We start from the raw sequence: 55,318 nt of genomic DNA on the forward strand, positions 1-55,318 counted from the left end.
CCTATCGTCCCAGGTCAGAAGGGCATTCGCGTCTCACGACCCGCCCATGACCGCGACCTCATCAGCGGATCCGGGCTCAGCGAGATTGGCAACGTGATCACTGGCAACACACCACCGACACGCCTCGGCGACGCCTTCGATGGCGACCTGCCGTTCATCACCCCAGGCGACGTGCATCACGGCACGCAGATCCGAGATTGGCAGCGCACCCTTAGCGGTGTTGGCCAAAAGTCCGCCCGAGTGCTTCCCTCCGGAGCTGTCCTGACGGTGTGCATCGGGGCGAGCATCGGCAAGACCGGTTGGATTGACCGCCCGTCCGCAACGAACCAGCAGATCAACGCTGTTGTTGCCAACTCGACGAGCGCGAGGCCCGACTATCTCGCCGCCCTGTTTGCATCACCGGCGTTCCAGCGACAGATCACGGAGAACGCGTCGAGCACAACTCTGCCGATACTCAACAAATCGAAGTTCGAACGACTCGCGGTTCCGGTCGCCCCGCGCTGGACGCAGGACGGGCTAATGTCGCGCCTCGACACGATCCGCAACATGAGTGCCGACCTCGGTGACGCTTCGTCGGCCGCCGAGCGCCGCTCGTCTTCCCTTCGCCACGCGCTGCTGGCTGCTGCGTTCTCAGGCCGGTTGACCGGCCGTTCTTCCGACCTCGACATTGCAGAGGAGTTGATGCCCGCATGACCGCCATGTGGGGAATCCACAACGACACCCTCACGACGCAACTCGTCAACGAGGGCTTTGTCAGCATCGGGTGGGACGAACTCGGCGACCTCAGGCAGCTGCCGAGGACCTGGGAAGCGTTCAAGTCCACGTTGGCGAAGGTCTACCCGGACAGGAAGCCCCAGGCCATCGCCGGCTGGGCGGGCGTCCTCACGCGGTTCCGCGACGAGATGCAGGTCGGCGACGTCGTCATCGCACCCTACAAACCGGATAGCACCGTCAATATCGGGCTCGTCGCCAGCGAGTACTACTACGACGCTGACGCGACGATCCACCGTCACCGGCGGCGGATCGAGTGGAAGCGGGTCGGCATTCCCCGAAACACCTTCTCGCAGGCGGCGCGCTACGAGATCGGTGCGTTCCTCACGGTGTTCGCCGTGCGTCAGCACGGGGATGAGTTCCTTGCGGCCCTTCAAGCCGAGCCGTACGCGACGACGGAGCAGGTCACGCGGGCGGTCGAGGCCGTCGTCGAGACCAAGGTCGACGACTCGCCGGACGAACCGCGTGCCAGCCGCATCGCGCAGCACACGCGCGACTTTGTCCTCGATTCGCTGCTCGGCGGCATGTCGCATCGTGATTTCGAGATCTTCACGGCGGACTTGCTGCGCGCCCTCGGCTACCAGGCGCGTGTGACCGCGTACTCGCAGGACGGCGGGGTCGACGTCATCGCTCACCACGATCCGCTTGGACTCGAACCGCCACTCATCAAGGTCCAGTGCAAGCACCAGATGGGCACCGTCGGAGCGCCGGCGGTGCAGCAACTCGTGGGGACGCAGGGCGTCGGCGAGCTGTCGCTCTTCGTGACGCTCGGCTCCTACAGCCCCGACGCCCGGGCCATCGAGCGCCAGCGCAGCGGGTTGCGGCTGCTCGGCGGCGAGGACGTCGTGGACCTGGTCCTGAGTCACTACTCGGCCCTGCCCGAGTGGGTTCGCGCGGTGATTCCCCTGACGTCCGTGCTCGTCGTCGACGACACCGCAGACGCGTGAGGGTGATCGCGACATCGCCCACTCCATGTCGGGCGAGTGCGGCACAATCGCCGAGGTGCTAGGCGTTACTCAGTGCGGAGAGGGGGTGGGCGTCATGAGCGGACAGTTTGAGTTGCGGCTTCGTGGCATGGACGTGCCGCCCGGCGAGATCGGCCTTCGCGACCTCGCCAACATCAGCACCCAGCTGCAGGATCTGGCGACGCGTCTCGGGCGCTGGGTCGCCGGGATCGAACGTGTCGGTCGCAGCACGGGCGACGTCGAAGATGCGGTTGCCCTCCGGCTGACGACGATCCGCGCGGGTAGCACCGGCCTCGTCATCGAACGCGGGCGGGCATCCCAGCCGCTGTTCGACGTCCCGCTTGAGGAGGAGTTCGACGCTCTCCTGTGGGAGACGTGGGAGGCAATCGCGGCCGACGCCCCCCGCCAAGACACGCCACCGCTGGTGCGCCAGAGTGCCGTCGGGCTACTCGAAGCCCTCGGCCATGCGGCGCCTGAGGCCGAGCTGAGACGTACCGCGGATGGCGCGCGCATCTCCTTTCGCCCCGGCGAGCGCGACAAGCGGGTCTGGATCGCCCCCGACACGACCGTCGACGAGAGCGACCTCACCCTCAGCGGCGTCGTGAAGATGGTTGACCTGGATTCTCACAAGTTCCGACTCGTCGATGACGTTGGAAACCGAATCCCGCTCGAGGGCGTAGACAACTCAGATGTCGCGCGGGAGCTGCTGGACCGCCGGGCCGATGCCGTCGGTCAGCCACGTCGAGATTCGCGTGGCCGCATTTCGGCACTCGTTGTCTCGTCCATCAGTCCGGCGGACGTCCCAGTGCCGTGGACGCAACACGTACGAGACGACTCCTGGCGTGAGGCGCCGATCAGCGGTCCTGACCCTGACGGCGGCGTCGAGTTCACGGACGACGAATGGGCCGCCTTCATTTCCGCAATGAACGGCGCGTAGCGCATGGCGGCTGGAAGCTGGGTGATTCTCGACACGGACGTCTGGAGTGCACTCTACGCACACAAGCGTCCGGATCCTCGCGCGATCGAATGGCGTGACTTGCTGAGGGGCCGGCCAGTCGTGATCGCCACACAGAGCCGTGCCGAGGTGTTGTCAGGGCTGCGACAAACCCAATTGGGCCCGGAGAGGGAGACGTCAATCCGCGGACAACTCGATCGGACGCCCACTGTGCCAGTCGACGAGGCGGTCGTCGTCGCATACGCCGCTCTCACGGCGGACTGCAGAGCCGCAGGCCACGCACTGTGGGGCAAGGTCCACACCGGGGACCGCTGGATCGCGGCAACTGCCATCGCCATCGGTGCCCCGCTGCTCGCCGGGGACGCCATCTACGACGGCGCGCCCAAGCTCCGGCTCGTCAATTGAGGTTGCGCGCCTCGAATGACGTTGAGAGTTTCACGACAACGCAAGACCCGAGCGCCACGACCATTCCGGACGGGTCTCGGGTCCACTTCCCGAAGCTCAGCGCAACGGGCACACCCATCGTAGAGACGCACGCCTTGCGTACGCCAGAGTTTCGCAAGCCTCACCCGGGACTGTGCGCCGTCGGCTCGGTCGAGGTTGCGGGAGGATGGCGCGGTGGTCCGGGACGTCGGGAGGAACGCAACGTGGCTGACGCTCGTCGCCTGGTGGACAAGCTGTGGTCGTACTGCAACGTGCTGCGCGACGACGGGGTCGGGACGCTGGAGTACACCGAGCAGCTGACCTACCTGCTGTTTCTTAAGATGGCCGACGAGCGGGCTCGTCGGCAGCTCAAGCCCGAGAAGATCGTCCCGGACGACCTGTCCTGGCAGCGGCTGCTCGACGCCGACGGCACCCAGCTCGAGGTCGAGTACACGAAGATCCTCGTCGGCCTGGCCAACCAGCCCGGCACGCTGGGGACGATCTTCCGCAAGGCGCAGAACCGCATCCAGGACCCGGCCAAGCTCAAGCGGCTCATCCACGACCTCATCGACGCCGAGCAGTGGTCGGCCGCCGACGTCGACATCAAGGGCGACGCCTACGAGTCGCTGCTGTCCAAGGGCGCGGAGGACGTGAAGTCCGGGGCCGGTCAGTACTTCACGCCGCGGCCGCTGATCCGGGCGATGGTCGACTGCGTGCGCCCCACGGTCGCCGACACGGTCACCGACCCGGCCGCCGGCACCGGCGGGTTCCTGCTGGCGGCGCACGAGTACGCCTCGTCGGACGCCGAGCACCTGGACCCCACCCAGCGCGCGCACCTGCGCGACGGGTTCGTGCACGGCGTCGAGCTGGTGGACGGCACCGCGCGCCTGGCCGCGATGAACCTGCTGCTGCACGGCATCGGGCAGGCCAACGGACCGTCGCTGATCGAGGTCAAGGACTCCCTCATCGCCGACCCGGGCCGGCGCTGGTCGGTGGTGCTGTCCAACCCGCCGTTCGGGCGCAAGTCGTCCCTGACGATGGTCGGCGCCGACGGGCGTGAGGCGCGCGAGGACCTGGAGATCGAGCGGCAGGACTTCGTCGTCACCACCAGCAACAAGCAGCTGAACTTCCTGCAGCACATCATGACGATCCTCGACATCAACGGCCGCGCCGCCGTGGTGCTGCCCGACAACGTGCTGTTCGAGGGCGGCGCCGGCGAGACCTTGCGCCGCCGCCTGCTGCGCGACTTCGACCTGCACACCATGCTGCGGCTGCCGACCGGCATCTTCTACGCCCAGGGCGTCAAGGCGAATGTGCTGTTCTTCGACAAGAAGCCCGCCGCCGAGCACCCCTGGACCTCGCGGCTGTGGGTGTACGACCTGCGGACCAACCAGCACTTCACGCTCAAGCAGAACCCGTTGACCAGGGCGGCGCTGGACGACTTCGTCGCCTGCTCCGCACCCGGACGCCCGCGCTCCGAGCGGGCGGAGACCGAACGGTTCCACGCCTTCACGTACGACGAGCTCGTCGCCCGCGACAAGGCGAACCTCGACATCACCTGGCTGCGCGACGAGTCCCTGGAGGACCTCGACAACCTGCCGGCGCCTGAGGTCATCGCCCGCGAGATCGTCGAGGACCTCTCCGCCGCCCTCGCCGAGTTCGAGGCCGTCGCCGCCGCCCTCGAGGGCACTCGCGGCGACGACTGAGATGGGACCAGGCGATCAAGACGAAGCGGTGCACTGCCGATCGTCCGACCAAACCCACAGCCACAGGGGGCACGCATGACCGACGCCGAAGTCGTCACGCTGGAAGCGGAACTCTCCGACGGTGACGCCGCGCGCGACATTGCGAAGGCGGTCAGCGCTCGCCACTCGATCGCACGCAAGTACGTCATGAGGCTCCGGCGTCGGCACCCGGACGCGACACCGGCCGAGGTGATCCAGATGCTAGAGAGGCACTACGCAACCTCGATCACCACCGCAGGGGCGGTCATCACGGCCGGCGCGATCGCAGCGGACATCGGCATCGCCATGATCCCTGGCGTCGGGGCAGCGGCCGCAGGCGCCAAGAGTGCGGGTCAGCAGGCTGCCAAGAAGGCCGGGAAGCAGGCGGCGAAGGTCGCGGTCAAGAAGGCCGCCAAGGAGGCCGCCAAGGGAGCGGCGCTGGGCGCCGCAAGGACGGGCGCCACAAGAGTCGCAGCGCTCTTGCCGGCCGGTGACGAGCAGCTGCAGTTCGAGATCACTGCGGTCTTCGCCCTGGCGATCGCCGATATCCACGGGATGGAACTCGATCGAGACCAGGCTCAGGCACTGGTGTACGGCCTGTCGAACGAACGAGTCAGCCAGCAGCAGATCACGGCGATGGCCGCAGACTTGGCCAGCTCCTCGCCCGACGGGGTCGTCGATGTCGGCCACAGGATCGCCGCCGGCCGCACCGACTGGTCCCACTGGGCCAACACCCTCGCAGACGCGCTCCCCGCCAGCGGCGCGCAACAACTGGTCCGGGGCATCCAGACCGGTCAGCTCGACACGGTGCGCACGGCCCTGAGCGGAAAGCAGCAGGCTGCGATCGAGTACGGGGTCGGGGCGGTAGCAGGTGGCGTTGCGCGGTTCGTCTTCGGTCGCGAGGTCGTCGACGCGGCCAGGATCGCGTTCGGTGACGCACCCGACGCGTTCCCCGCACACCTGGCCCTGCAAGCCAACGGCGTGACTGAGGTCGATGAACACGCAGGCGCCGAACCGAATCGAGCTCTCGCCGTCCTCGAGCACGCCGCTGAGGCAACTGAGCATTGGGTCGGCGACGCGGCCAGCACGGTTGCGGCCGGGTTCAACAGCAGTGCCGACGCGATGACGCGTCCCTTCAGGAGCGTGGATATCGACGGGGATGGGATTCCCGACGAGCCGAGGGCGCTGACCGCGGTCAAGGAATTCGGTGGTGCGGTCGCGGGAGCCGCCGACGCGGTGGGCGGGAGCCTCTCAGGGATGCTCAAGCGATTGAAGCCGCACCAAGATGATCGTGAGCCTGGGGTTCAGCCCTAGTCGTCTCGCTGGGGCGCAGACTCCCAGGTGTTGGCAATCCCACTGGTTGCGCGCGCCTCCTTCGGTCACGAGGCTCCCAGCGGGGCGACCTACCATCCCCGCATGGTTCGGCGGGTGAGGCGATCGCGGGTCGTCATCGCCATCTCTGCGGCCGGTCTCGCGCTGGCCGGCTGCGCGCCCAGCTTCGCGTCCGACGCCGCGGGAACGTCGATCGCCACGTCGGGCACCACCGCGAGCGCGAGCGCGGCTCCCACCAGCAGCGTGATCCCGAGCCCGACACCCACGGCGTCACCGAGCGCCGCCCACACCGGCCCGTGGTCGGTCGTGGCCCTCGGCGACTCCGTCCCGGCGGGCGCCGCCTGCGGGTGCACACCGTTCCCGCAGCTCAGCGCCGCGCTGCTCGCCGCCCCCGGGAGCGGCGAGGTGCCGACGGCCGACGACGCGGTCAACGGCGCGACGAGCGCCGACGTCCTCGACTCCGCCACCACGGACCGCGAGGTCCAGGCGGACGTGGCTGCCGCCGACATCGTCGAGATCGAGATCGGCGCCAACGACGTCGCCTACAGCGCGGCGTGCGGGACGACGGTCAGCTGCTACGAGCCGACCGTGCCGATCGTGGAGCAAAACGTGCGGGCCATCGTGGCCGAGGTCCGCACGCTCACCGCGGCCCGAGGCGCGCTCGTCGTGCTGCTCGACTACTGGAGCGTGTGGCTGGGCGGGACGTACGCCGCGGCGCAGGGGCAGGCGTACGTGGATGCCGCCGCGGCCGTGACCGGCCAGGTGAACGCGGCGATCCGCCAGGTCGCCGCCGACACGGGCGCGATCTACATCGACGTCCGGGCCGCCTTCAAGGGTCCCGGCTACACGAACGACGAGACCCGCTTCCTGGCGCCCGACGGCGACCACCCAAACGCCCGCGGTCACGCGACGATCGCGCAGGCGGTCGTCTCCGCCGTCCGCGCCACGCTGCAGGGTCGCTGACCCCGGCGGGAACGCCCGGGCCGGCGCTCAGAGCCGGAGGCCCGCCTCCAGCTGACCCATCGCCTCGTCGAGGAGCGCGACCAGGTCCGCGGTCGGGTCGTCGAAGAGCACGAGCTCGACGGCCACCGCCACCCCCACCACGGCTCCCACCAGGGTGCGCACGGCCGGATCGTTCGGCGGGCGTCCGGTCCGCTGCGCGACTGCCTCGCCGAGGACCTGCATCGTCGAGGAGAGCTGGTCCAGCATCGCGGCCCGCAGCTCGGGCACGGTCACGACGAGCTCGTTGCGTTCCTTCATCGCGGCGGTCTCGTCGTCCGAGAGAGCGCCGAACGTGTCGCGGAAGCTCGCGCGCAGCGCCTGGATCGCGGTGAGCCCGGGGGGCTGTGCGAGGAACGAGCTGACGAGGATGGGGTCGAAGTCGTCGACGAGGACGACCTCCGCCTTGGTGGGGAAGTACCGGAAGAAGGTGCTCTCGGAGACCTCGGCGGCATCGATGATCTGCTGCACCGTGGTGGCCTCGTAGCCCTGCTCCCGGAAGAGGCGCAGGCCGTGCTCCTGGATCAGCTGCCGCGTGCGCGCCTTCTTGCGCTCGCGCAGCCCGGTGGTCTGCGGATCACTCGCTTCTGACAACGTCGCCTTCCTCGTCGCGCACGGCGGCAACCGGCGCCGCGGCACCCGTGCGCGGCAGGAACACCAGGGTAAGGACCATACCCGCGACGGCGATCGCCGCCGAGACCACGAGCGCCGCGTCCATGCCGTGCACGAAGGCCGCGCGGACGGACGCGAGGAGCGCGCGGGAGCCGGTCTGCTGCGCGACGGCGACGCCGCCGAAGACGCTCCGGCGGACCGCGGCCGCGGCCGGTGCCGGCAGCGCCCCCAGGTGCAGGCGGCCGAGGTAGCCGGCGGTCAGGACGCTGCCGAGGATCGCGGTGCCGAACGGTCCCCCGACCTTGTTGACCGCCTGCACCACCGCCGAGCCGACCCCGCTGCGCTCCTCGGACAGCTCGACGAGGGCCGCCGAGGACGCGGTGGCCATGGCCAGGCCCATGCCGGCGCCGACCACCGCCATCCAGACGGCCACCTCCAGGTTCGTGGCGCCGACCGTCGTCCGGGACCCCAGGGCCAGCCCGATCGCCAGCACGGCGAACCCCGCCGCCGCGGCGAGCTTCGCCCCGACCCGCCGTGCCAGCCGATCGGCCGGCAGGGCGCCGAGCATCAGGCCGGCGATGAGCGGCAGCAGCCGCAGGCCGGAGCCCATGGCGTCCGTGCCGTGCACCGCCTGGAAGTACTGCGGCATGGTGAACAGGACGCCGATCATCGCGAGGACCGCCACCGCGGCGAGGATCGCGCCCCAGGTGAACGAGGCCGACCGGAACAGCGTCAGGTCGAGCACCGGCTGCCCGCCCGGGCGCAGCGTCAGCCGCCGCTCCCAGGCGAGGAACAGGGCCAGCACCGCGACGCCGACCACGATCCACCCGAGGGCCGCGAGCGAGCCCCACCCGTCCTGACCGGCCCTGATCAGGCCGTACGTGACGGCCACCAGCCCGGCGGCCGAGGTGAGCACGCCGACCGGGTCGACGTCGGGACGTGTGGCGGCGCGGGACTCGGGCACCAGCAGCGCGGTCGCGACGAGCCCGACCACGACCACCGGCACGTTCATGAGGAACACCGCGCCCCACCAGTACCGGGTCAGCATCCAGCCGCCCAGGATCGGCCCCAGCGGCATGGAGACGAAGTTGGCCGCGGCCCAGATGCCCACCGCCCGCGGCCGCTCCTCGGCGCTGAACAGGACGGTCAGCGAGGAGATCGCCATGACGACGATCCCCGCCCCGCCCAGGCCGAGCAGCACGCGGGCGGCCATGAACTCGGCGGGCGACGTCGAGTAGGCGGAGACGGCCGATCCGATCCCGAACAGGACGAGCCCCATCTGCAGCACCTTCTTGCGCCCGTACCGGTCACCGAGCAGCCCCGCGGGCAGCATCGCCGCGGCGAGCACCAGGAAGTAGCCCGAGGAGAACCACTGCAGGTCCTGCTCCGAGGCCCGCAGCGCCGCGGCCAGCGTCGGCAACGCCACGTTGAGCACCGTGCTGTCCAGCCCGACGGCCACCACGGCGAGGCTCACCCCGACCAGCGCCCACCACTTGCGCACCCCGTTCATGACGGTCTCCTTCGTTCGGTGGTTACCTTCATCTGAAGGTAACCACCATTTCGCCGAGACGCAACGGGGACGCGCGTGGGGCTCGGGCTCGAGCGATCGCGAGGCACGGTCGCGGCGGGTCGCCCGCCGCAGTTGCGGGCAGCCCGTATGGCGAGTCCAATCGAAGGACACCGAGGGTTCCGGGCACGACCGATGACAGGGAGGCGCTCCGTGAGCACCAACGACGAGCCGATGACCCCGCAGGACGAGGAGCTACGGCGTCGCACCGCCGCCGAGCAGGCTGCCGAGCAGCGTCAGGACTGGTCCGGCTCGGTGCCGGAGGACAGCCCCGGCCCGTACTCGGGCACGGGGCCGCTGGGCACGCCGGACGAGGAGCTGCTGGAGGAGGTGCCCTTCGACAGCCCCGGGCCCGAGTCGGGCACCCTCGGCGGCGTCCCCCTCCCGGAGGACCGCGGCGTCCCGATGGACAGCCCGGGGCCCCACTCCGGGACCGACGCCGAGGGCAACCCGCTCCCGGAGAGCCGGGAGGTCCCGGAGGACAGCCCGGGCAGGGACTCCGGACGCTGAGCCTCGGCCCACCGCCACCGGTCAGCTCGTCGCTGCCGAGCCGCTGACCGGTGGGACGGACCGCCGACCGGACGCGACGGGCACGATCCGGTCGGCCAGGGCCCGTGCGTCCGCGGGGTCGTGGGTGACCAGCACCACCGGCCGGCGGGTTCGCGCCACATGGTCACGCAGCAGGGCGTGAACGAGGGGCTTCGTGTCCTCGTCGAGCGCGGCGAACGGCTCGTCGAGCAGCAGCACGTCCGGCTCCACGGCGAGCGTGCGGGCCAGAGCGACCCGCTGGGCCTGGCCGCCGGACAGCTTGGCCGCCGGGTGGTCGGCGTGCGCGGCCACGCCGAAGCGCGCCAGCCACTCCAGCGACACCCGCCGGGCCTCGTCGTGCGCCACCCGTCGGGCGCGCAGCCCGAAGGCGACGTTCTCGGCCGCCGAGAGGTGCGGGAACAGCAGGTGCTGCTGGAAGACGAGCCCGCACCGCCGCTCCTCGGCGGGGACGTGCACGCCGGCGGCCACGTCGTCCAAGGTCCTCCCCCCGAGCGTCACGTGACCGTCGTCGAGGTCGACGAGCCCGGCGACGGCGTGCAGGAACGTCGTCTTGCCCGCGCCGTTGGGGCCGACGAGCGCGACCACCTCCCCCGGCTCGACGGCCAGCGGCAGGTCGAGCGTGAAGGCCGGGCGGCGCACGACGACGTGCGCGTCGAGCCTCATTCGCCCGCCCCGACCAGGGCGGACAGCCAGCGGGAGCGCAGCCCGACGAGCACCGCGAGCGCCACCGCCATGAGCACCAGCGACAGGGCGAGCGCGACGTCCGGGTCGCGCTCCATCGCCAGGTAGATCGCCAGCGGCATGGTCTGCGTGGTGCCCGGGAAGTTGCCGGCGAACGTGATGGTCGCGCCGAACTCCCCCAGGGCGCGGGCGAAGCACAGCACCGCCCCGGCGGCCACCGAGGGCCCGACGAGCGGCAGCGTCACCCGCCGGAACGTGTACCAACCCGAGGCGCCGAGCACCGCGGCCGCCTGCTCGTAGCGCTGGTCGGCGCCGCGCAGCGAGCCGTCGACCGAGAGCACGACGAACGGCAGGGCGACGAACGCCTCGGCGATGACGACGGCACCCGTGGTGAACGGGATCGTCAGGCCGAACCACGCGTCGAGGTGCGCGCCGAGCAGGCCGCGCCGGCCGAGCAGGCTCAGCAGCGCGACGCCGCCGACGACCGGCGGCATGACCAGGGGCATGGTGATGACGGCGCGAACGAGCCCCTGCCCCCGGAAGGTCGTGCGGGCCAGCAGCCACGCCAGCGGTACGCCGAGCAGCAGGCAGACGACCGTCGCCGCAGTGGCGGTGCGCAGGGACAACCACAGCGCCTGGCGGACGGTCGGCGAGGTGACGAGCGCGCCGAGGCTGCCCCACGGCGCCCGGACCAGGAGCGCGACGAACGGCGCGACGAGGAACGCCAGACCCAGCAGGGCGGGGACCAGCAGGACGAGCGGTGCGCCGCCACGCCGACGAGCACCGCCGCGCCGCCGGGTCGAGCCGCCCGTGCCGGCGCGGCGGCCGAGGGCGCCTCGCCGATCGGGCCGTTCGACTCCGTCGTGACCTGCCGGCACGGTTCCGGAGGCGACGCGCTCCCCAGCGCCCTGAGCGTGCTCGTCCGTCGCGCGTGCGCCGAGGCCGGGCCGGGTCATCGCACCTCCGCGGCTCAGCCTGCCGGATCGAACCCGGCGGCGGCCAGCACGTGCCGGCCGGCGGGCGAGAGCACCTCGTCGACGAACGCCTGGGCGGCGGCCGGGTTCGTCGTGCCCTTGACCAGGGCGATCGGGTAGTCGTTGACGACGGCGTCCGCCTGCGGGACGGCAATCGCCTGCACCGCGGGGCCCGCGGCGATCGCGTCGGTCTTGTAGACCAGCGCCGCGTCGACCTCGCCCGCGGTGACCAGCGCCAGCGTGGCCTTGACGTCCTGGCCCAGCGTGTCCAGGGCCGGCGTGATGCCTGCCTTCGCAAACACCTGCTTCGCGGCCGCGCCGCACGGTGCCGACGGGTCGCACAGCGCGATCTTCAGCGCGGGCCTGGCGAAGTCGGCCAGGCCCGTCACGCCCGCCGGGTTGCCCTTCGGCACGACGATGACCAGCGAGTTGTGCGTGAACACCGTCGGGGTGCCGACGACGGAGGCGGCGTCGGCCATGGTCGTGGTGCTCGCGGAGGCGTAGACGTCCGCGGGGGCGCCGGCCAGCAGCTGCTGGGTGAGCGTGCCCGACGAGCCGAAGCTGAACGTCACCGTCAGGCCCGGGTGCGCCGCCATCATCTGGTCGCCGAGCTGCGTGAACGTCCCCTGCAGCGACGCCGCGGCGAACACCGTCAGCCTGCCGGTCAGCGCGGGGGTGGTGGTCACGGGATCGAGCGTGCCCGACGAGGCCGTGGGCCGCGCGGCGGGGGTCGACGCGCACGCGGCCAGGGCCAGCACGACCGCGACGGCGACCGCGGCGGAGCGGAGCACCCCGGCCATCGGGTCGCGCGGGCGGCCGGCGTCGGCGCGGGTGCGCCGGAGCTCCTCTCGCGCGAACGCCCGCCGCGCAGTGCGAGCCCCGCGGCGGGCACCCGACGGTTCGTCGTGCGTCACCGCCGCCGGACCGGGAAGCCGGCGACCAGCGGGGTGTCGACGCCGATGGCACCGAGCTTGTGCGCGCCGCCGGGCGAGCCGAGCGGCTCGTCACGGCCGGGCAGCGGTTCGGTGAAGAAGCGCGTGTTGTCCTCCTGGTAGACCTTGAAGTCCTCCGGTAGGTCGTCCTCGTAGTAGATGGCGAGCACCGGGCAGACCGCCTCGCAGGCCCCGCAGTCGACGCACTCGTACGGGTGGATGTACAACGATCGCCCACCCTCGTAGATGCAGTCCACCGGACACTCGTCGACGCACGCGCGATCCATGACGTCGATGCACGGCTCCGCGATCACGTACACAACCGGCCTCCTCACGCCCCACGGCCACGTGATTTTCACGGTTCAGGCCGTAGTAATTCGCGCTCGCAGCGTACAGCGCGGCGGCCGCCCCGCGGCACACCGGGCGCGCCCCGGGGGCGACGGCCGCGCCGATGGGACACCATGTGCGCCGTGAGCCCCCGGCGCCGAGCCTCCGCGATGTCCCCCGCCGCAGTGCGCGACAGGGTGCGCACGCTCTACCCGGGCTATTTCGCCCTGGTCATGGCCACCGGGATCGTGTCGATCGCGCTCGCCGGGTTCGCCGCGCCCGTGCTGTCGACCGTCCTGCTGTGGATCGCCGCCGGCGCGTACGCGATCCTGCTCGCCCTGCTCGTCTGGCGCGCGATCGCCTACCGCCCCGACCTCGCGCGGGACCTGCGGCACCCGGGCCGGGGCTTCGGGATGTTCACCCTCGTCGCCGCGACCAACGTGCTGGGCACGCGCCTGGCGATGGACGGGCACGTGCGGACCGCGACGGTGCTGCTGGCCGCGGGTGCCCTGCTGTGGCTCGTGCTGGGCTACGCCATCCCATGGGCCGTGCTCGCCTCGGTGCACCGGCCCGTGGTGGCGGCCGCCGAGGGCACGTGGTTCATCTGGGTCGTCGCCACCCAGTCGGTCGCCGTCCTGGCAGCGTCGCTCGAGCCCGACCTGCTCGGCGGGCGGCGCGAGCTCGCGCTGCTCGCAGTCAGCTGCTGGGCCATCGGGACGTTCCTGTACGTCGTCGTCGGCGGCCTGGTCACGGCGCGGCTGGTGCTCTACGACGTCGCGGCGGAGCACCTGACGCCGCCCTACTGGGTGTCGATGGGTGCCGCCGCCATCACGGTCGTCTCCGGCGTCCGCATCACCCGGATGGCCGCCGCGCCGGCGTTGCTCCCGACCGGCGGGCTCATCGCCGGCATCTCCGTGCTGTTCTGGGCCTTCGCGAGCTGGCTGATCCCCGTGCTGCTCGGCATCGGCTGGCGCCGGCACGTGACACACCGCATCCCGCTGCGGTACGAGCCCGCACTGTGGAGCGTCGTCTTCCCGCTCGGGATGTACGCGGTCGCCTCGCGCACGCTGGGCTCGACGCTCCACCTGCCGATCGTGTCCACCGTCGGTAGCGTCGAGGTCTGGGTGGCGGCGGCAGCGTGGGCTGCGGTGGCCGTGGCGGGCCTGGCGCGCTTGGCGCGCCGACCGCAAGATGGCGCATTTTCACGGCCTGATCCGTAGTAAATTGCGGACGCTGCGTACGCCGTCAAGGAGGATCACGTGTCCCAGCTCGCTACCACCGGCCGGGTGCTCACCGACTGGAATCCGGAGGACCCGGAGCGGTGGGACAAGCGGCTCGCCTGGCGTACGCTGGCGGTCAGCACCTTCTCGATGATCATCGCGTTCTGCGTCTGGTACCTGGTCAGCGCGGTGGCCCCGAAGCTCGACCAGGTCGGGTTCACCCTCACCAAGGACCAGCTGTACTGGCTCGTCGCCGTGCCCGGCGTCTCCGGCGGCCTCATCCGGCTCGGCTACATGTTCCTGCCGCCGGTCGTCGGCACCCGCAGGCTCGTCGGCATCACGTCGCTGCTGTTCGCGCTGCCTATGCTCGGCTGGTTCGCGGCGGTGCGGAACCCGGCCACCCCCTACTGGTGGCTCATGGTGCTCGCGGCCCTCACCGGCATCGGCGGCGGCTGCTTCTCCGGCTACATGCCGTCCACGGGCTACTTCTTCCCCAAACGCCTCGCAGGCACCGCGCTCGGCCTGCAGGCGGGCATCGGGAACTTCGGCGTCTCGCTCATCCAGTTCCTCGGACCATGGGTGATGGGCTTCGGCCTGCTCGGGCTGGGTGCCGTGGCAGCGCAGACGACGAGCAGCGGCCACGTCATCTACGTCTACAACGCGGCGATCGTGCTGGTCCCGTGGACCATCGCCGCCGCGATCCTCGCGTTCTGGCTGCTCAAGGACGTGCCGATCAAGGCGAACTTCCGCCAGCAGATCGACATCTTCTCCAACCGCAACACGTGGATCCTCACGCTCGTCTACATCATGACGTTCGGCGCCTTCTCCGGGTTCGCCGCCCAGCTCGCGCTCATCGTCAACAACACGTTCGGCAAGGACTCGGTCTTCGCGACCTCCGGGGCGTACAAGGTCTCCGACCTGCCGCTCGGGGCCGCGTACGCGTTCCTCGCACCGCTCATCGGCTCGCTGGTCCGGGCGCTGGCCGGACCGCTGTGCGACCGGTTCGGCGGGGCCGTCTTCACGTTCATCGGCGGGGTCGGCATGGTCGCCTCCGCCGCGGTGGCGTCGGCGTTCCTCACGCCCTCGTCGCCGCGCGCGTTCTGGCCGTTCCTCACCGCGATGCTCGTGCTGTTCTTCTTCTCGGGCCTGGGCAACGCGGGGACGTTCAAGCAGATGCCGATGATCCTGCCGCCACGCCAGGCCGGCGGCGTCATCGGCTGGACCGCCGGCATCGCGGCCTTCGGGCCGTTCTTCGTGGGCGCCGCGCTCACCGCGGTGTCCGCGCACGCGTTCTTCATCGGCGCCACCGTCTACTTCGCCTTCTGCACCGTCCTCGTGTGGGTGTTCTACGCCCGCCCGAACGCGCCGCACCGCGGCTGACACCCTCGGAAGGACCGCCATGACCACCGAGCACACGGCCGACCCGGCCGCCCCGATCTTCCGGTTCGGTTCGTTCCTGCGCCGCGGCGAGGCGTCGCCGGACACCCGGCAGATCTTCCTCACCGGCGGCCGCGACGCCGACACCTTCTACCGGGACCGGTGGAGCCACGACAAGATCGTGCGCTCCACCCACGGCGTCAACTGCACCGGCTCCTGCTCGTGGAACGTGTACGTCAAGGACGGCGTCATCACGTGGGAGACCCAGGCGGTGGACTACCCCTCGACGGGGCCGGACATGCCCGAGTACGAGCCGCGCGGCTGCCCCCGCGGCGCGGCGTTCTCCTGGTACACGTACTCCCCCACGCGGATCCGCTACCCCTACGTGCGGGGCGTTCTGCTCGACGCCTACCGGGCGGCCAAGGCCCGGCTGGGTGACCCGGTGCTGGCGTGGCGGGACGTCGTCGAGAACCCCGTCACCTCGAGCGCCTACAAGCGGGCGCGCGGCAAGGGCGGCCTGGTCCGCTCGTCGTGGGCGGAGGCCACCGAGATCGCCGCCGCCGCGCACGTCTACACGATCAAGCGGTACGGGCCGGACCGGCTGGCCGGCCTGTCCGTGATCCCCGCGATGTCGATGATCAGCTACGGCGCGGGCTCGCGGTTCTACGAGCTGCTCGGCGGCACCATGCTGTCGTTCTACGACTGGTACGCCGACCTGCCCGTGGCCTCGCCGCAGGTGTTCGGGGACCAGACCGACGTGCCGGAGTCCGGCGACTGGTTCAACGCGGGCTACCTCATGATGTGGGGCTCCAACATCCCGGTGACCCGCACGCCCGACGCGCACTTCATGACCGAGGCGCGCTACCACGGCCAGAAGGTCGTCGGGATCTCGCCCGACTACGCCGACAGCACCAAGTTCGCCGACGAGTGGCTGCGGATCTCCCCCGGGACCGATGGCGCCCTCGCCATGGCGATGGGGCACGTCATCCTCTCGGAGTTCCACGTCCGAGAGCGCACGCCGTACTTCCTGCAGTACATGACGCGGTTCACCGACAGCCCGTTCCTGATCCGGCTCAAGGCGCGCGACAACGCGTTCGTCCCGGGCAAGTTCCTCGTCGCCGCCGACGTGGCCACCGGCGGCGTCGTCGAGCCCTCGTCGTCCGCGGTGCGCGACGAAACCCTCGCGAGCACCCCGCACGCCGCCTTCCGCCCGCTGGTGTGGGACCGGGTCGGCGGCATCGCCGACCCCGGCGGCACCCTGGCCGACCACTACGGGCCCGAGGGCGAGGGGCGCTGGAACCTCGACCTGTCCGGGGTCGACCCGGTGCTGTCGATATCCGAGCTGCCCGGCGCCGAGCCGGTCGAGCTGCTGCTGCCTCGGTTCGACCTGCCGGGGGCGGCCGGCCAGGGCTCGGTCGGCGCCGGCGTCGTGCGCCGCGGCGTGCCGGCCGTGCGCGTCGGCGACGAGTACCTGACGACCGTCTACGACGTCCTGCTCGCCCAGTACGCCGTCGGGCGCGAGGGGCTGCCGGGCGAGTGGCCGAAGGGGTACGACGACGCGACCGTCCCCGCCACCCCGGCGTGGCAGGAGGAGCTGACCGGCGTGCCGGCCGCCGCGGCCGAGCGCATCGGGCGGGAGTTCGCCCGCAACGCGGAGCAGACCGGCGGGCGGTCGATGATCGTCATGGGCGCCGGGACCAACCACTTCTTCCACTCCGACGAGATCTACCGAACCTTCCTCGCGCTGACGACGATGTGCGGCACGCAGGGCGTCAACGGCGGCGGCTGGGCGCACTACGTCGGCCAGGAGAAGGTGCGGCCGCTCACCGGCTGGGCGCAGCACGCCTTCGCCCTCGACTGGCACCGCCCGCCGCGGCAGATGATCTCGGCCGGCTTCTTCTACCTGCTCACCGACCAGTGGCGGTACGACGGGACGCCGGTGGCGCGGCTCGCCTCGCCGCTGTCCGAGGGCTCGCTCGACGGCCTGACGACCGCGGACACGCTCGTCGAGTCGATGAAGCGCGGCTGGATGCCCTCCTTCCCGACGTTCTCCCGCTCGTCGCTGCTGCTCGGCCAGGAGGCCCGGGAGGCCGGCGTCGACCCCCAGGACTGGGTGGTCTCGCAGCTGAAGTCCGGCGACCTGCGGTTCGCGTGCGAGGACCCCGACGACCCGGAGAACTTCCCGCGCATCCTCACCTCGTGGCGGACCAACCTGCTGGGCTCGCACGCCAAGGGCGCCGAGTTCTTCTACCGGCACGTGCTCGGCACCGACTCCGCCGCACAGGCCGAGGAGGTGCCCGAGGAGCGCCGCCCGAAGCACATGACGTGGCGAGAGACGGCGGCCGCCGGGAAGATCGACCTGCTGCTCACCTTGGACTTCCGCAACACGTCCACCACGCTCTACTCCGACATCGTCCTGCCGGCCGCGACCTGGTACGAGAAGAGCGACCTGTCGTCGACGGACATGCACCCGTTCGTCCACGCCTTCGACGCGGCGATCGACCCGCCGTGGGAGGCGCGCACCGACTTCCAGACGTTCCAGACCCTCGCGGCGCTCGTCTCCCAGCTGGCCGCGCGGCACCTGGGCGTGCAGACCGACGTCGTGGCGGCACCGATCGCCCACGACAGCCCCGACGAGTTCGCCAACCCCGGCGGGGTCGTGCCCGACATCGCCACCGTCGGGCTCGTCCCCGGCGTGACGATGCCGAAGCTCATCGTCACCGAGCGCGACTACACCGCGATCCTCGACAAGTTCAACACCATCGGCCCACTGGCCGACGGCGCCGGGATGATGACCAAGGGCGTGCGTTTCTCCCCGCACCGGGAGATCGCTGCGCTCGGCCGGCTCAACGGCACGGCGGAGGGTGGTCCCGGCGACGGGCGCCCGCTCGTCGACACCGACGCGAAGGCCGCGGACATGGTGCTGGCGCTCTCGGGCACGACGAACGGGCGGCTGGCCGCGGAGGGCTTCGCCGACCTGGCGCGGCGCACCGGCACCGAGCTCGCGTCGCTGGCCGAGGGTTCGGAGGACCGCCGCATCACGTTCGCGGACCTGCAGGCCCACGGCCCGCAGCCTGTCGTCACGTCGCCGGAGTGGTCCGGGTCGGAGCACGGCGGGCGGCGGTACTCCGCGTTCGTCGTCAACATCGAGCACTCGCGGCCGTTCCACACGCTCACCGGGCGCCAGCACTACTACCTCGACCACGACTGGATGCGGGACATGGGCGAGTCGCTGCCGGTGTTCCGCCCGCCGCTGGACCTGCACCACCTGTACGGCGAGGCGGCCGTCGGCTCGACCGGCAGCGCGCCGGGCGGCGAGGCGCAGGTTGCCGTGCGCTACCTCACCCCGCACAACAAGTGGTCGATCCACTCCCAGTACTTCGACAACCTCCACATGCTCACGCTCGGGCGCGGCGGGCAGACGATCTGGATGAGCCCGGCGGACGCCGACAAGGTCGGGGTCCGCGACAACGACTGGATCGAGGCAACCAACCGGAACGGGGTCGTCGTCGCCCGCGCGGTCGTCTCGCACCGGATGCCCGAGGGCACGGTGTTCATGTACCACGCACAGGAACGGACCATGGGCACGCCGCTGTCGGAGACCTCCGGCAAGCGCGGCGGCGTCCACAACTCGCTCACCCGGGTGCTCATCAAGCCGTCGCACCTCATCGGGGGCTACGCCCAGCAGACGTACGCCTTCAACTACATCGGGCCCACGGGCAACCAGCGCGACGAGGTCACCCTCATCCGCCGCCGCTCCCAGGAGGTGCAGTTCTGATGAAGGTCATGGCCCAGATCGCCATGGTGATGAACCTCGACAAGTGCATCGGCTGCCACACCTGCTCGGTGACCTGCAAGCAGGCGTGGACGAACCGGACCGGCGCCGAGTACATGTGGTTCAACAACGTCGAGACCCGGCCTGGCGTGGGCTACCCCCACACGTGGGAGGACCAGGACACCTGGCACGGCGGCTGGGCGCGGACGAAGAAGGGCCGGCTCAAGCCGCGCTCCGGCGGCCGGCTCGCGCGGCTCGCGAAGATCTTCGCCAACCCGGACCTGCCGGAGCTCGTCGACTACTACGAGCCGTGGAGCTACGAGTACGACAAGCTGCTGTCGGCGCCCAAGGACTCGGCAGCCTTCCCCGTCGCGCGGCCCGTCAGCCAAATCACCGGCAAGCCGATGGACAAGATCACGTGGGGCCCGAACTGGGACGACGACCTGGGCGGCTCGACGGAGACCATGAGCCAGGACCCGGTGCTGGCGCAGATGAACCTCGACGTCCGCACCGAGATCGAGCAGACGTTCATGTTCTACCTGCCGCGCATCTGCGAGCACTGCCTCAACCCGACCTGCGTCGCCGCCTGCCCGTCCGGCGCGATGTACAAGCGGGCGGAGGACGGCATCGTCCTCGTCGACCAGGACCGGTGCCGTGGCTGGCGCATGTGCGTCTCGTCGTGCCCCTACAAGAAGGTGTACTTCAACCACACCACGGGCAAGGCCGAGAAGTGCACGCTGTGCTACCCGCGCCTGGAGGCCGGGCAGCCGACGATCTGCTCGGAGACCTGCGTAGGCCGGCTGCGCTACCTCGGCGTGCTGCTCTACGACGCCGACCGCGTCGGCGAGGCCGCGGCCGTCGAGGACCCGCAGGACCTCTATCCCGCCCAGCGCTCGGTGCTGCTCGACCCGTACGACCCGCAGGTCGTCGCCGCCGCCCGCCGCGACGGCGTACCGGAGTCCTGGATCCAGGCCGCCCAGGACTCGCCGATCTGGGCCCTCATCGACACCTACGAGGTGGCCCTCCCCCTGCACCCGGAGTACCGGACGCTGCCGATGGTCTGGTACATCCCGCCGCTGTCGCCGGTGGTCGACCAGGTGACGGCCTCGGGCAACGACGGCGAGGACCACAAGATCCTGCTCACGGCCCTGTCGACGATGCGCATCCCGCTGGAGTACCTCGCCGGGCTGTTCACCGCCGGCGACACCCGCCCGGTGGAGAGGTCGCTGCGGCGGCTGGCCGCGATGCGCTCCTACATGCGCGACGTCAACCTCGGCGGCGCCGGCGACGAGGACATCGCCGGGGCGGTCGGGATGTCCGGCGCGCAGGTCGAGGACATGTACCGGCTGCTGGCGATCGCGAAGTACGACGACCGCTACGTCATCCCCACCACGCACCCGGAGACCCCGCGCGGCATCGCCGCGCTCGGCCAGGACGTGTCCGATCTCATCGGCGCGGGCGACGGGTCCCCGGAGGCGTGCTCGGTCTCGACGTTCCACGGCCAGAGCACGCTGCGGATGACGTCGCGGGGGCGGGCCGCTGCCGCCGCGTCGGCCGCGTCGCAGCCGTCGACGCCGGGGCGCGTGAACCTGCTCGACTGGGGTGGCGACGAGCACGCCTCCGGGCTGTTCCCACCCGCACCGTCCGAGGGCAGCGACCGATGACCGCCCGGATGGTCGACTCACCCCGGCTGCCGCGCCTCGAGCGCACCGCCTGCACGCCGGACCAGCTGCGCACCGCGCACATGATCGTGTCGGTGCTGCTGGACTACCCCGGCGAGGCGTACGACGAGGCCCTGGCGGCCGCGTCGGAGTCGGCCGCTGGACTGCCGGCCGCGGTGCGCGACGACGTGCAGGAGTTCGTCGCCTGGGCCCGGTCCACCGGGGCACGGGCCGTCGCCGAGCACTACGTCGACACGTTCGACCAGCGGCGCCGGTGCGCGCTCTACCTCAGCTACTACGCCGTCGGCGACACGCGGCAGCGCGGCGTGGCGATCCTCGGCTTCAAGGCCGTGGTGCGGGCGCTCGGCTTCGAGCTGGGGCGCGACGAGCTGGCGGACTACCTGCCGCTGGTCCTCGAGCTGTCCGGCCGCACCGGCGACCGGGTGGTGCTCGAGCTGCTCGCCTCGCACCGCGACGGCATCGAGGTGATGCGCTCCGCGCTGCGCGGCTTCCGCTCCCCCTACGCCCACCTGCTCGACGCGCTGTGCCGCACGCTGCCGCCGATCGACGAGCGGACTTCCGAGCGCTACCAGCGCCTCGTCACCCAGGGACCGCCCGCCGAGATGGTGGGCGTGGGCACGTCGCTGCCGTTCCCCCTCCCGGACAGGAGTGCTCAGCCGTGAGCGCCCTCGACACCCTGCTGTGGGTGGCCTTCCCCTACGCCAGCCTCACGCTGCTCGTCGCCGGGCTGGTCTGGCGCTGGCGCAGCGACCAGTTCGGCTGGACGACGCGCTCGTCCCAGCTGCACGAGAAGGCGATCCTACGGCTGGCCTCGCCGCTGTTCCACGTGGGCTTCCTCATGGTGATCGCCGGGCACTTCCTCGGCCTCATCATCCCCAAGACGTGGACCGACGCGGTCGGCTTCCGCGAGCAGGCGTACCACGTCCTGGCCACCTCGGCCGGCTCGCTGGCCGCCCTGCTGACGGTCGTCGGGCTCGTCGGGCTGCTGTGGCGGCGCTTCATCACGCAGTCCGTACGGCTGGCCACGACCCGCCGCGACAAGGTGATGTACGTGCTGCTCACGCTGCCGATCCTGCTGGGCACGTGGGCCACGCTGTCCACCCAGCTGTTCGGCCAGCCCGGCGGCTACGACTACCGCGAGACGATCAGCCCCTGGCTGCGCTCGATCCTCACGTTCACGCCCCAGGCCGAGGCGATGCCCACCGTGCCGCTCGCGTTCCGGCTGCACATCATCGCGGGGTTCCTGCTGTTCGCGATCTGGCCCTTCACGCGCCTGGTGCACGCCGTCACCATCCCGGTGCAGTACCCCACGCGGCCGTACATCGTGTACCGCGCCCGGCAGGCGTCCGTCTCCGCCGCGCCGACCCGCCGCGGGTGGGCACCGGTGGACACCACCACGGCGCACGAGGGCGCCGGGTCCCGTGGCGCGTGACGTCCGGCGCGGACCCCGGCCGCGCCGCGTGACAAGATCGTCGGCGACATGACCAGGACGACGACCACCACCGCCCGCGGCCCGGCGAGCCCGCGGGCGATGATGCAGGCCCTCGCCGGGCTCTCGGCCGCCCAGCACGCGCTCCTCGACGAGATCTCGCGGCACCCGCGGCCGGTGACCGTCGCCGACGTCGCGGCCGCGATGGGCCTTCACCAGAACTCGGTGCGCGACTCCCTGGCCGTGCTCGTCGACGCCCGGCTCGTCGCCCGCACCCGCCTGCCGGCGGTCGGGCGCGGGCGGCCGTCCTGGGCGTACGAGTCGGTCGCGCCGACGCAGGCCGCGGCGCTCTCCCGCGAGTTCGCCGACGTGTGCGACGCCGTGGCGGAGCACCTGGCCACCACCGACCCCGATCCCGAGGGCGCCGCGCACGACATCGGCGTGCGGTGGGGCCGCCGCATGATGGACCTGCTCGCCGCCGGCCCGCAGGCGCCCGCCGACGACCTCGTCGACGCGCACGCGGGCCGGATCCGGCTGCTCATGTCGTCGCTCGGCTACCAGGCACGGGCCGACGAGCCGACGCGGATCACGCTCCACCAGTGCCCGCTGCGCACGGAGGGCGCCGTCCCGGTGCCGCTGGTCTGCCAGATGCACCGCGGCATGCTCGACGAGATGCTCCAGACCATGTCGGGCGGCGCCGTCGTCGGCACGCTGACGCCCTTCGCCGGGGCCGACTACTGCATGATCGAGGTCGGCGCCTCGTCCTGACCCCGCGTGGCGCCGACGGTTTTTCACGGTGAGATCCGTAGTAAATTGCCCGGGTCGGAAGTGCCGGACGAGTCTCGGAGGCGGTGTCGTGCAGAGCGCAGGCGGGCTCCCACCGCTCGTCGAACCGGGGGCCCCGCTCGGCGGCGCCGAGTCCGCGCGCACGCAGCGGCAGGCACGGCTGCCGGAGCTCGGCGAGATCGGCCAGCGGCGCCTGGCCAACGCGCGCGTCCTCGTCGTCGGCGCCGGAGGCCTGGGCGCCCCGGCCCTGCTCTACCTCGCCGCGGCGGGCGTCGGCACCATCGGCATCGTAGACGACGACGTGGTCTCGGTCAGCGACCTGCACCGTCAGGTGATCCACTCGGCCGGCGCCGTCGGCGAGCCCAAGGTCGACAGCGCCGCGCGGCGCCTCGCCGGGCTGGCCCCCCTGGTCGTCGTGCGCCGGTACCCGGTGCGGCTCGACGAGACGAACGTCGCCTCGCTGCTCACCGGCTACGACCTCGTTCTCGACGGCGCGGACACCTTCGCCACGCGCTTCCTCGTCAGCGACGCCTGCGCGGTGGCCGGGCTGCCGCTCGTGTGGGCGTCGGTGCTCCGGTTCGACGCCCAGGTGTCCGTGTTCTGGTCCCACCCACCCTCGGACGTCGCGCCCGTGACGCTGCGCGACCTGTTCCCCGAGCCGCCGGCGGCGCACCTGGTCCCCTCGTGCGCCGAGGCGGGCGTCCTCGGAGCCCTGTGCGGGATCGTCGGCTCGATGATGGCGATCGAGGCGATCAAGCTGGTCGCGGGCATCGGGCGCCCGCTGCTCGGGCGGGTCGCCGTGGTCGACGCGCTGACGATGCGTGTGCGCGAGGTGCCGCTGGTCCCCGGGCCGGCCGCCCACGAGGACCCTGCCGCCGAAGCGCGGCCGTCGGGCGTACCCGCCCGTGCCGCGTGGGCGCCGGACGACGGGCCCGGCGCCCTCACCCTCGAGGCGTATCTCGACCTGACCAGGGACCCTGCCCGTCCGACCGTGCTGCTCGACGTCCGCGAGCCGTCCGAGCACGCCGTCGACGCCCTCGCCGGCGCCGTGAACGTCCCCATCTCGCACCTGGTGCAGGCCGCCCGCGGAGATCAGGTGGCCGAGCTGCTCGCCGCCGCCGGCGTGCCCGACGACGCACAGGTCGTCGCCTACTGCAGCCACGGGATCCGGGCGGCGCGGGCGGTCGGGATCCTCACGGAGGCAGGCCGGCGTGCGGGCGTGCTGTCGCCCGAGGCGGTCGCCCGGCTCTGGGCCGCGGAGCGCGTCACGCGATGAGCGCCCTCGTCCCGGTCGCCGAGCACCTCGAGCGGGTGCTGCGCGCCACCCCGCTGCTGGACGCCGAGCGGATACCGCTCGACGAGGCGAGGGGCCGCCGGCTCGCCGAGGACGTCACCGCGAGCGTCCTCGTGCCGCCGTGGGACAACTCGGCGATGGACGGCTACGCGCTGCGCCACGCGGACCTCGCCGGAGGCGGGCCGGTGACGCTGACCGTGGTGGCGGACGTCCCCGCCGGCTCGACCGCCGACCCGCGCATCGGGCCCGGCGAGGCGGTGCGGATCATGACCGGCGCCACGCTGCCCGGCGACGCCGACACCGTGGTGCGCCTCGAGGACACCGACCGCACCGACCCGCTGGCGCCGCTGCCGCCGACCGTCACGGTGCTGGTGACGCCCCGGCCGGGCATGCACGTGCGGCAGGCCGGCGAGGATCGCAAGGCCGGCGACCTCGTCGCAGCACGCGGCAGCCTCCTCACCCCGACCGTGCTGTCCGGGATCGCGTCCGGCGGCCACCGCAGCGTGCTCGTCGTGCGCCCGCCGCGGGTGGCGGTGATCACCACCGGCAGCGAGCTGGTGCCGCCGGGGACCGCCCTGCGGCGGGGCCACATCCCCGACTCCAACGGCGTGCTCGTCGCCGGGCTCGTCGAGGACGCCGGCGGCCGGGTGGTCGCCCACCGACACGTCGACGACGACCCCGCCGGGCTCGCCCGCGCGCTCGCCGAGGTCGGCGGCTGCGACGCCGTCGTCGTCACCGGCGGCGTCAGCGCCGGGGCGTTCGACCCGGTGCGCCGCGTGTTCGCGGGGTCCGACGACGTGGCGTTCACGTCGGTGGCGATGCAGCCGGGCAAGCCGCAGGCGTTCGGGCGGCTGCCGGGCGGCGCGCTCCTCTTCGGCCTGCCGGGCAACCCCGTGAGCGCCTGGGTGTCGTTCCACGTCTTCGTACGGCCGGCGCTGCTGGCGATGCAGGGCGCGCCCGCGCGGGTCGTGCGGCCGATGCCGTGGCCGCTGCCAGCGGCGGCAGGGTGGGGCACGCCGGCCGGCCGCGCGCAGTACATCCCGGTGACGCTGTCCGCCGGTCCGGACGGCTGGACGGTCCGTCCGGTCTCGTCGGGCGGGTCGGCGTCGCACCTGGTCGCGAGCCTGGCCGGAGCCGACGGGTACGCCGTGGTGCCGGCCGGCCACGGCCACGTGCAGCCGGGCGAGACCGTCCCCGTCCACGTGACGAACCACGACTGAGCCGGAGGCACCGTGCACACGTTCACCCACCTGGACTCCGAGGGCCACGCCCGGATGGTCGACGTGACACAGAAGGAGCCGACGGTCCGCTCGGCGACGGCGAGCGGGTTCGTCCACTGCTCCCCCAGCGTCGTCGCCGCGCTGCGCGAGGGCACGGTGCCGAAGGGCGACGCGCTCGCCGTGGCGCGCGTCGCCGGCATCGCCGGCGCCAAGCGGTGCCCCGAGCTGCTGCCCCTCGCCCACGTCATCACCGTGCACGCGGTCTCCGTCGACCTCGACGTCACCGACGAGGGGGTCGCGATCGAGGCCACCGTCAAGGCGCACGACCGCACCGGCGTGGAGATGGAGGCGCTGACCGCTGTGTCGGTGGCGTCGCTCGCGCTCGTCGACATGGTCAAGGGCCTCGACCGTTCGGTGTCGATCGGCTCGATCCTCCTGCAGGAGAAGACCGGCGGCCGGTCCGGGACCTGGCGGCGGGACGAGGCGGCGCGGTGACCGACCGCAGCGGCATCGAGGCCGTCGTGCTGACCGGCGGCCTGGCGCAGCGGCTCGACGGCGCCGTCAAGGGCGAGATCGACATCGGCTGCGGCCCGATCCTCACCGGCGAGCTCGACGCGGTGCGGCGCGCCGGCATCGGCCGCGCGGTCGTCGTCGGCCCGGGGCCGATCCACGCGCCGGACGGCCTCGACGTCGTCGTCACCCGGGAGGACCCGCCGTTCGGCGGGCCGACCGCCGCCGTGGCCGCCGCGCTGCCGTTCGTCCGCTCGGACTGGGTGCTCGTCCTGGCGTGCGACCTGCCGGGCTCGGCCACGCTCGTCGACCTGCTCGCCCGCGCCTGGGACGAGCTCGCCGACGAGCCCCGGCCGCCCGACGAGGGCGCGATCGTCGTCGACCGGGCCGGCCGCCCCCAGTGGCTCGCCGGGATCTACTCGCGCGCCGCGGTGGAGCGCGAGCTGGACCGTGCCAGCGCCGTGGCCGACGCCGACCGCCCGGGGCGGGGCGCCCCCATCGGCCGCGTGCTGGGCGGGCTCGACCTGCGACGGGTGGCGGACCCGGACGACGCCTCGCACGATGTCGACACGCCCGAGGACCTTGCCTGGTGGCGCGACCGCCATCCCCGCCAGCGCCCGCACGAGGAGGAGCCGCACCATGACGAGTGAACCGACCGCGGTCCCCGAGCCGCTGCAGGCGTGGCTCGCCGAGCTGGCCCCGCTGCTCGGGCTGCACGACGAGATCGACGTGCCGACTGTGCTCGACGTGGCGCGTGACGCCGCGCACGGCATCGCGCGCCCGGCCGCGCCCCTCACCACGTTCGTGCTCGGGCTCGCGGTGGGACGGAGCACCGCCGGCGGCGCCAATGTCGGCCCCGAGCTGGCCCGGCTCGCGGCCATCGTCCAGGCGCGGGCGCTGCGCGACGTAGGACAGGCATGAGCACCGTCACGGTGCGGCTGTTCGCCGCCATCGCCGAGGCCGTGGGGCGCGACGAGGTCTCGCTGCCGGCGGCGACCGTCGGGGACGTCGTCGACGCGCTGGTGCTGGCAGGCGGCCCCGACACGCCGCGGGTCCTGGGCCTGTGCTCCGTGCTGGTGGACGGCCGCCGGGCGGACTCGGTCGACGTCGGCGTGCCCGCCGGGGCGACGGTCGACGTCCTCCCGCCCTTCGCGGGCGGCTGACGGCGGACCACAGCGGCCCCTTCTTCGTCGGGCGCCCTCCGAGGCGGCCCGCGGACGCCCTGATCGGCTCGCGGCAAGCGCGCGGGCTCAGCCGCCGATCGCGTTCATGCCGCGCGCCGGCTGCAGGAACCCGGGGTCGTTGATGCCGTGCCCCGGCAGCTTGGCCTCGACCGATCGCCGCAGCATGGCGTCGATGGCCTCGTCGTTCCCGCCGCCCCGCAGCACGGCGGCCAGGTCGAGCTCGTCCTTCGCGAACAGGCAGTTGCGCAGCTGACCGTCGGCGGTGAGTCGCAGCCGGTCACACCCGGCGCAGAACGGCGCGGTGACCGCGGCGATGACGCCGACGGTGGCCGGGCCGCCGTCGAGCAGGAACCGCTCGGCGGGCGCGTGCCCACGGCCCGGCACGGGCGTCAGCACCCAGCGCCGGGACAGCGCGTCGAGGATCTCCTCGCGCGTCACCATCCGGGCGCGGTCCCAGGTGTGTCCCGCGTCGAGGGGCATCTGCTCGATGAACCGCATCTGCGCGCCGATGCCGGTGGCGAACTCCACGAGGTCGACGAGCTCGTCGTCGTTCACCCCGCGCATCGCCACCGCGTTGAGCTTGAGCGGGCGCAGCGGGCTGTGCGCGGCCTCGTCGATGCCGCGCAGCACGTCGTCGAGCCGGTCGCGGCGGGTCAGGGCCGCGAACCGCTCGGGGCGCAGCGTGTCGAGGCTGATGTTGAGCCGGTCGAGCCCGGCGTCGACCAGGTCGTTGAGCAGCGCGTCCAGCCGGATACCGTTCGTCGTCATCGCCACCTCGACGGGCTCGCCGGCGGGGCCGCGCAGGCCGGCCAGCCGCCGCACGACGTCGACGACGTCGCCGCGGACGAGGGGCTCGCCGCCGGTGACGCGGAAGGTCGTCATGCCAGCCGCGGCGCACACCGCGGCGATGCGCTCGATCTCCGCCGCGGTGAGGATGCTCGGCGTCGGGATCCAGTCCATCCCCTGCGCCGGCATGCAGTACGTGCAGCGCAGGGAGCACCGGTCCGTCAGGGACACCCGCAGGTCGGTGTGGACGCGGCCGAAGCGGTCGACGAGCGGCGGTGCCGGGGCCGGGCCGACGCGGGCGGTGGAGGCCTGGGTGATCGTCACGTCAGGCCCCGATCCAGCGCGTGGCGCCGTCGGCCTCGAGCTGACGCTTCCACACGGGTAGCGAGGCCTTGATCTCCTCCACGAGCCCGAGGGAGACCGTGTAGGCCTCCCTCCGGTGCGCGGTGGCGACGCACGCGAGCAGCGCGATCTCGCCGACCGTGAGGCTGCCGACCCGGTGGCTCACCGCCACGAGCGCGCCGGCGGCCTCCGCACGGTCCGCCATCTCGCCGAGCAGCCGCTGCGCGTCCGGGTGCGCCGAGTACTCCACCGCGACCACCTCGCCCACGGCCTCCGGATCGTGGTCGCGCACGCGGCCGACGAACGTGACGACCGCGCCGCACGTGGCGTCGTCGACCGCGGCCAGGTGCTCCGCCAGGTCCAGCGGGGCGTCGGTGACCCGGGCCAGCCGCGCCATCAGTGGTCCCCGCCGCGGAGCTGGTCGACGACGTGCGGCACGAGCGGCAGCAGCACCTCGAGCGCCTCGCGGACCGCCGCCGGCGAGCCCGGCAGGTTGACGACGAGGGTGTCGCCGAAGCAGCCGGCCACCCCCCGGGAGAGGGCGGCCGTCGGCGTCGTGCGCCGGCCGTTCGCCCGGATCGCCTCGGCGATGCCCGGCAGCTCCATCTCGATCACCTCCCGCGTCGCCTCGGGCGTGCGGTCCCGCGGCCCGACGCCCGTCCCGCCGAGGGTCAGGATGACATCCGCCCCCGCGGCGATCGCGTCCCGCAGCGCGTCGCGCACCGGCACGACCCCGTCGGGGACCACGGTCGACGACCGCACCACGAGGCCGGCGGCCCGCACGGCGTCGGCGGCCGCGGGCCCGGACTCGTCGACCCGCTCGCCGGCGGCGCACCGGTCCGAGACGGTGACGACGACCACCCGGGCCGCCCCGCCGTGCGCGTGGCTCATGGGGTCACCTCCAGCACGCCGTGCGCCCCCTTCTCCGCCAGGCTCATGGCGTGGTCCACGAAGGCGTAGTGCCCAGCTTCCTTGGGCACGAGCTCGACGAACCCGCCCTGCGCCGCCAGCAGCGGCAGCACCTGCGCGCCCGCCGCCCCCGACGCCGCGCCCGAGGCGGCCACGCCGTCCCGGACAGAGTACGAGCCCTCCGACCACACCGTGTCGAACTGCGCCCCGACCACGTGGAAGGACAGCGCGAGGTTGGGCCCGGCGTCGAGCACCCAGAACCGCACGCGCTGGCCCACCGTCGCGGTCAGGTGGTGCGCGTCGTACTGGAAGGCGCGGCCGTTGAAGGTCACCACGTCGGGCACCATCGCGGCGATCTTCGCGGGGTCCGCCGGCTGCCCGTCCGCGCCGAGGTACTCCTCGGACTGCACGACGACGTACTGACGCTCCACCGGCTCGAGGTCCGCCGGCTCGATGACGACGGCGCCGAACATCCCGTTGGCGATGTGGTTGCTCATCGGCATCGTCGAGCAGTGGTACATCCAGATGCCCGCGCGCGACGCGGTGAACGTGTAGTCCAGGCTCTGGCCGGGCTCGATGGTGCGCATGGGCTGGTCGGGCGCCAGCTCGCCGGCGTGGAAGTCGATGGAGTGGCCCATGGTGCCGTCGTTGACGAGCGTGACGTGGAACGTGTCCCCGATGCGCCCGTGCAGGATCGGCCCCGGCGACGTGCCGTTGTACGTCCACACCTGGCGCGTCAGGGCGCCGGTCACGGGGTCCGGCGCCTCGGTGACGTGGAACGTGTAGCTGTGCTCGGTGGTCGCCTCGAGCGGCGGCAGCTCGGCCGGGTAGGCGGGCAGCACGGCGGCCTCCTGCTGCAGCTCGGCCATCGTGGGCGCGGACGACGAGCCCGGCGCGCCGCCGGCCATGCCGGGCATGCCGTCGCCGGACGACGTCGGCGTGGGCGCCGGCGCGGCGGTGGCCCCGACGGCGTGGACGTGGATCACCATCCCCATCTGCCGGTGCCCGGGCAGCGAGCACCAGCCCTCGAGGTCGCCGCCGATGACGCCGGCGTCGACCGTCGCCCGGGCGCCCGGCGCGAGCACGCCGGTCGTCGCACCGTCGGCGAGCACGAGGTCGTGCCGCTGGTCGCCGGTGTTCTCGAGCGTGATGCGCAGCCGGTCGCCGGCGGGCACGTCGATCGACGACGGCATGAAGGCCATGCCCACCACCTTCACCGTCACCTCGGTGGTGTGGCCGGTGGGCGTCACCGACGGGGTACCCGTCGTGGCCGGGGCCGGGGACCCGGCGGCCGCCAGCGCCGGGCGCACCAGGAGCCCGGTGACGGCCAGCGCGACGACGACCACCACCCCGACGACGGCCATGCCGGCGCGCGAGACCGGGCTGCCCTCCCGGCCGGGCAGGGCGCGCGGGCCGGTCGGCCGCTCGTCAGACATCGAGGTCTCCGCTCGTCGTGCGTGGTTCGGGGAGTGGTGCGGGCGGCGCACCGGCCAGGGTTCGTCGCGCCCGGGCCTGGCGCGCGCCCGCGAGAGCGAACGCGACGACGTCGACCGCGTAGCACGCGACGACGAGCGCCCACCAGAGGGTCCCGAGCCCCGGGCCGCCGCCCACGGAGACAGCGACAAGGAGGAGCGCCGCGTTGCGGAGCGCGACGCGCAGGGTCCAGCCGGTCTCCAGCACCCGCATGCCCTCGCGTGCCGCCTCCGGCCCGCCGCCGACGACGACCGGCATGAGGTACGTCATCGCGCCGATGAACACCTGCGCGAGCCCGCCCGCGCCGAGCACGGCCAGCCAGGGCAGGTCGTGGTCGCGCAGCGCCGTCGCGTCGGGCGCCGTGAACGCGCCGACCGCGACCGCGACGAGCCCCACGACCACCCAGCCGAGTCCGGCGCTCGTGGTCCAGGTCGCGTAGCTGCGGGGCGCCTTGACCCGCGCCTCGCGCACCAGCGGCACGACGATGCCGACCGCCGCCGCGCCCGCGAAGACCAGGAGCCCGAGGCCGATGCCCGGCATCCACCCCGCGCAGGCGGCCGTGGCGGCCGCGACGATCCCGCCGGCCAGCCACGGCAGCGCGCCGACCGCGGCGTCGACCGCGGCCGGGTCCATGCGGGTGCGCAGCATCGTCGGGCCGAGGGTGACGAGCGTGCCGGCCATGGACAGGCCGATCCAGCCACCGACGTTGACGAGCGCGTGGGCGAGCGTGAGGTCGTCGCGCGCCGCGAGCAGCCAGGCCGGGGCGCCGTGGGCGAACATCGCCACCGTGACGAACCCGGCGAGCACGCAGCCGACGACGAGGAACGCCGCCGCGGTGACGTAGTACCGGATGACCACGGCGAACCGCGAGGCCAGCCGCGTGCGCGCGGCCTGCACCAGCGCGAGCCCGTGCCAGGCGATGACCGCCCCGACCGCCCCCGCGGCCACGACCGTGCCCCACGCGCTCGCCGTCCACATCGCCGCGACGAGCCCGACGAGCGCGACGTTGAACGCCACGCTCCGCGCCCGCGCCCCGCTGCCGGAGCGACGGTCACCGGCCGGCAGGTGGAGCAGGGCCCGCGCGAAGTACCACGACCACTGGAGGATCGCGTTGCTCAGCACGCCGAGCGTGACGACGTGGATCATCGTCCACAGCGGCTGCGGCAGGGCGTTGCGCGCCGCGAGGCCGACGGCCATGACGACCAGCGCGGCGACCATCCAGGCCGACGTCATCTGGTCCGTGCGGGCGCGGCGCGGCGCGGCGGCACCGGGGCCGGCGAGGGTCATCGGATCGGCTCGCGCTCGTCGTCCGCCCGGGCGTCGGCCGCCGGATCCTCCGCGGCGGGGTGGTCATCCGCCCGCTCGTCGTCCGGCCGGCGGACCACCCGGGCCCGGCCGGCCCCGCGCACGACGAGCGTCACCGTGGACGCCAGGAACGCCAGCAGCGCCACGACGCTCAGGGTCCCGCCGAGCTGCCAGCCACCGACGGCCGCCCTCGCCCCCGAGACGACCCGCACCAGGAGCCCGACGTGCAGCAGCCCCCACACGGCCCACATCACGGGGTGGTACGGCAGCGGGCGCCGCGCGAGGGCGGGCACGATGACCGGCGCGTGCGCCAGGATCATCGACATCACGAAGCCGATGGTCAGGCTGTGGACGACGATGTCGTACCGGTAGCCGTCGAGTGCCGGGCCGCCGACGACCCAGACGAGCGCCGACACCAGTGCCCAGCCGTACCCGGCGAGCATGCAGGCGGCCATGAAGCGCGTCAGCCCGCGGGCTCGCACGGTGCGCCAGGCGATGTCGTGCACGCCGACGTCCACCATGAGCACGCCGAGCGCCAGCCCGAGCAGCGGGTACCCCCATGCCGGGCTGAGCGCGGTCGCGGCCAGGGCAAGCACCGTCAGGGACGACTCGGCGAGGATGCGCCGCTCCACGGCCGGCGACATGAAGGCGACCCGGGCCAGCTCGAGCCGCTCCCCGACGATGGTCAGCACGAGCAGCCCGGCCCACCAGGGCACGATCCCGGCCACCTCGAGGCCGCGCGCCCACAGCGCCGCGCCGAACAGCCCGGCCAGCGCGCCCAGCAGCTGCACGAGCACGGCGTACGACTGCTGGCGCCGCCACACCGCGAGGTAGATCGCGACGAACACGGCCATCGCGGCGACCCACGCACCGCCGGGCAGCGCGCGGCCGGCCGGGAGGACCCCCGCCGCCTGGAGGATCACCAGCACCGCGCCGAGCCCGCCGGCGGCCGGCGCGGCATACGCCCAGGCCGCTCGTCGGGCGCCCGCCTGCAGCGCGACCGCCCTCTCCAGCGCGATCGCGGTGCCGAGAAAGCCGTAGACCATGAGCACGCCGTGCTGGTCGGCGAGCGACTCGGAGTGAACGGGTGCCGCCACCCCGACCCGCAGCAGCGCGGCGTCGAGCCCGGACACGGCCGCCGCGAGCGCCATGACGAGCACCACGAGCCGCCCCCGCGGGACACGGGTGCCGGCGGTGGTGCGGGTCGCGGTCGGGGCGACCGAGGGGCGGCTCACCGTGGTCTCCGTTCGGTCGTCGTCGGGTCGTGGCGAATATAGCGGATAGTGATACGTTCAATCCATGAGCGAGCTCGAGGACGCCGGCCGCCACGCCGCGCTCGCGTCCCCTGTCCGCCAGCGGGTGCTGGACGTGCTCGGCGACGCCGCCGACGCGCAGACCGCCCAGCAGCTGGCCGGCGTCCTCGAGCTGCACGTGTCCACCGTGCGGTTCCACCTCGAGCAGCTCGAGGAGGCCGGGCTCGTCGTGCGCGAGACGCGTCACGCGGCGCGCCGCGGGCGCCCGAGCGTGGTGTTCCGCGCCCTCGGGCTGGACGCCGGCCGCGCGCGGGACCGCATGATCGAGGCGCTGGCCGACGCGGTGGCGTCCCCCGACCGCGACTCCGCACCGCTCGTCGCGGGGCGCCGCTGGGCCGAGCAGCTCCCGGCCCCGACCGGGACGGCGGGCGAGGCGATCGCCGCGACGTTCGCGCGGCTGGGGTTCGCCCCCGAGCTCGCCGGCGACACGGTCCGGCTGCACGCGTGCCCGTTCCGGGAGGCGGCGAGGCGGCATCCGGACGTCGTCTGCCGGGTCCACCTCGGGCTCGCGCAAGGGTTGGCGCGCCGCGCGGCCCCCGCTGACGATGTCCTGGTAGGGCTGCAGCCCTTCGTCGAGCAGGAGCTCTGCCTGCTGACCCTCCGAGCACCGGAGCCGGGCCATGACGACTGACCACGCGACCTGGGACCCCCGGTCGACCGCCGTGCTGGAGAACCAGGTCGCGGCGTACGACGAGCTGCGGGCGCGCTGCCCGGTGGCGCACGACGAGTCGGGAGCGTGGACGCTGTTCCGCCACGCCGACGTGCTCCGGGTCGCGCTGGACCACGAGACGTTCTCCAGCGACGTCTCCCGCCACCTGCAGGTGCCCAACGGCATGGACCCGCCGGCCCACACCGCCTACCGGGCGATCGTCGACCGCTACTACACGCCGGACGTCGTCGGCGCCTTCGAGGACGCCTGCCGCGCCATCGCGGCCACGCTCGTCGCCGAGCTGCCGCGCGACACGCGCGCCGCCGTCATGACCGACCTGGCGGAGCCGTTCGCGCTGCGCGTGCAGTCGGCGTACCTCGGCTGGCCGGAGCGCCTCGAGGAGCCGCTGCGGGCGTGGACGGCGCGCAACCGCGCGGCGACGCTGGCGCGCGACCCCGTCGCCGCGGCCGCGGTGGCCGACGAGTTCGACGGCTACATCACCGGGCTGCTCGGCGAGCGCCGCGCGCTCAGCGGCGACGCCCCCGACGACCTGACCACCCGGCTGATGCGCGAGCGCGTCGACGGCCGGCCGCTGACCGACGACGAGCTCGTCTCAATCCTGCGCAACTGGACCGTCGGGGAGCTCGGCACCATCGCGGCGTCCGTCGGGATCGTCGTGCACCTGCTGGCCACCCGGCCCGACGTGCAGGAGATGCTGCGGCGGTACCCCGTGACGATCACCGAGGCCACCGACGAGATGCTGCGGATGGAGCCGCCGTTCATCGCCAGCCGCCGTGTCGTCGCGCGGCCCACCACGCTCGCCGGACGCCGGTTCGAGCGCGGCGACCGGCTGACCGCGCTGTGGGCGTCGGCCGACCGCGACGAGGACGTCTTCGGCGACCCGGACGAGTTCCGCCTCGGCCGCCCCGGGCCCGACAACCTGGTCTACGGCGCCGGCATCCACGTGTGCCCGGGCGCGCCGCTGGCCCGGCTGGAGCTGCGCGTGCTCGTCGAGGAGCTGCTGGCCGCGACGTCACGGATCGAGCCGTGGCCCGGCGAGCCCCCGACCCGCGCGGCCTACCCCGCCGGCGGGTTCACCGACCTGTCGGTGCGGCTCACGGCCGCCCCGGCACCCACGCCGGGCACCGCCCCGGCACCAGCCCACCGAGGAGCAACGCATGACTGAGCCCATCCAGATCCGCGACGACTCGGCCGCCCCGGCCGGGCACGCGTGCGGCTGCCACGAGCACGACGAGGACACGCCCGTCCTCGACGTGCGCGCGATCCCCCACGCCGTGCGGCACGCCGCGATCTTCGGTGCCTTCGAGGCGATCGCGCCGGGCGGCTCGATCGTCCTCATCGCCCCGCACGCGCCGGTGCCGATGCTGACCCAGCTCTCGCAGCGGGCGCCCATCGAGGTCCAGTACCTGGTCGAGGGCCCGACCGAGTGGCACGTCAAGGTCACGCGCGCCGTCGCGTGAACCTTCCCTGACGGCGGTGCCGGGGCCAACCTGGAGGGTCCCGGCACCGCTCCCTTCCTCCTCCTCGTGAGGTAGCCATGAGCGAACCGACGTTCCGCATCAAGCGCGTGTACGACCACCCGGCGCCCGAGGACGGGTTCCGCGTCCTCGTCGACCGCCTCTGGCCGCGCGGCCTCACCAAGGAGCGCGCCGCGGCCGACCTGTGGCTCAAGGACGCCGCCCCGAGCACCGCGCTGCGGGTCGAGTGGCACCACGACCCGGGCCGGTTCGGCGAGTTCGCCGACCGGTACCGCACCGAGCTCGAATCCGAGCCCGCCGTCGCCGAGCTGCTCGACCTCGCGCGCACCCACGGCGTCGTCACCCTCCTGTTCTCCGCGCACGACCCCGAGCTCAACCAGGCGGCCGTGCTGCGCGACTACCTCCGCGAGGCACTGGCGACCGGTCGCGGCCGCGGGTAGCGCCCGTCGCACGACGAAGGACACCCGATGGACGACGCCGCTAGGCGTCGGAGTGCGGCAGGGCTCGCACCGTGAGCTCGTCGATGCCCTCGAAGTCGTCCGGGTTGCACGTGTACAGCGGCATCTCATGGGCGATCGCAGTCGCCGCGATGAGCGCGTCGAGAGCCCGTGCACCGGCCTTGCGACCCCTCCGTCGGAGGGCGGCCGACACTCCCCCGAACGCGCGCGCCGCGGCCGCGTCGAACGGGATGGCGTCGAAGCTCGCCTCGACCAGCTGGAGGTGTTGCAGTCGCCGCGCGCGCTCTTCCTCGGTCGCCACGACCAACGGACCGACGGACAGCTCGGCGAGCGTCACGGTGCTGATCGCCGGCTCGTCGGGCAGCAGCGCCGGATCGAGCCGCCCGACGAGGATCACGGCGTTCGTGTCGAGCAGGCCGCGGGCGTCCGGGCTCACAGCCGCTGGTCCAGGGTCTCGTCGATGTCCCGCCGAAGCCGGTCGGGATCCACCCGCGGGGCCTGGCGGAACCGGGCGACGAGCTCGGCCGCCGACAGCCCACGCCGTCGGAGCGGCCGCAGCTCGGCGACCTCCACCCCGTCACGGGTGACGACGAACGAGTCGCCGCGCTCCACCGCCGCGAGCACCTCACCGCCGCGATTGCGCAGGTCACGAACTGTCACGGTTCGCATGCTACGAACGTATCACCGGTGAGACATCCGTGCCCTGGGGGACAGCTAGCCGTAGAACGCGCGCTCGACGACCTGGCGGGCCCGCCGCGCGGTGCGCAGGTAGCGCTCCTCCAGCTCGGCCGACGAGCCGGCGGGCAGGCCCATCACCCGGGCGACGCCGGCCAGGGCGGCGCGGTCGTGCGGCAGCACGTCGGCGTGCGGACCGTCGGCCCGGCCGGTCCACAGCACGTTGGCGTCGCGGAGGCGGGAGGCCAGCTCCCACGCCTCGCGCAGCACCGCGGCGTCGTCGGCGTCGAGCAGGCCGGCCTCGGTCGCGGCGACGAGCGCGTCCAGGGTGCTCGTCGTGCGCAGCGCCTCGACGGCGCCCGCGTGCTGCAGCTGGAGCAGCTGCGCCGTCCACTCGACGTCCGAGATGCCGCCGCGCCCGAGCTTGAGGTGCCGGGCGGGGTCCGTGCCGCGCGGCAGCCGCTCGGCCTCCACGCGGGCCTTGATGCGCCGCACCTCCCGCACGTCGGCGGCCGCCAGGCCGCCGGCCGGGTACCGCACCGGGTCGACGAGCGCGACGAACCGGTCGCCGAGCTCGTCGTCGCCCGCGACCGGCCGGGCGCGCAGCAGCGCCTGCGCCTCCCAGACCGAGCGCCAGCGCCCGTAGTACTCCGCGTACGAGTCGAGCGAGCGCACCAGCGGGCCGTTGCGGCCCTCGGGCCGCAGGTCGGCGTCGACGGCCAGGGCCGGCTCCGGGCCGACCGACCCGAGCAGGGACCGCAGCAGCGTCGCCGCACTCATCGCGTACTCGTGCGCGAGGCCCGGGTCGTGGCCCGGCAGGGGCTGGTAGACGAACAGGACGTCCGCGTCCGAGGAGAACCCGACCTCGGCCCCGCCGAGCCGGCCCATCGCCACGACGAGCACCTGCGCCGGGTCGTCGGCCAGCCCGTGGTCGGCACGCGCCTCCCACCGCGCCACCCGCAGCGCGCCCGCCAGCACCTGCTCCGCGGCGACGGTGAGGGACTGCGACGCCCGGATCCCGGTGGTGACGCCGAGCACGTCGGCCGTCGCCGTGCGGGCCAGCTCCCGCCGCCGCAGGGCGCGCAGCGTGGTGACGGCGGCGACCGGCTCGTCGGCCCGCGTCAGGACGGCGTCCACCTCGGCGGCCAGCCGCTGCGCGCCGCGCGGCTCCAGCTCCTCGTCGTCGTCGAGCCACGTGACGGACTCCGGCGACCGGGTGAGCGCGTCGGCGACGTAGCGCGACGTGGAGAGCACGCGCGCCAGCCGCTCGGCCGCCGTGCCGGAGTCCCGCAGCAGCTTGAGGTACCAGTGGGTGCTGCCCAGCTCCTCGGACAGCCGCCGGAACGCCAGCAGCCCGCCGTCGGGGTCGGGTCCGTCGGCGAACCAGCCGAGCATCACCGGCAGCAGCTGGCGCTGGATGGCCGCCCGCCGCGACAGCCCCTCGGTGAGCGCCGCGATGTGCCGGGTGGCGCCCGCCGGGTCGCGGTAGCCGATCGCCGCCAGGCGCTGGCGCGCCGCCTCGGGGGCGAGCGACACGTCGGCCTCCGAGAGGCGGGCGGTGGCCGGCAGCAGCGGACGGTAGAACAGCTCCTCGTGCAGCCGGCGCACGTCCCGGCGCACCGCCCGCCAGCGCTCGACGAGCCCTTCCGGCCCCTCGGCACGCATCCCGACCGAGCGCGCCAGCCGTCGCAGGTCCGCCTCCGCCGTCGGCATGAGGTGGCTGCGCTGCATGCGCCACATCTGGATCCGGTGCTCGAGCAGGCGCAGGAACCGGTAGCAGGTGGACAGCTGCGCGGCGTGGTCGCGGCCCACGTAGCCGCCGGCCGCCAGCGCCGCCAGCGCGGTGAGCGTCGACCCCGAACGGATGGACTCGTCGGCGCGGCCGTGCACCAGCTGGAGCAGCTGCACGGTGAACTCCACGTCGCGCAGGCCGCCGACGCCGAGCTTGATCTGCCGGTCCGCCTGATCCAGCGGCACGTGCTGCTCGACGCGCCGGCGCATCGCCTGGGCGTCCTCGACGAAGTTCTCCCGCCCGACGGCGGCCCACACGAAGGGCTGCGCCATCTCGACGTAGGCGCGCCCCAGCGCGGCGTCCCCCGCCAGCGGCCGCGCCTTGAGCAGCGCCTGGAACTCCCACGTGCGGGCCCAGCGCTCGTAGTAGGCGCGGTGGCTCTCCAGGGTCCGCACGAGCGGCCCGTCCTTGCCCTCCGGCCGCAGCGCCGCGTCGACGGGCCACAGCGCGGGCTCGCCGGACGGGGTCGAGCAGGCCCTGGCCAGGCCGGTGGCCAGACGAGCGCCCACGGCCAGCGCGTCCGCCTCGCTCGTGCCCTCGGCCGGCTCGACGACGTAGACGACGTCGACGTCGGACACGTAGTTGAGCTCGCGCCCGCCGCCCTTGCCCATGCCGATGACGGCGAGCCGGACGCCGGCGCCGCCGTCCGGCTGCTCGGCCCGCGCCAGCGCCAGCCCGGCCTCGAGCGCGGCCCCCGCCAGGTCGGCCAGCGCGGCGGCGACGCCCGGCATCCGGCTCAACGGATCCGGGGCGACCAGGTCGGTCGCGGCGACCCGCAGCAGCCGCGCGCGGTAGGCGCGGCGCATCGCGTCGATCCCCGCCGCCCCCGTCACGGTGGCGACCGGCGTCACCGCGTGCGGGTCGGCACCCACGGCGCGCAGCAGCTCCGCCCGGACCTCACGGACGTCGACCCCGGTGCCCGGCGTCTCGTCGAGCACCACCCGCAGCGTCTCGGGGTGCGCGACGAGCGTCTGGCCGAGCGCGATCGAGGCGCCGGCCACCCGCAGCAGCCGGTCCCGGGCGGGGCCCTCGTCGGCCAGCGCGCCGGCCAGCAGCCCGACGAGCTCGTCGTGCCCGCGCACCGCGGCCGCGAGCTTCGTCAGGGTGAGCAGCGCCTCGTCGGGGTCCGCGATGTCCGCGAGGGCGCCGACGAGCTCGTCGGGCCCGTCCGGGAGCACCGCGCCCAGGTCGGCGTCGGCCAGCAGGCGCTCGGCGCGGTCGACGTCGGCCACGCCGGCGCGGGACAGCCGCCCCGCCAGCGTCGCGCCCCGGCCCGCCATCAGACCAGCGGGAGGAACCGCTGCAGCTCGAAGGGCGTCACCTGCGAGCGGTACTCACGCCACTCCTGGCTCTTGTTCTTCAGGAAGTAGTCGAACACGTGCTCGCCGAGCGCCTCGGCGACCAGCTCCGACTTCTCCATCGCCTCGAGCGCGGACTCCAGCGACGTCGGCAGCGGCTCGATGCCCAGCGCGCGGCGCTCGGCGTCGGTGAGCTCCCAGACGTCGTCGTCGGCGCCCTCCGGCAGCTCGTACCCGTGCTCGATGCCCGACAGGCCGGCCGCCAGCAGGACCGCGAAGGCCAGGTAGGGGTTGGCGGCCGAGTCCAGCGCGCGGTACTCGACCCGGCTGGAGTTGCCCTTGCCGGGCTTGTACATCGGCACGCGCACGAGGGCCGACCGGTTGTTGTGACCCCAGCAGACATAGCTCGGCGCCTCCGCGCCGCCCCACAGCCGCTTGTACGAGTTGACGAACTGGTTGGTGACGGCGGTGATCTCCGGCGCGTGGTGCAGCAGGCCCGCGATGAACTGGCGTCCCACCTTGGACAGCTCCAGGTCGGCGCCCGGCTCGTGGAACGCGTTCTTGTCGCCCTGGAACAGGGACAGGTGGGTGTGCATGCCGGACCCGGGCCGGTCCGACAGCGGCTTGGGCATGAACGACGCGAAGACGCCCTGCTCGAGGGCTACCTCCTTGACCACCGTGCGGAACGTCATGATGTTGTCCGCGGTGGTCAGGGCGTCGGCGTAGCGCAGGTCGATCTCGTTCTGGCCCGGGCCCGCCTCGTGGTGGGAGAACTCCACGGAGATGCCCATCGACTCGAGCATCGTGATGGCGGCGCGCCGGAAATCGTGCGCCGTGCCGCGCGGCACGTGGTCGAAGTAGCCGCCCTGGTCGACGGGCACGAGCTCCTTCGTCGGGTCGGCCGGCGCCTCGAACAGGTAGAACTCCACCTCGGGGTGCGTGTAGAAGGTGAACCCCTGGTCGCTGGCCTTGTCCAGCGCGCGCTTGAGCACCTGGCGGCTGTCCGCGAGCGACGGCTCGCCGTCGGGCGTCAGCAGGTCGCAGAACATGCGCGCGGTGCCGTGCCGCTCGCCGCGCCACGGCAGCACCTGGAACGTGGACGGGTCGGGGCGGGCGATCATGTCGGCCTCGTAGACCCGGGTGAGGCCCTCGATGGACGAGCCGTCGAACCCGATGCCCTCGGCGAAGGCCTGCTCTAGCTCGGCCGGGGCGACGGCGACCGACTTGAGGATCCCGAGCACGTCGGTGAACCACAGGCGGACGAACCGGATGTCCCGTTCCTCGACGGTGCGGAGCACGAACTCCTGCTGCCTGTCCATGGCGTACATCCTGCCGGATCGGCGGCCATGGGAGGACCCCGCGCCGCGCGTGGCTAGGCTCGATCCCATGACCAGTGACGCACCGAAGCGCGTGCGCGTGCACCACCTGCAGGCGGCCAAGGACAAGGGCGACAAGCTCGTCATGCTCACCGCCTACGACGCGGTGACCGCGCGGATCTTCGACGAGGCGGGCGTCGACATGCTCCTCGTCGGCGACTCGATGGGGAACACCATGCACGGCTACGGCACGACGCTGCCGGTGACCCTCGACGAGATGCTCGTCGCGGCCCGCGCGGTCGCCGGCGCGGCGAGGCACGCCTTCGTCGTCGCCGACCTGCCCTTCGGCACGTACGAGGCGGGGCCGGAGCAGGCGCTCGCCTCGGCGGTCCGGGTGATGAAGGAGACCGGCGTCGCGGCGGTGAAGTTCGAGGGCGGCCGCCGGGTCGCGCGGCAGGTGCGCGCGCTGACGGATGCCGGCATCCCCGTGGTCGGGCACCTGGGCTACACGCCGCAGTCGGAGAACCTGCTCGGCGGCCCACGGGTGCAGGGCCGGGGCGAGGAGGCGTCGCTGCGGCTCCGCGAGGACGCGCTGGCGATCGCCGAGGCCGGCGCCGTGGCGATCGTGCTCGAGATGGTCCCCGCGCCGCTGGCCAAGGAGGTCACGGAGATCGTCGGGGTGCCGACCATCGGCATCGGCGCGGGCGCCGGCTGCGACGGCCAGGTGCTGGTCTGGGTGGACATGGCCGGCATGACCGACTGGTCGCCGCGCTTCTCCAAGCGGTTCGGCGAGGTCGGTGCGGCACTGGCCGCCGCGGCGAAGGCCTACGCCGACGAGGTCCGCGCCGGCACCTTCCCCGACGACTCCCACTCCTTCGGCGCCTGACCTGCCCCCCCTGCCCCCTTCCCCTTTCCCCCAAACCCCGCAACTTTCATTTTCCTGACGAATCGGTCGCGATTCACGCCCGGAACTTCAGGAAAATGAAGAGCCGGGGGGCGCGGTCAGGCGGTCGGCGCTGAGCCGTCCCAGCCGCGGGGCGTGAACTCGGGACGGTTGTGCTGCCACTCCTGGCCCATGACGGGGCTGGAGATGAGCATGTCGGCCGTCGCCGAGTTGCAGGCCATCGGCACGTTCCACACGGCCCCGATGCGCAGCAGCGCCTTGACGTCCGGGTCGTGCGGCTGGGGCTCGAGCGGGTCCCAGAAGAAGACGAGCATGTCGATGATGCCCTCGGCGATCTTGGCGCCGACCTGCTGGTCGCCGCCGACCGGCCCGGACAGCAGCCGGGTCACGGGCAGGCCCAGCTCGTACTCGAGCATCGTGCCGGTGGTGCCGGTGGCGTAGAGGCGGTGCCGCAGCAGGGTGCCGCGGTTGAACTCGGCCCAGCGCAGCAGGTCGACCTTCTTGTTGTCGTGCGCGACCAGCGCGATGTCGTGGGCGACGAAACTCATGGCGATCCGCTCCTGTCGGGCCGTCGGGCTCTCGAGCGGGACGCTACTCGCGCGAGCCTCGCCGATCGTGCGCCGGCGCTAGGAGGACGACGAGCCCCCGTCCTCGCCCCCGGCCCACTCGCGGTCCTCACGGTCCTCGCGGTCCCACGCCTCGGTCCGCGCCCGCGCCGTGGCGAGCGCCCGGGCGGCCGCCTCGCGGGTGGGGTACGGCCCCATCACCTCGCTCCAGTCGCTGACCCGGCCCTCCTCCACCGCGCCCGTCCTCGTGTTGAACCAGAACTCCGGCATCGCAACCTCCTCCAAGGCTCCCTCCTAGACTGCACACCATGGCCCCGGTCGATGCCACCCGAACCCCCCTGGTCCCCGGACGCATCTCGCCGCGACGCCACGTCCCCGCCACCATCGCCCGGCCCGAGTACGTCGACCGTCCCGCTCCGAAGCCCTGGACCGGACCGGACGTGTTCGACGACGAGACGGTCGACCGCATCCGCATCGCCTCGCGGATCGCCGCGCAGGGGCTCGCGGAGGTCGGCCGCCACATCGCGCCCGGCGTCACCACCGACGAGCTCGACGCGGTGGGCCACCGGGTGCTCGTCGACGCCGGCGCCTACCCCTCGACGCTCGGCTACCGCGGGTTCCCCAAGTCGCTGTGCACCTCGGTCAACGAGGTGATCTGCCACGGCATCCCCGACTCGACGGTGCTGCAGGACGGCGACATCGTCAACATCGACATCACTGCCTACATCGGCGGCGTCCACGGCGACACCAACGCGACGTTCCTCGTCGGCGACGTGGACGACGAGTCCCGCCTGCTCGTCGAGCGCACGCGCGAGGCGCTCAACCGCGGCATCAAGGCCGTGGCCCCCGGCCGGCAGATCAACGTCATCGGCCGCGTCATCGAGAAGTACGCCTCCCGGTTCGGGTACGGCGTGGTGCGCGAGTACACCGGCCACGGGGTCGGGCCCGCCTTCCACACCGGCCTCGTCGTCCCCCACTACGACGCCGCACCCGCCTACGACACCGTCATGGAACCCGGCATGGTGTTCACCATCGAGCCGATGCTCGACCTCGGCACCGCCGACTGGGAGATGTGGGACGACGGCTGGACCGTCGTCACCGCCGACCGCAGCCGGTCCGCCCAGTTCGAGCACACCCTCGTCGTCACCGAGACAGGAGCGGAGGTGCTGACCCTGCCATGAGCCGCGACGAGCGTCCCAAGGCCAAGGGCCGGACGGCATTCGGCATCGACATCGGCGGGTCGGGGATCAAGGGCGCCCCGGTCGACCTGCGCACCGGCGAGTTCACCGCCGACCGCGTGCGGATCCCGACGCCGCAGCCGGCGACGCCGCCGGCCATCGCTCAGGTGGTCGCGCAGATCGTCACGCAGTTCGGGCTCCGCAAGTCCGTGCCGATCGGCGTGACCTTCCCCGCGGTGGTGCGCCACGGCGTCGCCCAGTCGGCGGCCAACGTCGACGAGTCGTGGATCGGCACCGACATCGAGAGGCTGCTGCGCGCCGCGACCGGCCGGCAGGTGCTGGCCGTCAACGACGCGGACGCCGCCGGTTACGCCGAGGTCGAGTACGGCGCCGCACGCGACGTGCCGGGCCTGGTGATGGTGGTCACGCTGGGCACGGGCATCGGCACGGCGCTCATCAACAACGGCCGCCTGGTCCCCAACACCGAGCTGGGGCACCTCGAGGTCGACGGCGTCGACGCCGAGACGCGGGCCTCCGACGCGGCCCGCGAGCGCGACAACCTCTCCTACGCCGACTGGGCCACGCGGCTGCAGCGGTACTTCGACGAGCTCGAGCGGCTGTTCTCCCCCGACCTGTTCGTGGTCGGCGGTGGGGTCAGCAAGAAGTACGACGAGTACCTGCCGCTGCTCCACCTGCGCACGCCGATCGTCCCGGCGGCCCTGCGCAACGCCGCCGGCATCGTCGGCGCCGCTCGCCTGGCGGCCGAGGCCCTGTAGTCAGCCGCGCGACGCCGCGCGGCGTCGCACCTCCTCGCGCTGGAGCTGGAGCACGAGCCGGTAGAGCCGTTCGGTGGTGCGCTGGTCGACGTCGAGGAGCTCGGCCCCGTAGCGGTAGCCGCCGCGCGTGTCCTCGATGCGCAGCACCCGGGCCCGCAGCTCCAGGACGCCGGTGGGGGCCGGTAGGTGCACCACGAGCACCGCGCCGTGCACCAGGTCACGCCGGGACGAGAACCGCAGGCCGGTGGCGCTGACGTCCAGCACGGTGATCACCACGCGCTCGGGCTCGTCGCCGGTCTCCAGGACCGCCGCGCACGTCACGTGGTAGTCCGCGCGTGCGGCCGAGCGTCGCTGGCGCTGCCCGGTCGTCTCGACGACGACGACGTCGACCGCGGTGCCCAGCACCTTCGCGACGAGCCCGCGGTACGTGCACTCGCCGCGCACGGGGTCCAGCACCTCCACGGCGACGGGGTCGTCACCGGCGTGCACCGGCCCGGCGGCCTCCACGTGCAGCCGCAGCACGCCGTCCGCGTAGGCGACGACGTGGCCGCCCACCATGCCGTCCGCCGTCATCAGCCGGCACCCGGCCAGCTCGTGCATCCCGCTCCTTCGCGCAGTCCCCGGCGACCTCGCCGTGCCCGGCGCGGCAGCCTACTCCGGACCGCCGTCGCGGCCGCGCACGCCCGGTGGCTCGGGGGATGAGCCAGCCGAAGCGCCGGGTACTGGTCCCTGTGCGTCTGCTGGCAGTGGCCGGCGATGGATTGAGGGGCTGACCAGGCAATATGCCCCTCCCGACCGGTGGGGAGCGTTGGCAGTCCGTGAGCATCTTGCGGACTCCCTGCGGACTCGCAGTCCGCGCACCACATGCTTGGCACCGCCCCTGGGAGGGGCGTCCATGTCCAACATTCACACGACCGGGTGGTGCGGGATCGTCCCTCGTGACATCTACCGCGCTGGCATTCCGTACCCGCTGACGCTCCTCCGGGTTGCTGCCCCGCGGTCCCGGGTCGAGCTCAGCTGCGCCGCGGTCGGAGCCCGTCGAGCACCACAGTGATGCGCCGGCTTCGGTCGGTGTCGCTTGAGGCGGGATAGGCGTCAACGGCGAGCAGCGCGGCGGTGATGGCGTGAACGTCGGCGAGGTCGATGTCGTCGCGGATGGTCCCGTCTGCTTGCGCTTGAGCAAGGAGCGTCTCGAGCGCGGTGCTCATCTCCTGCTCCGCCGTCTGCACGGCCGAGTCGCTGCCGGCCCCGGCGAAGACGGCGGCTAGCGAGCGGTTCTGGCGCGCCTGCTCGACCGTCTTGGATACGAACGCCAGGAACGCCGTCCCCGGCGGCTCCTGGGTGTCGAGCGCTCGCGCCAGTTCGGCCAGTTCCTTCAGCCGGTCGACCGCGATCGCGGAGAAGAGCGCCTGTTTCGTGGGGAAGTGCCGATGCACCGTGCCTTGGGCGACACCTGCTCGACGGGCGATCTCTCGCAGATTCGCCTCCGGGCCGAGTTCCTCGAACGCGGAGCGCGCCGCGGTGAGGACCTTCGCTCGGTTGTCACGCGCGTCGGCGCGCAGCGCACGGTCATTCACTGCTCGGCGCCTCTCGATCTGGTAATCGGGTCGCATGACCCGTATACGGTGCTCCTAGCCGGGTCGGCCGACCCGGATCCGATTCATCGTACGGGAGTGCATGTGTTCGTCCTCACTGGCGCCAACGGTCCCCTGTTCGGTCGGCCCGTTCTCGATCATCTTCGTCGCCTCGTTCCGGCCGACGAGATCGTCGCCGGCACCCGCCACCCCGAGGAAGCCGACGAGCTCAAGGAGTTCGACGTTGCTGTTCGCCGGGTGGACTTCGACGAACCGGCGACGCTGGGCGCGGCGTTCAGGGACGCGACGGCGGTCTTGATCAACGGCACCAACTACGGCACACCCACCAAACGGCGAGGCGTGCAGCACGCTGCCGCGATCCAGGCTGCCGTCGAGGCAGGGATAGAACGCATCGTCTACCTCAGCTGGCCCGATCCGGACCGTTATCTGCTTCCGATGTTCTCGGACTTCGCCGGCTCCGAGGCACTGCTCCGTCGGCTCGCGCCGGGGGCGACGATCCTGCGCACCACTTATGGGCTGGCGCAGACCGTTGGACGCGATGTCACCGAGGCCGCCGCGCTCGGCGTCCTCGCCGCGCCGGCTGCGCAGGCGCGAACCGCGCCCGCGCACGTCGACGACCTTGCCGAAGCGACCGCCCGGGTCCTCACTGACGACCAGCACGGCGGGCGCCTCTACACGCTCACCGCCAGTGACAGCATCGACTGGACGGACCTGGCCCGACTCGCCTCCACCATCAGCGGCCAACCGACTGAGTACCAACCCATCAGCGATGACCAGTTCACCGCGAAGTCACAAGACGAGGGCGTCCCAGCCCCGATGATCGACATCCTGCTGAGCGTCTACCGATCCTTCCGTGCCGGATGGACGAGCAGTCCTACCGAGCACCTCGCCAGCATCCTCGCCCGCGCGCCCAGAGCGGCCATCGACGCTGTCGCGGCCGTGGTGGATCAGTGAGTCGGTGCCGCAACCGGCGCGGCGACGAGACACCCCCGAAGCAGGCGCTGCCGCGTGACGCGCAACTCGGCTTGAACCATCGCACGTTCATCGACCCGAACGACGAGACCAACCGATGGCAGGACGAGAAGGCCGCCACGGCGGTCGCGGTCCTCGACCGGCCGGGAAGCCGTGGACCCGGTCCTCGGCGCTCCTGCGGACTCCGTGCGGAGCCCTTATGGGCGGATGAGCCAGCCGATACGCCGGGTTCTGTGCCCGCGCGCGGTTGCCCTCGCGCGGGTGGCGGCCATCCATCTACGACGTACGTTGCCGCACGCCTCCAGCGGCCTACCCGGGAGCTCGGGCGGGCCGCCCTCGAACGCTCCCTGTCTGGCCTTGCTCCGGGTGGGGTTTGCCGAGCCGCGCCGGTCACCCGGCGCGCTGGTGGTCTCTTGCACCACCGTTTCACCCTTACCGGTCCCCCGAGGGGGTCCGGCGGTCTGTTCTCTGTGGCACTGTCCCGCGGGTCACCCCGGGTGGGTGTTGCCCACCACCCTGCCCTGCGGAGCCCGGACGTTCCTCGGCGGGTGCAAGCACCCGACGCGACCGCCTGGCTGGCTCATCCGCGTCGCCCAGGGTAGCGGGTCCGGGGCGCTGCCGGGCACCGGGGGCGGACACGCTGGCCAGCGCGACACCTGGGACGTTCGGCCGGGGGTGCGGACCCCGACGTCGCCGCAGGTCAGCGCCTCGCAGATCAGGGACGGCCCAGGGTAGATCCCGATGCACCACCCTGTGGGCCCCCGCCACGATGGCCGCGTGACCACGACAGCAGAGCTCGATCCCGCCCGCGCGGCGGACGCCCACCCCTACGCGATCGCCTCCGCCCGCGGCCTGACGAAGGTCTACGGCAGCGGCGAGGCTCAGGTGCACGCCCTGCGGGGCATCGACGTCGACCTGGCCCGCGGTGAGCTCACCGCGATCATGGGTCCGTCAGGGTCCGGCAAGTCCACCCTCATGCACTGCCTGGCCGGCCTCGACCGCCCGAGCGGCGGCTCCGTGGTCGTCGACGGCCTCGAAGTCTCCTCGTTGTCCGAGCGGCGGCTGACGAAGCTGCGGCGCACCCGCATCGGGTTCATCTTCCAGGCGTTCAACCTCGTCCCCACCCTCACGGCGGCGGAGAACATCACGCTGCCGCTCGACATCGCACGCCGCCCGGTGGACCGCGGCCTGTTCGACGAGGTCGTGGACGCCGTCGGCCTGCGCGACCGGCTCAACCACAAGCCCGCCGAGCTCTCCGGCGGCCAGCAGCAGCGCGTCGCCTGCGCCCGCGCGCTCGTCGCCCGCCCGTCGGTGATCTTCGCCGACGAGCCGACGGGCAACCTCGACTCGCACGCGTCCGGCGAGGTCCTCGCCTTCCTCCGGCGGTCGGTCGACCTCCTGGGGCAGTCCGTCGTCATGGTGACGCACGACCCGCGCGCGGCCTCGTACGCGCACCGCGTGCTGTTCCTCGCCGACGGCGAGCTGGTCGCCGAGCTGACGTCGCCGACGCAGTCGTCGGTGCTCGCCACGCTCGCGCAGCTCGACGGCTTCCCGAAGGAGAAGTGATGGGCCGCATCGGCCTCCGGGCGGTCACCTCGCACGCCGCCCGCTTCGTCATGTCGGTGCTGGCCGTGGCGCTCGGCGTCGCGTTCGTCACCGGCACGTTCGCGCTGCGGAACATGCTCTCCTCGACGTTCGACGAGATCGTCGGCGCCTCCGCCACCGCGGACGCCTACGTGCGGATGCCCACGGGCACCGGCGCGACCGACCTCACCTCGGCCGGCGCCGTGGGCAAGGGTGTCCCACTGTCCTCGCTGGACGCGGTGCGCGCCACCGACGGCGTGCGGCTGGCCAACGCCGACATCCAGGGTCCCGTGACGCTGGTCGGGGCCGACGGCACCGCCGTGCGCAGCACGCAGGCGCCGAGCTTCGCGCTCCCGTTCCACGCCGACGACCCGACCTTCACCCACGTCGAGGGCCGCGGCCCGACGAACGCCTCCGAGGTGATGCTCGAGCGGCACACCCTGGAGTCGTCCGGCCTGCACATCGGCGACCGCACCCACCTGGTGGTGCTCGGCAAGGCCACCGAGGTCACGGTCGTCGGCGAGGCCGACTTCTCCGCGCCGATGGCCGGCGCCACGATCGTCCTGCTCGACGAGGCCACGATGCGCGCGGCGTTCGCGCCCGCCGGGACCGTCTCGTCGATCAGCGTGCACGCGCAGCCCGGGACGTCCCCCAGCGAGCTGGTGCAGCGGCTGCAGGCCGTGGCCCCCGCGGGCACGGAGGTCGTCACCGGCGACCAGCTGCGGCAGGAGACGCACGACGCCATCGCCCAGCAGCTCGGGTTCGTCTCGACGTTCCTGCTGGTGTTCGCGGTGCTGGCGCTCTTCGTCGGCGCGTTCATCATCGCCAACACGTTCACCATGTCCGTGCGCCAGCGGATGCGCGAGTTCGCGCTCCTGCGGGCCGTCGGCGCCTCCCCGGCGCAGGTGTTCGGCTCGATCGTCGTGCAGGCGGTCGTCGTCGGGCTGGTCGGGTCGGCCGTGGGCGTGCTCGGCGGGTTCGGGCTCGTCGAGGGCATCGGTGCGCTGCTGCGCCGGATGGACATGACGCTGTCCAGCCGGGTGCCGCTGTCCGCGTCGACGATCCTCGTCGGGCTCGTCGTCGGCACCGTGGTGTCGGTCGCCGCGGCCGCCCTGCCCGCCCGCCGCGCCGCCGTGGTGCCTCCGGTCGAGGCGATGCGCGACGAGGTCACGGTCAACGAGCGGTCGCTGCACCGCCGCGGCTGGGCGGGCCTGGCGCTCGTCGTCGCCGGCGTCGCGGCCGTCGTCGTCGCGGCGGTCCGGCCGGACGCCGACCGGGCGGGCACGCTCCTGGGCCTCGGCGCCGCCGCGGCGGTGGTCGGCGTGCTGGTGGTCGGGCCGATCGTCGTGCCCGCCGTCGTGCGCTGGCTCGCGGCTCCCGCGGTCGCCTGGTGGCGCCCGGTGGGCCGGCTGGCACGGGGCAACGTGGTGCGCAACCCGCGCCGCGCCGCGAGCACGGCCGGCGCGCTCACCATCGGCATGGCCCTCGTCGGGGCCGCGGCCGTGCTCGCCACCTCCACCCAGGTGTCGATGCGGCACGTCGTCGTCAGCGAGATGCACGCGGACTACATCCTGCGCACCGAGTGGCCGGACACGGTGGCGCCCGAGGTGGTCGACAAGGTCAAGGCCCTGCCGGGCGTCGCCGCGGTGCACGGCCTGCCGTTCGCGGAGGCGCCGGTCGAGGCGAAGGGCACGACGACGACCCAGGGCGTGGCCGGAATCGACCCCGCGATGCTCGGCACGGTGCTGACGCCGGAGACGGTGGAGGGGCCGGCGGCCGACGCCCTGGCGCACGGCCAGGCCGTGGTCGACACGACCTACGCCACCGACCACGGGCTGGCGATCGGCGACCGGATCACCGTCACCGGACCCTCCGCGACGCAGACGCTGACCATCGGCGGCCTCTACCGCTCCGTCGCCCTCGGCGCCGGCGTGGTGACGTCACCGGCCGTGCTCGACAGCCTCGTGCCCGTGGCGCAGCAGACCGACACGACCGTCACCGTCGTGGCGGCGCCCGGAGCGGACCTCGGGGCGATGCGCGGCGAGCTGACGGCGATCGTCAAGCCGTACTACGTGGTCTCGGTGATGAACTCCGACGAGTTCGTCCAGGGGCTGGCCGCCCAGGTGAACCAGATCCTGGCGATCCTGTACGCGCTGCTCGGGCTGTCGATCGTCATCGCGGTGCTGGGCATCGTCAACACGCTGGCGCTGTCGGTGATCGAACGGACCCGGGAGATCGGGCTGCTGCGGGCGGTCGGGCTCGGCAGGCTCCATCTCGCCGGGACCATCACCACGGAGTCCGTGCTCACCGCCGTGTGCGGCACGGTGGTGGGGCTCGTCACCGGCGTGGGGCTGGCGGCGGCCCTCCCCCGGGTGTTCCACGACCAGGGGCTGTCGCAGCTGTCGATCCCCGCGGGCAGCCTGCTGTCCATGCTGGCCCTGGCGGTCGCGGTCGGTGTGGCGGCGGCCGTGTGGCCGGCCGTCCGCGCCGCCCGGCTCCCGGTACTGGACGCGGTCTCCCAGGAGTAGTGCTGCGACGTCCGAGCAGGCCGGTACCCCCGGCCTGCTCGGACGTTCAGTGCTGCGGGACCTGCGACCAGCCCTCGCCGGGGACGCCGACCACCGCGATCTCGTCGCGCCGGTCGGAGTACAGCCGGACGATGCTCACCGACGCCGGCGCCACGCGCAGCTGGCTCCACGACCCGGGGTTGGCGCCCATGGTGACGCCGAGCATCGCCCGGATCGCCACCGCGTGGGACACGACGACGACGGTGCGCGGGCCGCCGAGCTGCTGCAGGCGCACCAGGCCCTCCCGGACCCGGGTACCGACGTCGGCCACGGACTCACCACCACCGGCCGGGCGCACCAGCCCGAGCGTGTGCCACGGCTCGAGCTGCCCGGGCCAGCGCGCCTCGATCTCCTCGGCGGTCAGCCCCTGCCAGTCGCCGAAGTTCGCCTCCTGGAAGGTGGCGTCGACGGAGAACGGCAGGCCCAGCCGCTCGGCCACGATCTGACCGGTCTGCTGCGTGCGGACCATGGGCGAGGCGATGACCTGGCTCGGGTAGGCGATGTCGTCCCAGAGGTCGGTGCCGATCCGGTGCACCAGCGCGGCGGCGTCGCGCGCCTGCGCACGGCCCGTCTCGTCGAGCGACGGACCCGGCTCGCCCGACCCGGAGTAGCCCCGCGCGACCGTCATCTCGGTCTGGCCGTGCCGTACGAGCACGACCGTCACCGGCGTCTCGTCGTCGAACCGGACGCCCTTGCCCGAGACGAAGGTCGTGCTCGTCACTGCGTGCGCACCAGGATCCGGCCGCACTCCTCGCAGCGGACCACCTGGTCCGCCGGCGCCGCCTTGACCTTCTCGAGGTCGAGCGGGTTGAGCTCCATGCGGCAACCCTGGCACTGGCGCCCGACGAGCGCAGCCGCACCGCGGCCGGCCAGCTGCGCGCGCAGCTTCTCGTAGAGGCTCATGAGGCCGGCGTCGAGCCCGTCCGCGGCGCTCGCCCGTTCGGCGCGGACGCCCGCGGCCTCGTCGTCCAGCGCCCGGTAGTCCGCGTCGCGCGACGCCTGCGCCTCGGCGCGCTGCCGCTCGACCTCCGCGTTCGCGGCCTCGAGCTCGTCGAGGGCGGCGGTGTGCGCCTCGAGCCGCTCCATGACGGCGAGCTCGACCTCCTCGAGCTCGGCCTGCCGGCCGGCGAGGTGCTCGATCTCGCTCTGCAGCGCCTGCGTGTCCCGCACGCTCGCCTGCCCGGAGTCCAGCCGGTCCTGGTCGCGCCTGGTGCGCGCCCGCACCTGCTCGACGTCCGCCTCCGCCTTCGCCAGCTCGCGGCGCAGGTCGTTCGCCGCGGTGCGGCTCGTCACCAGCGCCGTCGACAGGTCCTTGAGGCGGGCGTCCAGCGCCACGAGCTGCGCCAGGGCCGGCACCTGTCCCCGCCGGTGCGCGATCTGGTCCAGCCGGGTGTCGAGGTCCTGCACGACGAGCAGCTGACGCTGGTCGGCGAGGGGGGCGCTGGTCACACGCTGTCCTTCCGGTCGGGGGCGCCGCCCACCCGGGCGGTCCACGGGTCGGTGCACAGCGTGCTGACCCGGGCCTCCACGGTAGTGCCCGCCGCCGCGAGGTCGGCCACGAGGGCCCGCGCCGCCCGCTCCAGCCACGGCCACTCGGAGGCGAAGTGCGCGGTGTCGACGAGGGCCGGGGTGCCGCGCCCCTCGAACAGCGCGCGCTCGCGCGCCTCGGACGCCGGGTGGTGGCGCAGGTCGGACGTCACGTACGCGTCGACGCCCGCGGCGCGCACGGCGTCGAACTCGCCGTCCCCGGCGCCGGCGAGGACGGCCACGGTGCGCACGACGAGGCCCGGGTCGCCCGCGTAGCGCACGCCCTGCACGGTGGCGGGGATGGCCGCGGCGACGCGCGCCGCGAAGTCGGCGAGCCGCTGCGGCTCCGGGAGGCGCCCCACGCGGCCCAGCCCGGTGCCGGCGGCGAGCGCCGCCTCCTCGAGCACGTCGAACGCGGGCTCCTCGTACGGGTGCGCCGCGCGCAGCGCGGCGACGACGGCCCCGCGGCGGCCGCGCGGCGCGACCATCTCGACGCGCGCCTCGACCACCGTCTCCCGGACGCCCGGCGCGCCGATGGCCGGGTGTGCGCCCTCGCCCGGGACGAACGTGCCCTCGCCGGTCGAGGTGAACGCTGCGCGGGTGTACTCCCCCTGCGCCCCGGCGCCCGCGGCGGCCAGCGCGTCGACCATCGCCTCGGCGTGACCGACCGGGACCATCACCACGATCTTGTCCATCGGCTCCCGCGGTGCCGCGACGAGCGGCGCGAGGTCGACGAGGCCGATGGCCTCGGCGAGCGCCTCCGCGACACCGCCCGCCGCAGCGTCGGCGTTGGTGTGGCCGGCCCACAGCGCGACGCCGCCGCGGACCAGGCCGTGCGCCACGGCGCCCTTGAACGTGGTGGCGGCGACCGAGTGCACGGCCCGCAGGAACAGCGGGTGGTGGGTCACCAGCAGGTCGGCGCCCCAGGCCAGGGCCTCGTCGGCCACCGCGGCCACCGGGTCCACGGCGAACAGCACCCGGCGCACCGGCTGCGCGGGGTCGCCCACGACGAGCCCCACGGCGTCCCAGCTCTCCGCCCCCCGCAGCGGGTAGCGCCGCTCGAGCGCGGCGACGACGTCGGCCAGGGTGGGGGTCGCGGTCACAGCCGCAACCTACCGGCGCCGCGCCAGCCGTGGACCCTCCCGCCGCCGCTGCGACTCTGCAGCTCGGCTCGCCGCAAGGCGTGGGGCTGGTGTGGATGCCGGAGGGCGGCGCTCCGGCTCAGGGGCGCAGCATCACCTTGACCGCGCGCCGCTCGTCCATCGCGGCGTAGGCCTGCGCGACCTCGTCGAGCGGCAGCGTCAGGTCGAAGACGAGGCCCGGCTCGATCGCACCGGACCACACGTCCGCCAGCAGCTCGGGGATGTACGAGCGGACCGGCGCCACTCCGCCGACGACGCCGACGTTGGTGCCGAACATCTGCCGCACCGACACCTCGGGCCCGCCGGCGGGCACGCCGACGAACCCGACGAGGCCGCCCGGCCGCGCCACGTCGAGCGCCTGCTGCATCGACTCCTTGGTGCCGACGCACTCCAGCGCGCTGTCCGCCCCGACGCCGTCGAGGAGGTCGAGGACGTGCGCCACCCCCTCGGCGCCGCGCTCGGCCACCAGGTCGGTCGCGCCGAACCGGGTGGCCAGCGCCTGCCGCGCGGGGTTCCGGCTCATCGCGACGATCCGCTCGGCGCCCAGCCGCCTCGCGGCGATGACCGCGCACAGGCCCACCGCACCGTCGCCGACGACGACCACGGTGGACCCCGCCCCCACGCGCGCGGAGCGCGCGGCGTGGTGCCCGGTGCCCATGACGTCGCTGCACGCCAGCACGCCGGGCAGCAGCTCGTCGGACGGCACGGCGGGCGCGACCACGAGCGTGCCGTCGGCGTACGGCACGCGCACGCGCTCGCCCTGGCCGCCATCGGCGAACAGGCCGTCGTCGTTGACCGCGCCCCACGAGCCGCCATGCACGCACGAGGTCTGGACGCCGTTGCGGCAGTGCACGCACGTGTTGTCGCTGATGGTGAAGGGCGCGACGACGAAGTCGCCCGGCCGCACAGCGGCGACGGACGCGCCGACCTCCTCCACGATCCCGACGAACTCGTGGCCGATGCGCCGCGGCTCCGGAGTCGGGGCCACCCCACGGTACGGCCACAGGTCGGAGCCGCAGACGCAGGCGGCGACCACCCTGACCACGGCATCGGTCGGCAGCTCGACGCGGGGGTCGGGGACGTGCTCGAGACGGACGTCACGGGGGCCGTGGATGAGGGTTGCGCGCATGGGGCCCATCCTGCCGCGCCCGGTAGGCTCGCCGCCGTCGGGCCTGTAGCTCAGTTGGTCAGAGCGCCGCGCTTACACCGCGGAGGTCGTCGGTTCGAGACCGGCCGGGCCCACCATCGCCAGGACCGGTCTGGACCTCGAGGCCGAGGATCCACGCCGCGGGGATGTGCGTGAGCATCTCGATCCGCTTCGCGATCGCCACGAGATCCCGCGGCCGCGAGCGATCGGTCTCCCAGGCGGCGAGTGAACCGGCGGGCACACCGAGCGACTCGGCG

At 73.3% G+C, this 55,318-nt stretch carries 55 protein-coding genes, 1 tRNA gene and 1 other RNA gene; 32 read left to right on the plus strand and 25 right to left on the minus strand.

Features of this window, described 5'->3' with window-relative positions; all coding sequences use genetic code 11:
- The 7 genes from BGO37_RS15250 to BGO37_RS15280 all read left to right on the plus strand — a co-directional run.
- The coding region (locus BGO37_RS15250) for a restriction endonuclease subunit S (RefSeq protein WP_291756257.1) at positions 1-693 on the plus strand (693 nt) is incomplete at its 5' end.
- Positions 690-1,718: a restriction endonuclease gene (locus tag BGO37_RS15255; RefSeq protein ID WP_291756259.1), complete on the plus strand. Its 1,029-nt coding sequence runs from the start codon at positions 690-692 to the stop codon at positions 1,716-1,718. The genes BGO37_RS15250 and BGO37_RS15255, both read left to right, overlap by 4 nt.
- 94 nt (positions 1,719-1,812) lie before the next feature.
- Positions 1,813-2,673: a hypothetical protein gene (locus tag BGO37_RS15260; protein WP_291756260.1), complete on the plus strand. Its 861-nt coding sequence runs from the start codon at positions 1,813-1,815 to the stop codon at positions 2,671-2,673.
- Positions 2,674-2,676: 3 nt separating this feature from the next.
- Complete coding sequence (locus BGO37_RS15265; protein ID WP_291756261.1) at positions 2,677-3,096, plus strand: PIN domain-containing protein; 420 nt, start codon at positions 2,677-2,679, stop codon at positions 3,094-3,096.
- A gap of 242 nt (positions 3,097-3,338) precedes the next feature.
- Entirely contained in the window at positions 3,339-4,820 is a 1,482-nt protein-coding gene (locus BGO37_RS15270; RefSeq protein ID WP_291756262.1) for a class I SAM-dependent DNA methyltransferase, read from the plus strand.
- A gap of 75 nt (positions 4,821-4,895) precedes the next feature.
- Positions 4,896-6,152 (plus strand): hypothetical protein, encoded by a 1,257-nt coding sequence (locus tag BGO37_RS15275; RefSeq protein ID WP_291756264.1) that lies wholly within the window; start codon positions 4,896-4,898, stop codon positions 6,150-6,152.
- A gap of 114 nt (positions 6,153-6,266) precedes the next feature.
- Complete coding sequence (locus BGO37_RS15280; RefSeq protein ID WP_291756265.1) at positions 6,267-7,133, plus strand: SGNH/GDSL hydrolase family protein; 867 nt, start codon at positions 6,267-6,269, stop codon at positions 7,131-7,133.
- A 27-nt stretch (positions 7,134-7,160) separates the two neighbouring features.
- Here BGO37_RS15280 and BGO37_RS15285 read toward each other — a convergent pair whose 3' ends face one another.
- The gene (locus tag BGO37_RS15285) at positions 7,161-7,763 is read right to left on the minus strand and encodes a TetR family transcriptional regulator (RefSeq protein WP_291756266.1); all 603 of its coding nucleotides are present in this window, start codon (positions 7,761-7,763) and stop codon (positions 7,161-7,163) included.
- Positions 7,747-9,291, minus strand: a complete 1,545-nt coding sequence (locus BGO37_RS15290) for an MFS transporter (RefSeq protein ID WP_291756267.1) — start codon at positions 9,289-9,291, stop codon at positions 7,747-7,749. The genes BGO37_RS15285 and BGO37_RS15290 overlap by 17 nt, the downstream gene beginning before the upstream one ends.
- Before the next feature lie 210 nt (positions 9,292-9,501).
- Here BGO37_RS15290 and BGO37_RS15295 point away from each other — a divergent pair, with 210 nt between their 5' ends.
- Positions 9,502-9,858 (plus strand): hypothetical protein, encoded by a 357-nt coding sequence (locus BGO37_RS15295; RefSeq protein WP_291756269.1) that lies wholly within the window; start codon positions 9,502-9,504, stop codon positions 9,856-9,858.
- 21 nt (positions 9,859-9,879) lie between these two features.
- Here the strand turns inward: BGO37_RS15295 and BGO37_RS15300 are convergent, their stop codons facing one another.
- Genes BGO37_RS15300 through fdxA form a run of 4 tightly spaced genes read right to left on the minus strand, consistent with a single transcriptional unit; the run spans position 9,880 to position 12,804 of the window.
- Positions 9,880-10,560: an ABC transporter ATP-binding protein gene (locus tag BGO37_RS15300; RefSeq protein WP_291756270.1), complete on the minus strand. Its 681-nt coding sequence runs from the start codon at positions 10,558-10,560 to the stop codon at positions 9,880-9,882.
- Entirely contained in the window at positions 10,557-11,534 is a 978-nt protein-coding gene (locus BGO37_RS15305; protein ID WP_291756271.1) for an ABC transporter permease, read from the minus strand. The genes BGO37_RS15300 and BGO37_RS15305 overlap by 4 nt, the downstream gene beginning before the upstream one ends.
- A 14-nt stretch (positions 11,535-11,548) precedes the next feature.
- Positions 11,549-12,466, minus strand: a complete 918-nt coding sequence (gene modA, locus BGO37_RS15310; protein ID WP_291756273.1) for a molybdate ABC transporter substrate-binding protein — start codon at positions 12,464-12,466, stop codon at positions 11,549-11,551.
- Positions 12,463-12,804 (minus strand): ferredoxin, encoded by a 342-nt coding sequence (gene fdxA / locus BGO37_RS15315; protein ID WP_367188119.1) that lies wholly within the window; start codon positions 12,802-12,804, stop codon positions 12,463-12,465. The genes modA and fdxA overlap by 4 nt, the downstream gene beginning before the upstream one ends.
- Before the next feature lie 177 nt (positions 12,805-12,981).
- Here fdxA and BGO37_RS15320 point away from each other — a divergent pair, with 177 nt between their 5' ends.
- The 13 genes from BGO37_RS15320 (at position 12,982) to BGO37_RS15380 (ending at position 27,267) form a co-directional block, all read left to right on the plus strand.
- Positions 12,982-14,031 carry a tellurite resistance/C4-dicarboxylate transporter family protein gene (locus tag BGO37_RS15320; protein ID WP_291756275.1) on the plus strand — a complete coding sequence of 350 codons (1,050 nt, stop codon included), beginning with the start codon at positions 12,982-12,984 and terminating at the stop codon, positions 14,029-14,031.
- Positions 14,032-14,070: 39 nt separating this feature from the next.
- On the plus strand, positions 14,071-15,411 hold the full coding sequence (locus tag BGO37_RS15325; protein WP_291756277.1) for an MFS transporter: 1,341 nt from the start codon (positions 14,071-14,073) through the stop codon (positions 15,409-15,411).
- Between the two features lie 19 nt (positions 15,412-15,430).
- Positions 15,431-19,186: a nitrate reductase subunit alpha gene (locus tag BGO37_RS15330; RefSeq protein WP_291756279.1), complete on the plus strand. Its 3,756-nt coding sequence runs from the start codon at positions 15,431-15,433 to the stop codon at positions 19,184-19,186.
- Positions 19,186-20,847 carry a nitrate reductase subunit beta gene (gene narH / locus BGO37_RS15335; protein WP_291756280.1) on the plus strand — a complete coding sequence of 554 codons (1,662 nt, stop codon included), beginning with the start codon at positions 19,186-19,188 and terminating at the stop codon, positions 20,845-20,847. Before BGO37_RS15330 ends, narH begins: the two co-directional genes overlap by 1 nt.
- Positions 20,844-21,527: a nitrate reductase molybdenum cofactor assembly chaperone gene (gene narJ, locus BGO37_RS15340; RefSeq protein ID WP_291756281.1), complete on the plus strand. Its 684-nt coding sequence runs from the start codon at positions 20,844-20,846 to the stop codon at positions 21,525-21,527. Before narH ends, narJ begins: the two co-directional genes overlap by 4 nt.
- The gene (gene narI / locus BGO37_RS15345; protein WP_291756282.1) at positions 21,524-22,297 is read left to right on the plus strand and encodes a respiratory nitrate reductase subunit gamma; all 774 of its coding nucleotides are present in this window, start codon (positions 21,524-21,526) and stop codon (positions 22,295-22,297) included. Before narJ ends, narI begins: the two co-directional genes overlap by 4 nt.
- A 48-nt stretch (positions 22,298-22,345) precedes the next feature.
- Positions 22,346-23,062 (plus strand): MarR family transcriptional regulator, encoded by a 717-nt coding sequence (locus tag BGO37_RS15350; RefSeq protein ID WP_291756284.1) that lies wholly within the window; start codon positions 22,346-22,348, stop codon positions 23,060-23,062.
- An 88-nt stretch (positions 23,063-23,150) separates the two neighbouring features.
- A complete protein-coding gene (locus BGO37_RS15355) occupies positions 23,151-24,356 on the plus strand; it encodes a ThiF family adenylyltransferase (RefSeq protein ID WP_291756286.1) in 1,206 nt (401 codons plus the stop codon).
- Entirely contained in the window at positions 24,353-25,594 is a 1,242-nt protein-coding gene (gene glp / locus BGO37_RS15360; protein WP_291756289.1) for a gephyrin-like molybdotransferase Glp, read from the plus strand. The genes BGO37_RS15355 and glp overlap by 4 nt, the downstream gene beginning before the upstream one ends.
- Positions 25,595-25,606: 12 nt before the next feature.
- Entirely contained in the window at positions 25,607-26,089 is a 483-nt protein-coding gene (gene moaC / locus BGO37_RS15365) for a cyclic pyranopterin monophosphate synthase MoaC (protein WP_291756292.1), read from the plus strand.
- Positions 26,086-26,754: an NTP transferase domain-containing protein gene (locus BGO37_RS15370; RefSeq protein ID WP_291756294.1), complete on the plus strand. Its 669-nt coding sequence runs from the start codon at positions 26,086-26,088 to the stop codon at positions 26,752-26,754. The genes moaC and BGO37_RS15370 overlap by 4 nt, the downstream gene beginning before the upstream one ends.
- A complete protein-coding gene (locus BGO37_RS15375; RefSeq protein ID WP_291756297.1) occupies positions 26,744-27,025 on the plus strand; it encodes a DUF6457 domain-containing protein in 282 nt (93 codons plus the stop codon). Before BGO37_RS15370 ends, BGO37_RS15375 begins: the two co-directional genes overlap by 11 nt.
- Entirely contained in the window at positions 27,022-27,267 is a 246-nt protein-coding gene (locus tag BGO37_RS15380; RefSeq protein WP_291756298.1) for a MoaD/ThiS family protein, read from the plus strand. Before BGO37_RS15375 ends, BGO37_RS15380 begins: the two co-directional genes overlap by 4 nt.
- Before the next feature lie 87 nt (positions 27,268-27,354).
- Here the strand turns inward: BGO37_RS15380 and moaA are convergent, their stop codons facing one another.
- Genes moaA through BGO37_RS15410 form a run of 6 tightly spaced genes read right to left on the minus strand, consistent with a single transcriptional unit; the run spans position 27,355 to position 33,338 of the window.
- On the minus strand, positions 27,355-28,398 hold the full coding sequence (moaA, locus tag BGO37_RS15385; RefSeq protein ID WP_291756301.1) for a GTP 3',8-cyclase MoaA: 1,044 nt from the start codon (positions 28,396-28,398) through the stop codon (positions 27,355-27,357).
- 1 nt (position 28,399) lies between these two features.
- Positions 28,400-28,813, minus strand: coding sequence for a molybdenum cofactor biosynthesis protein MoaE (locus BGO37_RS15390; RefSeq protein WP_291756304.1), 414 nt, complete (start codon positions 28,811-28,813; stop codon positions 28,400-28,402).
- Complete coding sequence (locus BGO37_RS15395; RefSeq protein WP_291756305.1) at positions 28,813-29,307, minus strand: MogA/MoaB family molybdenum cofactor biosynthesis protein; 495 nt, start codon at positions 29,305-29,307, stop codon at positions 28,813-28,815. The genes BGO37_RS15390 and BGO37_RS15395 overlap by 1 nt, the downstream gene beginning before the upstream one ends.
- Entirely contained in the window at positions 29,304-30,761 is a 1,458-nt protein-coding gene (locus BGO37_RS15400) for a multicopper oxidase domain-containing protein (protein WP_291756307.1), read from the minus strand. Before BGO37_RS15400 ends, BGO37_RS15395 begins: the two co-directional genes overlap by 4 nt.
- Positions 30,754-32,085, minus strand: a complete 1,332-nt coding sequence (locus tag BGO37_RS15405; RefSeq protein ID WP_291756308.1) for a hypothetical protein — start codon at positions 32,083-32,085, stop codon at positions 30,754-30,756. Before BGO37_RS15405 ends, BGO37_RS15400 begins: the two co-directional genes overlap by 8 nt.
- Positions 32,082-33,338, minus strand: coding sequence for a hypothetical protein (locus BGO37_RS15410; RefSeq protein WP_291756310.1), 1,257 nt, complete (start codon positions 33,336-33,338; stop codon positions 32,082-32,084). The genes BGO37_RS15405 and BGO37_RS15410 overlap by 4 nt, the downstream gene beginning before the upstream one ends.
- Before the next feature lie 64 nt (positions 33,339-33,402).
- Here BGO37_RS15410 and BGO37_RS15415 point away from each other — a divergent pair, with 64 nt between their 5' ends.
- The 4 genes from BGO37_RS15415 (at position 33,403) to BGO37_RS15430 (ending at position 36,004) form a co-directional block, all read left to right on the plus strand.
- On the plus strand, positions 33,403-34,047 hold the full coding sequence (locus BGO37_RS15415) for a helix-turn-helix domain-containing protein (RefSeq protein WP_291756312.1): 645 nt from the start codon (positions 33,403-33,405) through the stop codon (positions 34,045-34,047).
- Entirely contained in the window at positions 34,037-35,251 is a 1,215-nt protein-coding gene (locus BGO37_RS15420; RefSeq protein ID WP_291756315.1) for a cytochrome P450, read from the plus strand. The genes BGO37_RS15415 and BGO37_RS15420 overlap by 11 nt, the downstream gene beginning before the upstream one ends.
- Entirely contained in the window at positions 35,244-35,546 is a 303-nt protein-coding gene (locus BGO37_RS15425) for a DUF2249 domain-containing protein (RefSeq protein WP_291756316.1), read from the plus strand. The genes BGO37_RS15420 and BGO37_RS15425 overlap by 8 nt, the downstream gene beginning before the upstream one ends.
- A 77-nt stretch (positions 35,547-35,623) precedes the next feature.
- Positions 35,624-36,004 (plus strand): DUF488 domain-containing protein, encoded by a 381-nt coding sequence (locus BGO37_RS15430; protein ID WP_291756318.1) that lies wholly within the window; start codon positions 35,624-35,626, stop codon positions 36,002-36,004.
- 40 nt (positions 36,005-36,044) lie between these two features.
- On the opposite strand, the gene BGO37_RS15435 is transcribed toward BGO37_RS15430, so the two are convergent.
- From BGO37_RS15435 to glnA, 4 genes are read right to left on the minus strand one after another with little or no spacing between them, the layout of a single operon-like run.
- Entirely contained in the window at positions 36,045-36,458 is a 414-nt protein-coding gene (locus tag BGO37_RS15435) for a type II toxin-antitoxin system VapC family toxin (protein WP_291756321.1), read from the minus strand.
- The gene (locus tag BGO37_RS15440) at positions 36,455-36,682 is read right to left on the minus strand and encodes a type II toxin-antitoxin system Phd/YefM family antitoxin (protein ID WP_291756324.1); all 228 of its coding nucleotides are present in this window, start codon (positions 36,680-36,682) and stop codon (positions 36,455-36,457) included. The genes BGO37_RS15435 and BGO37_RS15440 overlap by 4 nt, the downstream gene beginning before the upstream one ends.
- Before the next feature lie 54 nt (positions 36,683-36,736).
- Positions 36,737-39,769, minus strand: a complete 3,033-nt coding sequence (locus BGO37_RS15445; protein ID WP_291756326.1) for a bifunctional [glutamine synthetase] adenylyltransferase/[glutamine synthetase]-adenylyl-L-tyrosine phosphorylase — start codon at positions 39,767-39,769, stop codon at positions 36,737-36,739.
- Complete coding sequence (glnA, locus tag BGO37_RS15450; RefSeq protein WP_291756327.1) at positions 39,769-41,106, minus strand: type I glutamate--ammonia ligase; 1,338 nt, start codon at positions 41,104-41,106, stop codon at positions 39,769-39,771. Before glnA ends, BGO37_RS15445 begins: the two co-directional genes overlap by 1 nt.
- A 67-nt stretch (positions 41,107-41,173) precedes the next feature.
- Between glnA and panB the strand changes: the two genes are divergently transcribed.
- A complete protein-coding gene (panB, locus tag BGO37_RS15455) occupies positions 41,174-41,989 on the plus strand; it encodes a 3-methyl-2-oxobutanoate hydroxymethyltransferase (protein ID WP_291756328.1) in 816 nt (271 codons plus the stop codon).
- A gap of 116 nt (positions 41,990-42,105) precedes the next feature.
- Here panB and BGO37_RS15460 read toward each other — a convergent pair whose 3' ends face one another.
- The gene (locus BGO37_RS15460; protein WP_291756329.1) at positions 42,106-42,555 is read right to left on the minus strand and encodes a methylglyoxal synthase; all 450 of its coding nucleotides are present in this window, start codon (positions 42,553-42,555) and stop codon (positions 42,106-42,108) included.
- 78 nt (positions 42,556-42,633) lie between these two features.
- On the minus strand, positions 42,634-42,843 hold the full coding sequence (locus tag BGO37_RS15465) for an SPOR domain-containing protein (RefSeq protein WP_291756330.1): 210 nt from the start codon (positions 42,841-42,843) through the stop codon (positions 42,634-42,636).
- 38 nt (positions 42,844-42,881) lie between these two features.
- On the opposite strand from BGO37_RS15465, the gene map reads away from it, so the two are divergent.
- Both map and ppgK read left to right on the plus strand, forming a co-directional pair.
- Entirely contained in the window at positions 42,882-43,754 is an 873-nt protein-coding gene (gene map, locus BGO37_RS15470; RefSeq protein WP_291756331.1) for a type I methionyl aminopeptidase, read from the plus strand.
- Positions 43,751-44,527, plus strand: a complete 777-nt coding sequence (ppgK, locus tag BGO37_RS15475) for a polyphosphate--glucose phosphotransferase (protein ID WP_291756332.1) — start codon at positions 43,751-43,753, stop codon at positions 44,525-44,527. Before map ends, ppgK begins: the two co-directional genes overlap by 4 nt.
- Here the strand turns inward: ppgK and BGO37_RS15480 are convergent, their stop codons facing one another.
- A complete protein-coding gene (locus tag BGO37_RS15480; RefSeq protein ID WP_291756334.1) occupies positions 44,528-45,127 on the minus strand; it encodes a PilZ domain-containing protein in 600 nt (199 codons plus the stop codon).
- Positions 45,128-45,540: 413 nt separating this feature from the next.
- On the minus strand, positions 45,541-46,140 hold the full coding sequence (locus BGO37_RS15485) for a TetR/AcrR family transcriptional regulator (protein ID WP_291756335.1): 600 nt from the start codon (positions 46,138-46,140) through the stop codon (positions 45,541-45,543).
- A 60-nt stretch (positions 46,141-46,200) separates the two neighbouring features.
- On the opposite strand from BGO37_RS15485, the gene BGO37_RS15490 reads away from it, so the two are divergent.
- Complete coding sequence (locus BGO37_RS15490) at positions 46,201-47,076, plus strand: NAD(P)H-binding protein (RefSeq protein ID WP_291756336.1); 876 nt, start codon at positions 46,201-46,203, stop codon at positions 47,074-47,076.
- A gap of 222 nt (positions 47,077-47,298) precedes the next feature.
- Here the strand turns inward: BGO37_RS15490 and rnpB are convergent.
- An RNA gene (rnpB, locus tag BGO37_RS15495) (RNase P RNA component class A) lies at positions 47,299-47,677 on the minus strand.
- A 194-nt stretch (positions 47,678-47,871) separates the two neighbouring features.
- Between rnpB and BGO37_RS15500 the strand changes: the two genes are divergently transcribed.
- Both BGO37_RS15500 and BGO37_RS15505 read left to right on the plus strand, forming a co-directional pair.
- Positions 47,872-48,660 (plus strand): ABC transporter ATP-binding protein, encoded by a 789-nt coding sequence (locus BGO37_RS15500; RefSeq protein ID WP_291756338.1) that lies wholly within the window; start codon positions 47,872-47,874, stop codon positions 48,658-48,660.
- Positions 48,660-51,206 carry an ABC transporter permease gene (locus tag BGO37_RS15505; RefSeq protein WP_291756340.1) on the plus strand — a complete coding sequence of 849 codons (2,547 nt, stop codon included), beginning with the start codon at positions 48,660-48,662 and terminating at the stop codon, positions 51,204-51,206. The genes BGO37_RS15500 and BGO37_RS15505 overlap by 1 nt, the downstream gene beginning before the upstream one ends.
- A 46-nt stretch (positions 51,207-51,252) precedes the next feature.
- On the opposite strand, the gene BGO37_RS15510 is transcribed toward BGO37_RS15505, so the two are convergent.
- The 4 genes from BGO37_RS15510 to BGO37_RS15525 form a co-directional block, all read right to left on the minus strand.
- Positions 51,253-51,966 (minus strand): histidine phosphatase family protein, encoded by a 714-nt coding sequence (locus BGO37_RS15510; RefSeq protein WP_291756342.1) that lies wholly within the window; start codon positions 51,964-51,966, stop codon positions 51,253-51,255.
- A complete protein-coding gene (locus BGO37_RS15515; RefSeq protein WP_291756344.1) occupies positions 51,963-52,694 on the minus strand; it encodes a C4-type zinc ribbon domain-containing protein in 732 nt (243 codons plus the stop codon). The genes BGO37_RS15510 and BGO37_RS15515 overlap by 4 nt, the downstream gene beginning before the upstream one ends.
- Positions 52,691-53,875, minus strand: a complete 1,185-nt coding sequence (locus BGO37_RS15520; RefSeq protein WP_291756345.1) for a Nif3-like dinuclear metal center hexameric protein — start codon at positions 53,873-53,875, stop codon at positions 52,691-52,693. The genes BGO37_RS15515 and BGO37_RS15520 overlap by 4 nt, the downstream gene beginning before the upstream one ends.
- Before the next feature lie 118 nt (positions 53,876-53,993).
- Positions 53,994-55,043: a zinc-dependent alcohol dehydrogenase family protein gene (locus BGO37_RS15525; protein WP_291756346.1), complete on the minus strand. Its 1,050-nt coding sequence runs from the start codon at positions 55,041-55,043 to the stop codon at positions 53,994-53,996.
- Between the two features lie 39 nt (positions 55,044-55,082).
- Between BGO37_RS15525 and BGO37_RS15530 the strand changes: the two genes are divergently transcribed.
- Positions 55,083-55,159, plus strand: a tRNA-Val gene (locus tag BGO37_RS15530).
- Positions 55,160-55,318 lie beyond the last annotated feature (159 nt).

Source organism: Cellulomonas sp. 73-92, from assembly GCF_001898175.1.
GTDB lineage: Bacteria > Actinomycetota > Actinomycetes > Actinomycetales > Cellulomonadaceae > Cellulomonas.

Bases quoted from the DNA above. Each gene is read 5' to 3' on its own strand.
- BGO37_RS15255 (WP_291756259.1), top strand. From the start codon at position 690: ATGACCGCCATGTGGGGAATCCACAACGACACCCTCACGACGCAACTC.
- BGO37_RS15260 (WP_291756260.1), top strand. From the start codon at position 1,813: ATGAGCGGACAGTTTGAGTTGCGGCTTCGTGGCATGGACGTGCCGCCC.
- BGO37_RS15265 (WP_291756261.1), top strand. From the start codon at position 2,677: ATGGCGGCTGGAAGCTGGGTGATTCTCGACACGGACGTCTGGAGTGCA.
- BGO37_RS15275 (WP_291756264.1), top strand. From the start codon at position 4,896: ATGACCGACGCCGAAGTCGTCACGCTGGAAGCGGAACTCTCCGACGGT.
- BGO37_RS15290 (WP_291756267.1), bottom strand. From the start codon at position 9,291: ATGAACGGGGTGCGCAAGTGGTGGGCGCTGGTCGGGGTGAGCCTCGCC.
- BGO37_RS15300 (WP_291756270.1), bottom strand. From the start codon at position 10,560: ATGAGGCTCGACGCGCACGTCGTCGTGCGCCGCCCGGCCTTCACGCTC.
- BGO37_RS15305 (WP_291756271.1), bottom strand. From the start codon at position 11,534: ATGACCCGGCCCGGCCTCGGCGCACGCGCGACGGACGAGCACGCTCAG.
- BGO37_RS15320 (WP_291756275.1), top strand. From the start codon at position 12,982: ATGTCCCCCGCCGCAGTGCGCGACAGGGTGCGCACGCTCTACCCGGGC.
- BGO37_RS15330 (WP_291756279.1), top strand. From the start codon at position 15,431: ATGACCACCGAGCACACGGCCGACCCGGCCGCCCCGATCTTCCGGTTC.
- narH (WP_291756280.1), top strand. From the start codon at position 19,186: ATGAAGGTCATGGCCCAGATCGCCATGGTGATGAACCTCGACAAGTGC.
- narJ (WP_291756281.1), top strand. From the start codon at position 20,844: ATGACCGCCCGGATGGTCGACTCACCCCGGCTGCCGCGCCTCGAGCGC.
- BGO37_RS15350 (WP_291756284.1), top strand. From the start codon at position 22,346: ATGACCAGGACGACGACCACCACCGCCCGCGGCCCGGCGAGCCCGCGG.
- glp (WP_291756289.1), top strand. From the start codon at position 24,353: ATGAGCGCCCTCGTCCCGGTCGCCGAGCACCTCGAGCGGGTGCTGCGC.
- BGO37_RS15375 (WP_291756297.1), top strand. From the start codon at position 26,744: ATGACGAGTGAACCGACCGCGGTCCCCGAGCCGCTGCAGGCGTGGCTC.
- BGO37_RS15380 (WP_291756298.1), top strand. From the start codon at position 27,022: ATGAGCACCGTCACGGTGCGGCTGTTCGCCGCCATCGCCGAGGCCGTG.
- BGO37_RS15390 (WP_291756304.1), bottom strand. From the start codon at position 28,813: ATGGCGCGGCTGGCCCGGGTCACCGACGCCCCGCTGGACCTGGCGGAG.
- BGO37_RS15395 (WP_291756305.1), bottom strand. From the start codon at position 29,307: ATGAGCCACGCGCACGGCGGGGCGGCCCGGGTGGTCGTCGTCACCGTC.
- BGO37_RS15400 (WP_291756307.1), bottom strand. From the start codon at position 30,761: ATGTCTGACGAGCGGCCGACCGGCCCGCGCGCCCTGCCCGGCCGGGAG.
- BGO37_RS15405 (WP_291756308.1), bottom strand. From the start codon at position 32,085: ATGACCCTCGCCGGCCCCGGTGCCGCCGCGCCGCGCCGCGCCCGCACG.
- BGO37_RS15415 (WP_291756312.1), top strand. From the start codon at position 33,403: ATGAGCGAGCTCGAGGACGCCGGCCGCCACGCCGCGCTCGCGTCCCCT.
- BGO37_RS15420 (WP_291756315.1), top strand. From the start codon at position 34,037: ATGACGACTGACCACGCGACCTGGGACCCCCGGTCGACCGCCGTGCTG.
- BGO37_RS15425 (WP_291756316.1), top strand. From the start codon at position 35,244: ATGACTGAGCCCATCCAGATCCGCGACGACTCGGCCGCCCCGGCCGGG.
- BGO37_RS15430 (WP_291756318.1), top strand. From the start codon at position 35,624: ATGAGCGAACCGACGTTCCGCATCAAGCGCGTGTACGACCACCCGGCG.
- BGO37_RS15445 (WP_291756326.1), bottom strand. From the start codon at position 39,769: ATGGCGGGCCGGGGCGCGACGCTGGCGGGGCGGCTGTCCCGCGCCGGC.
- glnA (WP_291756327.1), bottom strand. From the start codon at position 41,106: ATGGACAGGCAGCAGGAGTTCGTGCTCCGCACCGTCGAGGAACGGGAC.
- panB (WP_291756328.1), top strand. From the start codon at position 41,174: ATGACCAGTGACGCACCGAAGCGCGTGCGCGTGCACCACCTGCAGGCG.
- BGO37_RS15460 (WP_291756329.1), bottom strand. From the start codon at position 42,555: ATGAGTTTCGTCGCCCACGACATCGCGCTGGTCGCGCACGACAACAAG.
- BGO37_RS15465 (WP_291756330.1), bottom strand. From the start codon at position 42,843: ATGCCGGAGTTCTGGTTCAACACGAGGACGGGCGCGGTGGAGGAGGGC.
- map (WP_291756331.1), top strand. From the start codon at position 42,882: ATGGCCCCGGTCGATGCCACCCGAACCCCCCTGGTCCCCGGACGCATC.
- ppgK (WP_291756332.1), top strand. From the start codon at position 43,751: ATGAGCCGCGACGAGCGTCCCAAGGCCAAGGGCCGGACGGCATTCGGC.
- BGO37_RS15480 (WP_291756334.1), bottom strand. From the start codon at position 45,127: ATGCACGAGCTGGCCGGGTGCCGGCTGATGACGGCGGACGGCATGGTG.
- BGO37_RS15485 (WP_291756335.1), bottom strand. From the start codon at position 46,140: ATGCGACCCGATTACCAGATCGAGAGGCGCCGAGCAGTGAATGACCGT.
- BGO37_RS15505 (WP_291756340.1), top strand. From the start codon at position 48,660: ATGGGCCGCATCGGCCTCCGGGCGGTCACCTCGCACGCCGCCCGCTTC.
- BGO37_RS15525 (WP_291756346.1), bottom strand. From the start codon at position 55,043: ATGCGCGCAACCCTCATCCACGGCCCCCGTGACGTCCGTCTCGAGCAC.